Source organism: Flavobacteriales bacterium, from assembly GCA_016712535.1.
GTDB lineage: Bacteria > Bacteroidota > Bacteroidia > Flavobacteriales_F > PHOS-HE28 > PHOS-HE28.
The window spans coordinates 461,372-517,310 of record JADJQW010000004.1 but is presented as its reverse complement, the minus strand read 5'-3'; the positions used below and the strand labels follow the sequence as shown (position 1 = coordinate 517,310).

The 55,939-nt window shown below is 62.2% G+C and carries 59 protein-coding genes and 1 tRNA gene (2 of these 60 cut by a window edge); 29 read left to right on the top strand and 31 right to left on the bottom strand.

Going from position 1 to position 55,939, the window contains the following annotated elements; all coding sequences use genetic code 11:
- Together IPK70_16705 and IPK70_16700 are read right to left on the bottom strand one after the other, a co-directional pair.
- On the bottom strand, window positions 1-674 hold the 5' end (the start) of the coding sequence (locus IPK70_16705; protein ID MBK8228804.1) for an NADP-dependent isocitrate dehydrogenase. The gene continues 787 nt to the left of window position 1, outside the view; only the first 674 of its 1,461 coding nucleotides appear in the window; its start codon is at window positions 672-674; the stop codon falls past the left edge of the window.
- Window positions 671-1,369, bottom strand: coding sequence for a TetR/AcrR family transcriptional regulator (locus IPK70_16700; GenBank protein MBK8228803.1), 699 nt, complete (start codon window positions 1,367-1,369; stop codon window positions 671-673). Before IPK70_16700 ends, IPK70_16705 begins: the two co-directional genes overlap by 4 nt.
- Window positions 1,370-1,439: 70 nt before the next feature.
- Here IPK70_16700 and IPK70_16695 point away from each other — a divergent pair, with 70 nt between their 5' ends.
- The 3 genes from IPK70_16695 (at window position 1,440) to pruA (ending at window position 4,613) form a co-directional block, all read left to right on the top strand.
- Window positions 1,440-1,955: a mechanosensitive ion channel gene (locus tag IPK70_16695; GenBank protein MBK8228802.1), complete on the top strand. Its 516-nt coding sequence runs from the start codon at window positions 1,440-1,442 to the stop codon at window positions 1,953-1,955.
- A gap of 9 nt (window positions 1,956-1,964) precedes the next feature.
- The gene (locus IPK70_16690) at window positions 1,965-2,927 is read left to right on the top strand and encodes a sodium-dependent bicarbonate transport family permease (protein ID MBK8228801.1); all 963 of its coding nucleotides are present in this window, start codon (window positions 1,965-1,967) and stop codon (window positions 2,925-2,927) included.
- Between the two features lie 63 nt (window positions 2,928-2,990).
- A complete protein-coding gene (pruA, locus tag IPK70_16685) occupies window positions 2,991-4,613 on the top strand; it encodes an L-glutamate gamma-semialdehyde dehydrogenase (GenBank protein MBK8228800.1) in 1,623 nt (540 codons plus the stop codon).
- Window positions 4,614-4,639: 26 nt separating this feature from the next.
- Here pruA and IPK70_16680 read toward each other — a convergent pair whose 3' ends face one another.
- Both IPK70_16680 and IPK70_16675 read right to left on the bottom strand, forming a co-directional pair.
- A complete protein-coding gene (locus IPK70_16680) occupies window positions 4,640-5,491 on the bottom strand; it encodes a T9SS type A sorting domain-containing protein (GenBank protein ID MBK8228799.1) in 852 nt (283 codons plus the stop codon).
- A gap of 52 nt (window positions 5,492-5,543) precedes the next feature.
- Window positions 5,544-6,173: a NifU family protein gene (locus IPK70_16675; protein MBK8228798.1), complete on the bottom strand. Its 630-nt coding sequence runs from the start codon at window positions 6,171-6,173 to the stop codon at window positions 5,544-5,546.
- Window positions 6,174-6,263: 90 nt separating this feature from the next.
- Between IPK70_16675 and IPK70_16670 the strand changes: the two genes are divergently transcribed.
- The 4 genes from IPK70_16670 to IPK70_16655 all read left to right on the top strand — a co-directional run bounded on the left by IPK70_16670 (window position 6,264) and on the right by IPK70_16655 (window position 9,964).
- Window positions 6,264-6,659, top strand: a complete 396-nt coding sequence (locus tag IPK70_16670; GenBank protein MBK8228797.1) for a hypothetical protein — start codon at window positions 6,264-6,266, stop codon at window positions 6,657-6,659.
- Between the two features lie 85 nt (window positions 6,660-6,744).
- Window positions 6,745-9,009 (top strand): TonB-dependent receptor, encoded by a 2,265-nt coding sequence (locus IPK70_16665; GenBank protein MBK8228796.1) that lies wholly within the window; start codon window positions 6,745-6,747, stop codon window positions 9,007-9,009.
- The gene (locus tag IPK70_16660; GenBank protein ID MBK8228795.1) at window positions 9,006-9,347 is read left to right on the top strand and encodes a heavy-metal-associated domain-containing protein; all 342 of its coding nucleotides are present in this window, start codon (window positions 9,006-9,008) and stop codon (window positions 9,345-9,347) included. Before IPK70_16665 ends, IPK70_16660 begins: the two co-directional genes overlap by 4 nt.
- Window positions 9,348-9,445: 98 nt before the next feature.
- Window positions 9,446-9,964, top strand: a complete 519-nt coding sequence (locus IPK70_16655) for a gamma carbonic anhydrase family protein (protein MBK8228794.1) — start codon at window positions 9,446-9,448, stop codon at window positions 9,962-9,964.
- Here the strand turns inward: IPK70_16655 and IPK70_16650 are convergent, their stop codons facing one another.
- The 3 genes from IPK70_16650 to IPK70_16640 form a co-directional block, all read right to left on the bottom strand.
- A complete protein-coding gene (locus tag IPK70_16650) occupies window positions 9,965-10,849 on the bottom strand; it encodes an NAD kinase (protein ID MBK8228793.1) in 885 nt (294 codons plus the stop codon). It abuts the gene before it with no gap.
- Window positions 10,850-10,852: 3 nt separating this feature from the next.
- On the bottom strand, window positions 10,853-12,253 hold the full coding sequence (locus tag IPK70_16645; GenBank protein ID MBK8228792.1) for a BamA/TamA family outer membrane protein: 1,401 nt from the start codon (window positions 12,251-12,253) through the stop codon (window positions 10,853-10,855).
- Between the two features lie 155 nt (window positions 12,254-12,408).
- Complete coding sequence (locus IPK70_16640) at window positions 12,409-13,071, bottom strand: CBS domain-containing protein (protein MBK8228791.1); 663 nt, start codon at window positions 13,069-13,071, stop codon at window positions 12,409-12,411.
- Between the two features lie 75 nt (window positions 13,072-13,146).
- Between IPK70_16640 and IPK70_16635 the strand changes: the two genes are divergently transcribed.
- The 4 genes from IPK70_16635 (at window position 13,147) to IPK70_16620 (ending at window position 16,575) form a co-directional block, all read left to right on the top strand.
- On the top strand, window positions 13,147-13,860 hold the full coding sequence (locus tag IPK70_16635; protein MBK8228790.1) for a pyridoxine 5'-phosphate synthase: 714 nt from the start codon (window positions 13,147-13,149) through the stop codon (window positions 13,858-13,860).
- Window positions 13,857-14,648 carry an alpha/beta fold hydrolase gene (locus tag IPK70_16630; protein ID MBK8228789.1) on the top strand — a complete coding sequence of 264 codons (792 nt, stop codon included), beginning with the start codon at window positions 13,857-13,859 and terminating at the stop codon, window positions 14,646-14,648. The genes IPK70_16635 and IPK70_16630 overlap by 4 nt, the downstream gene beginning before the upstream one ends.
- A gap of 77 nt (window positions 14,649-14,725) precedes the next feature.
- Complete coding sequence (locus tag IPK70_16625) at window positions 14,726-15,433, top strand: hypothetical protein (GenBank protein MBK8228788.1); 708 nt, start codon at window positions 14,726-14,728, stop codon at window positions 15,431-15,433.
- Window positions 15,434-15,525: 92 nt separating this feature from the next.
- Window positions 15,526-16,575, top strand: a complete 1,050-nt coding sequence (locus IPK70_16620; GenBank protein MBK8228787.1) for an endonuclease/exonuclease/phosphatase family protein — start codon at window positions 15,526-15,528, stop codon at window positions 16,573-16,575.
- Window positions 16,576-16,654: 79 nt separating this feature from the next.
- Here the strand turns inward: IPK70_16620 and IPK70_16615 are convergent, their stop codons facing one another.
- Window positions 16,655-19,555: a gliding motility-associated C-terminal domain-containing protein gene (locus IPK70_16615; GenBank protein ID MBK8228786.1), complete on the bottom strand. Its 2,901-nt coding sequence runs from the start codon at window positions 19,553-19,555 to the stop codon at window positions 16,655-16,657.
- A gap of 195 nt (window positions 19,556-19,750) precedes the next feature.
- Here IPK70_16615 and IPK70_16610 point away from each other — a divergent pair, with 195 nt between their 5' ends.
- The gene (locus IPK70_16610; protein MBK8228785.1) at window positions 19,751-21,301 is read left to right on the top strand and encodes a S8 family serine peptidase; all 1,551 of its coding nucleotides are present in this window, start codon (window positions 19,751-19,753) and stop codon (window positions 21,299-21,301) included.
- Between the two features lie 208 nt (window positions 21,302-21,509).
- Entirely contained in the window at window positions 21,510-22,730 is a 1,221-nt protein-coding gene (locus IPK70_16605; GenBank protein ID MBK8228784.1) for a YHYH protein, read from the top strand.
- 89 nt (window positions 22,731-22,819) lie between these two features.
- Here the strand turns inward: IPK70_16605 and IPK70_16600 are convergent, their stop codons facing one another.
- Entirely contained in the window at window positions 22,820-23,626 is an 807-nt protein-coding gene (locus IPK70_16600; protein ID MBK8228783.1) for a hypothetical protein, read from the bottom strand.
- A gap of 268 nt (window positions 23,627-23,894) precedes the next feature.
- Between IPK70_16600 and IPK70_16595 the strand changes: the two genes are divergently transcribed.
- Window positions 23,895-24,770 carry a T9SS type A sorting domain-containing protein gene (locus IPK70_16595; GenBank protein MBK8228782.1) on the top strand — a complete coding sequence of 292 codons (876 nt, stop codon included), beginning with the start codon at window positions 23,895-23,897 and terminating at the stop codon, window positions 24,768-24,770.
- Between the two features lie 27 nt (window positions 24,771-24,797).
- On the opposite strand, the gene IPK70_16590 is transcribed toward IPK70_16595, so the two are convergent.
- From IPK70_16590 to IPK70_16560, 7 genes are all read right to left on the bottom strand, one after another.
- Entirely contained in the window at window positions 24,798-25,106 is a 309-nt protein-coding gene (locus tag IPK70_16590; protein MBK8228781.1) for a GIY-YIG nuclease family protein, read from the bottom strand.
- 304 nt (window positions 25,107-25,410) lie between these two features.
- The gene (locus IPK70_16585; protein ID MBK8228780.1) at window positions 25,411-26,034 is read right to left on the bottom strand and encodes a hypothetical protein; all 624 of its coding nucleotides are present in this window, start codon (window positions 26,032-26,034) and stop codon (window positions 25,411-25,413) included.
- A gap of 205 nt (window positions 26,035-26,239) precedes the next feature.
- Entirely contained in the window at window positions 26,240-26,713 is a 474-nt protein-coding gene (locus tag IPK70_16580; GenBank protein MBK8228779.1) for a HEPN domain-containing protein, read from the bottom strand.
- A gap of 56 nt (window positions 26,714-26,769) precedes the next feature.
- Window positions 26,770-29,232 carry a ribonucleoside-diphosphate reductase subunit alpha gene (locus IPK70_16575; protein MBK8228778.1) on the bottom strand — a complete coding sequence of 821 codons (2,463 nt, stop codon included), beginning with the start codon at window positions 29,230-29,232 and terminating at the stop codon, window positions 26,770-26,772.
- A gap of 264 nt (window positions 29,233-29,496) precedes the next feature.
- Window positions 29,497-30,498, bottom strand: a complete 1,002-nt coding sequence (locus IPK70_16570) for a ribonucleotide-diphosphate reductase subunit beta (GenBank protein MBK8228777.1) — start codon at window positions 30,496-30,498, stop codon at window positions 29,497-29,499.
- Window positions 30,499-31,177: 679 nt separating this feature from the next.
- On the bottom strand, window positions 31,178-31,771 hold the full coding sequence (locus IPK70_16565) for a DUF3109 family protein (GenBank protein ID MBK8228776.1): 594 nt from the start codon (window positions 31,769-31,771) through the stop codon (window positions 31,178-31,180).
- 79 nt (window positions 31,772-31,850) lie between these two features.
- Window positions 31,851-32,195, bottom strand: a complete 345-nt coding sequence (locus IPK70_16560; GenBank protein MBK8228775.1) for a hypothetical protein — start codon at window positions 32,193-32,195, stop codon at window positions 31,851-31,853.
- An 80-nt stretch (window positions 32,196-32,275) separates the two neighbouring features.
- Between IPK70_16560 and IPK70_16555 the strand changes: the two genes are divergently transcribed.
- The 4 genes from IPK70_16555 (at window position 32,276) to IPK70_16540 (ending at window position 36,056) form a co-directional block, all read left to right on the top strand.
- Window positions 32,276-33,817, top strand: coding sequence for a glycine--tRNA ligase (locus IPK70_16555; protein ID MBK8228774.1), 1,542 nt, complete (start codon window positions 32,276-32,278; stop codon window positions 33,815-33,817).
- Between the two features lie 33 nt (window positions 33,818-33,850).
- Window positions 33,851-33,932 (top strand) — tRNA-Leu (locus tag IPK70_16550).
- Between the two features lie 44 nt (window positions 33,933-33,976).
- Window positions 33,977-34,420, top strand: coding sequence for a dCMP deaminase family protein (locus IPK70_16545; GenBank protein MBK8228773.1), 444 nt, complete (start codon window positions 33,977-33,979; stop codon window positions 34,418-34,420).
- Window positions 34,421-34,424: 4 nt separating this feature from the next.
- Window positions 34,425-36,056 carry a S41 family peptidase gene (locus tag IPK70_16540; protein ID MBK8228772.1) on the top strand — a complete coding sequence of 544 codons (1,632 nt, stop codon included), beginning with the start codon at window positions 34,425-34,427 and terminating at the stop codon, window positions 36,054-36,056.
- A 45-nt stretch (window positions 36,057-36,101) separates the two neighbouring features.
- On the opposite strand, the gene IPK70_16535 is transcribed toward IPK70_16540, so the two are convergent.
- Window positions 36,102-36,344, bottom strand: coding sequence for a hypothetical protein (locus tag IPK70_16535; protein ID MBK8228771.1), 243 nt, complete (start codon window positions 36,342-36,344; stop codon window positions 36,102-36,104).
- 127 nt (window positions 36,345-36,471) lie between these two features.
- Here IPK70_16535 and IPK70_16530 point away from each other — a divergent pair, with 127 nt between their 5' ends.
- Window positions 36,472-37,080, top strand: a complete 609-nt coding sequence (locus IPK70_16530; GenBank protein ID MBK8228770.1) for a superoxide dismutase — start codon at window positions 36,472-36,474, stop codon at window positions 37,078-37,080.
- 86 nt (window positions 37,081-37,166) lie between these two features.
- Entirely contained in the window at window positions 37,167-37,556 is a 390-nt protein-coding gene (locus IPK70_16525; GenBank protein MBK8228769.1) for a TM2 domain-containing protein, read from the top strand.
- On the opposite strand, the gene IPK70_16520 is transcribed toward IPK70_16525, so the two are convergent.
- The 4 genes from IPK70_16520 to IPK70_16505 are packed head-to-tail and all read right to left on the bottom strand — an operon-like array spanning window position 37,557 to window position 42,752.
- Window positions 37,557-38,738 carry an acyltransferase gene (locus tag IPK70_16520; GenBank protein ID MBK8228768.1) on the bottom strand — a complete coding sequence of 394 codons (1,182 nt, stop codon included), beginning with the start codon at window positions 38,736-38,738 and terminating at the stop codon, window positions 37,557-37,559.
- Window positions 38,731-40,575: a glutamine--fructose-6-phosphate transaminase (isomerizing) gene (gene glmS, locus IPK70_16515; GenBank protein MBK8228767.1), complete on the bottom strand. Its 1,845-nt coding sequence runs from the start codon at window positions 40,573-40,575 to the stop codon at window positions 38,731-38,733. Before glmS ends, IPK70_16520 begins: the two co-directional genes overlap by 8 nt.
- A gap of 6 nt (window positions 40,576-40,581) precedes the next feature.
- Window positions 40,582-41,913 (bottom strand): DUF4270 family protein, encoded by a 1,332-nt coding sequence (locus IPK70_16510; GenBank protein ID MBK8228766.1) that lies wholly within the window; start codon window positions 41,911-41,913, stop codon window positions 40,582-40,584.
- A gap of 14 nt (window positions 41,914-41,927) precedes the next feature.
- Entirely contained in the window at window positions 41,928-42,752 is an 825-nt protein-coding gene (locus IPK70_16505) for a glycogen/starch synthase (GenBank protein ID MBK8228765.1), read from the bottom strand.
- Window positions 42,753-42,847: 95 nt separating this feature from the next.
- On the opposite strand from IPK70_16505, the gene IPK70_16500 reads away from it, so the two are divergent.
- The 8 genes from IPK70_16500 (at window position 42,848) to IPK70_16465 (ending at window position 48,724) form a co-directional block, all read left to right on the top strand.
- The gene (locus IPK70_16500) at window positions 42,848-43,696 is read left to right on the top strand and encodes a pantoate--beta-alanine ligase (GenBank protein ID MBK8228764.1); all 849 of its coding nucleotides are present in this window, start codon (window positions 42,848-42,850) and stop codon (window positions 43,694-43,696) included.
- 71 nt (window positions 43,697-43,767) lie between these two features.
- A complete protein-coding gene (panD, locus tag IPK70_16495) occupies window positions 43,768-44,121 on the top strand; it encodes an aspartate 1-decarboxylase (protein ID MBK8228763.1) in 354 nt (117 codons plus the stop codon).
- A complete protein-coding gene (locus IPK70_16490) occupies window positions 44,118-45,143 on the top strand; it encodes a flippase-like domain-containing protein (GenBank protein MBK8228762.1) in 1,026 nt (341 codons plus the stop codon). Before panD ends, IPK70_16490 begins: the two co-directional genes overlap by 4 nt.
- Window positions 45,140-45,643, top strand: a complete 504-nt coding sequence (gene rfaE2, locus IPK70_16485; protein ID MBK8228761.1) for a D-glycero-beta-D-manno-heptose 1-phosphate adenylyltransferase — start codon at window positions 45,140-45,142, stop codon at window positions 45,641-45,643. The genes IPK70_16490 and rfaE2 overlap by 4 nt, the downstream gene beginning before the upstream one ends.
- Entirely contained in the window at window positions 45,636-47,012 is a 1,377-nt protein-coding gene (gene radA, locus IPK70_16480; protein MBK8228760.1) for a DNA repair protein RadA, read from the top strand. The genes rfaE2 and radA overlap by 8 nt, the downstream gene beginning before the upstream one ends.
- A gap of 178 nt (window positions 47,013-47,190) precedes the next feature.
- A complete protein-coding gene (locus IPK70_16475) occupies window positions 47,191-47,529 on the top strand; it encodes a hypothetical protein (GenBank protein ID MBK8228759.1) in 339 nt (112 codons plus the stop codon).
- 72 nt (window positions 47,530-47,601) lie between these two features.
- Window positions 47,602-48,240, top strand: a complete 639-nt coding sequence (locus tag IPK70_16470) for a response regulator transcription factor (GenBank protein ID MBK8228758.1) — start codon at window positions 47,602-47,604, stop codon at window positions 48,238-48,240.
- A 103-nt stretch (window positions 48,241-48,343) separates the two neighbouring features.
- On the top strand, window positions 48,344-48,724 hold the full coding sequence (locus IPK70_16465; protein MBK8228757.1) for a hypothetical protein: 381 nt from the start codon (window positions 48,344-48,346) through the stop codon (window positions 48,722-48,724).
- A 4-nt stretch (window positions 48,725-48,728) separates the two neighbouring features.
- On the opposite strand, the gene IPK70_16460 is transcribed toward IPK70_16465, so the two are convergent.
- Genes IPK70_16460 through IPK70_16450 form a run of 3 tightly spaced genes read right to left on the bottom strand, consistent with a single transcriptional unit; the run spans window position 48,729 to window position 50,723 of the window.
- Window positions 48,729-49,301 carry a GrpB family protein gene (locus tag IPK70_16460; GenBank protein ID MBK8228756.1) on the bottom strand — a complete coding sequence of 191 codons (573 nt, stop codon included), beginning with the start codon at window positions 49,299-49,301 and terminating at the stop codon, window positions 48,729-48,731.
- Window positions 49,302-49,315: 14 nt separating this feature from the next.
- A complete protein-coding gene (fdhD, locus tag IPK70_16455; protein ID MBK8228755.1) occupies window positions 49,316-50,194 on the bottom strand; it encodes a formate dehydrogenase accessory sulfurtransferase FdhD in 879 nt (292 codons plus the stop codon).
- Complete coding sequence (locus tag IPK70_16450; GenBank protein ID MBK8228754.1) at window positions 50,154-50,723, bottom strand: DNA-3-methyladenine glycosylase I; 570 nt, start codon at window positions 50,721-50,723, stop codon at window positions 50,154-50,156. The genes fdhD and IPK70_16450 overlap by 41 nt, the downstream gene beginning before the upstream one ends.
- 51 nt (window positions 50,724-50,774) lie before the next feature.
- Between IPK70_16450 and moaA the strand changes: the two genes are divergently transcribed.
- Entirely contained in the window at window positions 50,775-51,770 is a 996-nt protein-coding gene (gene moaA, locus IPK70_16445; protein MBK8228753.1) for a GTP 3',8-cyclase MoaA, read from the top strand.
- A 53-nt stretch (window positions 51,771-51,823) separates the two neighbouring features.
- Here moaA and IPK70_16440 read toward each other — a convergent pair whose 3' ends face one another.
- The 7 genes from IPK70_16440 to IPK70_16410 all read right to left on the bottom strand — a co-directional run.
- Complete coding sequence (locus IPK70_16440) at window positions 51,824-52,843, bottom strand: nucleoid-associated protein (protein MBK8228752.1); 1,020 nt, start codon at window positions 52,841-52,843, stop codon at window positions 51,824-51,826.
- Between the two features lie 159 nt (window positions 52,844-53,002).
- Entirely contained in the window at window positions 53,003-53,452 is a 450-nt protein-coding gene (locus IPK70_16435) for a hypothetical protein (protein MBK8228751.1), read from the bottom strand.
- A gap of 12 nt (window positions 53,453-53,464) precedes the next feature.
- Window positions 53,465-54,382: a bifunctional molybdenum cofactor biosynthesis protein MoaC/MoaB gene (locus tag IPK70_16430; GenBank protein MBK8228750.1), complete on the bottom strand. Its 918-nt coding sequence runs from the start codon at window positions 54,380-54,382 to the stop codon at window positions 53,465-53,467.
- Window positions 54,379-54,834: a molybdenum cofactor biosynthesis protein MoaE gene (locus tag IPK70_16425; GenBank protein ID MBK8228749.1), complete on the bottom strand. Its 456-nt coding sequence runs from the start codon at window positions 54,832-54,834 to the stop codon at window positions 54,379-54,381. Before IPK70_16425 ends, IPK70_16430 begins: the two co-directional genes overlap by 4 nt.
- Window positions 54,831-55,055 carry a MoaD/ThiS family protein gene (locus tag IPK70_16420; GenBank protein ID MBK8228748.1) on the bottom strand — a complete coding sequence of 75 codons (225 nt, stop codon included), beginning with the start codon at window positions 55,053-55,055 and terminating at the stop codon, window positions 54,831-54,833. Before IPK70_16420 ends, IPK70_16425 begins: the two co-directional genes overlap by 4 nt.
- A 34-nt stretch (window positions 55,056-55,089) precedes the next feature.
- A complete protein-coding gene (locus tag IPK70_16415) occupies window positions 55,090-55,662 on the bottom strand; it encodes a molybdenum cofactor guanylyltransferase (GenBank protein ID MBK8228747.1) in 573 nt (190 codons plus the stop codon).
- A protein-coding gene (locus IPK70_16410; GenBank protein ID MBK8228746.1) for a molybdopterin molybdotransferase MoeA crosses the window boundary here: on the bottom strand, window positions 55,659-55,939 show its end. It continues 895 nt past the right edge of the window; 281 of the gene's 1,176 nt are visible here — the last part of the coding sequence; its start codon lies off the right edge, out of view; its stop codon occupies window positions 55,659-55,661. The genes IPK70_16415 and IPK70_16410 overlap by 4 nt, the downstream gene beginning before the upstream one ends.

The following is a 55,939-nucleotide window of genomic DNA, read 5'->3' as shown; positions in this document are numbered from 1 at the left end:
AGCGTCACGATCACATCGTAGCGATCAGGCCTTGTGGCCACGCGCGCGGTGCCGATATCGATGATCTGGACCTCCTGCTGCAGGCCGGGGTACTCCTTGCCCACGCGACGGAACATATCGGCGAACATCCCATCCGTGAGCTTCATGATGTTATCCTTCACCAGACAGGTCACCTTCTTCCTTCCGTTGCTGCGCGCGTGCTCGAAGGCGTAGCGGATGATCTTCTCGGTACCGGGGAGGCTGAGCACCTTGAGGCACTGGAACACGTCAACCGTCTGCCGGTGCTCGATGCCCGCGTAGAGGTCCTCCTCATTCTCTCGCACCACCACCACGTCCATGTTCGGATGCTGCGTGCGCACGAAGGGATGGAAGCTGCGGCACGGCCGAACGTTGGCATAAAGGCCGAGCGTCTTGCGGATGGTGACGTTCAGGCTCTTGTACCCCGATCCCTGCGGCGTGGTGATGGGTCCCTTCAGGAACACGGGGTTCCTGCGCAGCGTGGCCCAAGCTTCGGCGGGTATGCCGCTGCTGTTGCCGCTCAGATAAACCTTCTCGCCCACCTCGATGTGCTCGTAGGTGAGCCCGCAATCCGCGGCATCGAGGATCCTGAGCACGGCGTCGGTGATCTCGGGTCCGATGCCGTCGCCTTTTGCTACCGTGATGGTGCGGTTCATTTTTTCTTCTGGGGTTGTGCGTGATCGATGTACGTGAGGGTGCGATGCAGCAGGTGCTGGGCCAGCAGCTTCAGGTCCTTGCGGCTGCTGAGCTCGGTGAGCGAGGGCAGGTGCTCCATGGCGAAGGGCAGCGAATGCGCCATCTCGATCACCGTGGTGGCGAAGGATCGCGGCCAAGGCACATCGGCGCGGCAATCGGTGATGCGCTCTGCCACGAAAGCGCTGAGCTCCTTGTAAGGCAGGAAGAGGCGGCGCGCATTGTCGTCGTCCACATTCTTATGCAGGTAGCTCTTCATGCCCTCTTCGATCACCAGCTTGCGCAGGGCACGCGGCTCGAGCTGCACGTGCGGGAGCCCCTTGGGCCAAACGCCGCATATGGATTCCACCACGCGCTCCAGCCCCGCGCGCGGATCCTTCGCCTGCTCAGCATGACGCCCGCAGAGCTGCCGGAGCCAGAGCCAATAGAGCTGGAAGTAGTACTGCAGGAGCCGATGCTTGTTGGGGAAGTACTTGTAGAGGCTCACCTCCGTGCATCCGATATGGTCCGCGAGCTTCTTGAAGGTGAAGGCCTCCAGGCCCAGCTCGTTCATGAGCTCCAAGCCGCCGTTGAGCATGGATCGGCCCAGCTCCGTGGCTTCGGGGTCCTTCAGGGAAAGGGCCGGGTCGGGCCGCAGGTGAAGATGAAGGTTGCTCATTCTGGGGGCGAATATAGTATTACTTAACATTCCAGATAGTTTCACTTACTTAGCGCCCTCAACGCCCAGGATGGACGATTTCATCATCGATCACCTCACCCAGATCATTGAATCAGCAGTGGCTCTGGCGGCCTTCTTCGTCGTCATGGCCGCATCCCGCTGGCTCGTGCGCGGCGCTGTGACGAAGCTGGCATACAAGGCCAAGGAGGAGCGTGAGGTGATGCGCCTCATCCGCCTCCTGCTCCTGGTGCTGATCGCCATCGTGCTCACCGCCATCTGGGGGGTGAAGCAGAATGAGATCCTCCTTTTCGCTGCTTCCGCGATCACGGTCCTCGGCGTGGCCCTCTTCGCCGAGATGTCGATCCTTTCGAACATCACCGCCTTCCTTGTCCTTTTCTTCCAGCATCCGGTGAAGACCGGCGACCGCATCCGGCTGAAGGACGGTGATCAGGAGGTGGAAGGCGAGCTCGTGGACATCACCTATTTCTTCACCTTCATCCGGCACGATAACGGCGAAATCACCACGGTGCCGAACTCGGCGATGCTCAAGAATTCCTTCTCCATCCTAACATCGAAAGCCCACTAGCCCGAACACATGGACCTCTCCCTCCTGCTCTCGAACCTCACCAACCCCACCCTGCTCTTCTTCGTGCTGGGCATCGTGGCGCACCTGGTGAAGAGCGACCTGGAGATCCCGCCCACCACCATCAAGTTCATCTCCCTGTACCTGCTCTTCGCCATCGGCTTCAAGGGCGGGCAGGAATTGGCGCACGAGCACCTGAATGCGCAATTCATCAGTGAGCTGGTATTCGGCATGGCCATCGCGAGCGCGATCCCATTCTATGCCTTCTTCCTGCTGAAGCGCAAGCTGGGCGTGCAGAACGCGGGGGCCATCGCAGCGGCCTATGGATCGGTGAGCGCGGTGACCTTCGTGGCCGCCAGCGGTTTCCTGGAAACGAAGGACCTCCCTTTCAGCGGCCACATGGTGGCGATCATGGCGCTCATGGAGAGCCCGGCCATCATCGTGGGCATGGTGCTGCTGATGCGCTTCGATAAGGAGAGCACCGAACGGCCAACGCTCGGCCACATGCTCAAGCACTCCTTCACCAACGGTAGCGTGCTCATGCTCATCGGGAGCCTCATCATCGGCCTGGTGGCCGATACCAAGCAGGCCGAGGGCATCAAGCCCTTCACCACGGACATCTTCAAGGGATTCCTCGCCGTATTCCTGCTGGAGATGGGCATGGTGACGGCCGCGCGCTTCAAGGCCTTCAGGGATTATGGGTCGTTCGCCAGCTCGGTAGCCCTGCTGCTCCCGCTTGTGAATGGGTGCGCGGTGGCCTGGATCAGCGGCTTCATCACCCCCGGCGCAGGCGACCGCTTCATGTTCGCCACGCTGGCGGCCAGCGCGAGCTACATCGCGGTGCCAGCAGCCATGCGCCTGGCAGCGCCGAAGGCCGATCCCGGGCTCTATATCCCCATGGCCCTGGGTGTCACCTTCCCATTCAACATCACCGTGGGCATGCCGTTGTACATGGCCATCGTGGAATCCGCGTGACTTCGCGCACCTGTCCCGGGCAGGTGCGTCGGGTATCTTCGCCGCGATCCACCTCACGATCCGATGAGCCAATACAACGTCCCCCTGCCGAAGAACGAGCCCGTCCTCTCCTACGCGCCCAACACCCCGGAGCGCGCCGCATTGCAAGCGGAAATGGACCGCCGCCTGCGCGCCCGCATCGATGCGCCCATGTGGATCATGGGCCATGCCATCGAGACCAAGGACCTGCGGAAGATGAGCCCGCCGCACAAGCATGCGCACCACTTGGGCAACGCGCATTTCGGGGAGGCGAAGCATGTGCGCGCCGCGATCGATGCAGCCCTGAAAGCCAAGCGCGATTGGGAGAACATGCCCTTCGCGGAGCGCGCGGCCATCATGCTCAAGGCCGCCGACCTCATCGCGGGACCGTACCGGGCGAGCATCAATGCAGCCACCATGCTCGGTCAGGGCAAGAACGCGTTCCAGGCCGAGATCGATGCCGCTTGCGAGCTCATCGACTTCCTGCGATTCAATGTGGCGTATGCCGAGCAGATCCACCGCGATCAGCCGGTCTCCTCACCCGGCGTGTGGAACCGCTTGGAGTACCGCGCGCTCGAGGGCTTCGTGTTCGCCCTCACCCCCTTCAACTTCACGGCGATCGCCGGCAACCTGCCCAGCAGCTGCGCCCTCATGGGCAACACCGTGGTGTGGAAATGCGCGGACACCCAGGCTTACAGCGCGCAAGTGCTCATGGAGGTCTTCATGGCTGCCGGCCTTCCTCCCGGCGTGATCAACCTGGTGCATGTCAACGGCCCCGTGGCGGGCGAGCAGATCTTCGCGCATAAGGACTTCGCGGGCATCCACTTCACCGGGAGCACCGGCGTGTTCCGCCACATCTGGCAGACCATCGGCAGCAACCTGCCCAAGTACCGCAGCTACCCGCGCATCGTGGGCGAGACCGGCGGCAAGGACTTCGTGATCGCGCACCCCAGCGCCGACCCCAAGGTGGTGGCCACCGCGCTCTCCCGCGGCGCCTTCGAGTTCCAAGGGCAGAAGTGCAGCGCCGCCAGCCGCGCTTACATCCCGGCCAATCTGTGGCCCGATGTGAAGAAGGAATTGCTCGCCGACCTCGCCGACATGAAGATGGGCGACCCGCGCGATTTCTCGAACTTCATCGGTGCGGTGATCGATGAGCGCGCCTTCGACAAGATCAGCGGCTACATCGATGGCCTCAAGCAGGACAAGAAGACCATCAAGATCATCGCGGGCGGCAAGTGCGACAAGAAGGACGGCTACTTCATACAGCCCACCGTGGCCGAGACCAAGGACCCGAAGAGCAAGACCATGTGCGAAGAGATCTTCGGACCGGTGCTCACCGTTTACGTGTATCCCGAAGGCAAGTGGAGCGAGACGCTCAAGCTGGTGGATTCAACCAGCGAGTATGCGCTCACCGGCGCCGTGATCAGCAACGACCGCAAGAGCATCATCGAAGCCCAAGAGGTGCTGCGCCACGCGGCGGGCAACTTCTACATCAACGACAAACCCACAGGCGCCGTGGTGGGCCAGCAGCCCTTCGGCGGTGCGCGCGGCAGCGGCACCAACGACAAAGCGGGCTCCTACCTCAACCTCATCCGCTGGGTGAGCCCACGCACCATCAAGGAGACCTTCGTGCCGCCAACGGACCATCGGTATCCGTTCCTGGGGTGACGAAGACCACCAATTGCCCCTCTCGCTCAGCGGGCGATTACCAGGTGGTGCATCACCTCACTCGTCCCCCTTTCAATCGAGACGGAGTAGATACCCGGTGGCAGCATCGAGACATCGAGTGTGACCGTTTGTGTCGCGGCATGTGATATCACCGCGCGGCCGGTCGGGTCTCGCAGGGTGACTATGGCGCACGAAGACAGATCGATGCGCACAAGGTCATTCGCCGGGTTGGGACCGATGCGTGAATCGGCTGGTGCATTCGTCACCATTGATTGCGGCCCACACGGCTCCGCGGCGCAGAACGAGACCGAGCCCGCCACCGTCCCGGAATTCACATCGATGAAGGGCGGCGAGGTGACCGTCGGCGTCAGGTCGCAGAAATCGATCTCACCTTGGATGGTGCCGGTGTTTTCTGAGAGGCCCGAGACGCAGATGCGGCCCTCGCCCTCGATCGTATCGTAGTTGCCGATATCATCGAGCGTGAGCAGCGCATCGGGCCCGCCCATGGTGAGCACGCCGTCGATGTGCATGACGCCATCGATGTGAACGGTGCTGTTGTTGATCATGGCCCAATCCACGTCAATGTCACCGACCAGGTCCATGAGGCCATCGTTGATCACCGTATCCATGATCACCACGGAGAAGTACTCATCCATCACCAGGCTTCCCACCGGGGTCACGTGCACGCGCTGCATGAGGAAGGTGTTGCCAGCGATGCGCACCTGGTGCAGCACCTCCGCGTTGTGCACCTCGGGTATGCAGTTGCAATCCCAGGTGGCGGGGTCGCTCCAGTCGCCATCCTGGACAGAAGTGGTGGTGCCCTGTGCGGCGGCATCGAGCACCAGCGGCAACAAACAGAGCAGTAGCTTAATCCTCATGGAAGCGTGACGCTTGGCAATCGAAGGTAGGCGCCCGCCTAGAAAGCCCGCCTCAAAGCTCTTCCGCCACCACCTCGCGCACACCCGGCACCTCGTGCTTCAACAGGTTCTCGATGCCTTGCTTCAAGGTGACCATGCTGCTCGGGCATCCGCTGCACGATCCGCGCAGCGAGACCGTCACCAATCCATCAACGAATGACCGGAAGGCGATGTGCCCGCCGTCGCCCTCCACAGCCGGTCGGATGTACTCCTCCAGCACGCGGATGATCTTCTCATCATCGGGTCCTGTAGCCTCGGCATGTGAACTGGCGCGCTCGTTGGCGTCAGCGAGCGCTTGCGCAGGGGCATCCTCGTATACCACGCGACCATCGGTATTGAGGTAGTCCTGGATGTACTCGCGCAATTCCAGCTGCACCAGGTCCCAATCGACGGAGTTGTTCTTGGAGACGCTGATGAAGTTGCTGCTGAGCAGCACACCGGTCACGAAGGGCAGGTTGAAGACCTTCTCTGCGAGCGGCGATACGCCCTTCGGTTCATCGTGATGCCGGAACTCGAGGATGCGCCCATCGGGCACCAGCAAGCGGCTGCTCACGAAGCGCATGGTGGCGGGGTTCGGCGTGGACTCCGCATACACGGTAACCGGCAGGCGCTTGCCGGTGATCATTGGCTCTGTGGCTTCCATAGCGAGCGCGAAAGTAGGCCGGTGCCTCCCAAGGCGCTGTAAGGATTGTTGGCGATAACGCTTCGGATACTGCCCTACTTTCGCAGCGCGATGCGCAAGCTGAAGAAGAGCCGTTGGGTGCTGGCCTCATTGGCCATGCTGCTGCTGCTGGCCACCAGCGGGCTTACGGTGTCGCGCATGAGCTGCCTCATCAGCGGGCACAGCGTGCTCAGCTTGGGCCTTGCCGATGATTGCTGCCCCGAAGAGGAGCACGGCGGTGGATCCGTGATCGGAGCCACCTGCTGTGAACTCGTGCAAGCCAGCGCCGATCGCGTGGAGCTTCTTCCATCGGCCACCTTCGACCTGGTCGCCCTGCCGGTGACCGTTGCTGCGCCAACTTGGGATGCGATTGCCTTGGAGCGCCGCACGTTGCGCTGGCTCGATAGCCGTCCGCCGCCCTTGATGGGCCCGGAGCGCTTGGCGTTGATCAGCATGTTCTTGATCTGAGCAGTGCGGCTTGTTGGCCCTCGCGGCCCGGTCACGCTTCGTTCAACGCTCAAGAACACGTATGCCCTTCCATCGGACTCCTCCTTTGCTCCTGCTTCTGCTGCTGCAGCTCCTGCAGTTCTCTGCTGGAACGCACGCACAAACCATAACCGGTACGGTGAAGGCCGAAGATTCCGGCGAGGTCCTGCCTGGGGCCAACGTGCACTGGCTAGGCACGACGAAGGGCACCTCAGCCGATATGAACGGGGCCTTCACCATCAGTGCGCCCGCGCAATGGCCGGCGAGCCTGGTCGCCTCCTTCGTCGGATACAAGCCGGATACGCTCAAGCTGATGCAAGCACCAGCGACAGCCATCATCTTGAAGCTGCGCTGGGCAGCAGCCATTGGTCCTGTTGAAGTGGTGGAGCGCGCGCAAGGCACGCAGCTCAGCACGCGCAGCATCAACGCGACCGAGCAGATCGGCCAGAAAGAGCTGAAACGCGCCGCTTGCTGCGACCTCAGCGAGAGCTTCGAGACCAACGCCACGGTGGATGTGAGCTACGCCGATGCGATCAGCGGCACGAAGACCATCCGCATGCTGGGCCTCGATGGCAGGTACGCGCAGATCAGCCTGGAGAACATCCCCTTCGTGCGCGGGCTCAGCACCAGCAGCGGCCTCACCTTGATCCCCGGCACCTGGATCAAGGAGATCAACCTGAGCAAGGGCGCGGGCACCGCGGTGAACGGACCGAATGCGATGACAGGGCAGGTCGATCTCTGCCTGCTCAATCCGCTGGATGAGCCGCCGCTCTTCGTGAACCTCTATGGCAACAGCCAGGGGCGCATGGAAGCGAACGTGCATGCCGCGCAGCGCACCGGTGCCAACAGCGCCAACCTCCTGCTCGTGCATGGCAACTGGTTCGATCGGGCCATGGACCAGAACGGCGATGGGTTGCTCGACATGCCGCGAACCAAACGCGTGAACGTCATGAACCGGTGGATGCACCTCGGCGAGCGCAAGAGCGGGCAATTCACCGTGCGCGCCGTGCATGACGAACGCGTCGGTGGGCAGGATGCGATGCATGCTGCTGACAACGGGCACGCGCATCACGGCATGGGCCTGTACCGCATCGACGTGCTCAACCGCATGCTCGACGGCCTTGCGAAGCACGGCTGGGTGTTCAAGGGCGATGCGCGCAAGAGCATCGGATTGATCGCGAACGGGCGCTGGCACGGATCGAATTCGACCTACGGGCTGCGGAGCTACGCTGGCGAGCAGCGCAGCGCTTACGCCAGCGCCGTGTACCAGCAATTGCTGCGCGACGGAAACGACCAGATCAAGGCCGGCCTGAGCTTCCAGTACGACGATTACGAGGAGCGCTTCACGAGCCTGCGCCATGATGCGCCCGCCGACACGCTCCAATACCTCGACCTTGGCCGCACCGAGCGCATGCCGGGCGCCTTCGCGGAGCACACCCTGAAACGTGAGCGCCTCACCCTGGTGACCGGCTTGCGCTTCGACGTGAATGACCGATTCGGCAACGTGCTGAGCCCGCGGCTTCACCTGAAGCACGACGTGAACCCGCTCACCGTGCTGCGCGCCAGCATCGGACACGGCTTCCGCACCGCCAACCCGCTGGTGGAGAACGCCGCCGTGATGGCGAGTTCGCGCTACATCGCCTTCGAAGGAACGCTCGGCATGGAGCGCGCGTGGAACTTCGGCGCCAGCGCGCTGCGCAAGTTCAAATGGCTCGACCGCAAATGGGCCATCGGCATCGATGCCTATCACACGCGGTTCACGCAGCAGGTGATCGCCGACATGGACCGCGACCCGCTCACCCTCGCGCTCTATATGCTCGACGGGCCATCGTACGCCAACAGCGTGCTCACCGACGTGCAGGTTGACCTCTCCCGCTCCTTCCAGCTGAAGCTGAGCCATCGCTGGTACGAGGTGCGCTCCACCTATGATGGCCGTCCGCTCGAACGCCCCTTCACGCCCAGCCACCGCGGCCTCATCGACCTGGCGTTCACCAGTCCCGACGAGCATTGGCGATTCGACATCACCATGAACCTCTTCGGAGAGGGCCGCTTGCCGGACACGCGTCCGAACCCCAGCGAAGGGCTGCGCCTCCCGGAGCGATCGCCCGCCTTCGCCACCTTGCACGCGCAGCTCACTTATTCCGCCGGAGCGCTCGAGATCTACCTCGGCGGCGAGAACCTCACCAGCACCCTGCAACAGCAGCAAGTGATCGCGGCGGACGACCCCTATGGCCCGTACTTTGACGCCAGCCTGATCTGGGGCCCCACGAACAAAGCCATGCTCTACGGCGGACTTCGCTACTCCATCAAACGAAGCAACAAGCAACCATGAGAACCCTGTTCATCGCGCTCGCCCTGCTGCTCGCCGGGAACGCAAGTGCCCAAAAGAAATCCGCTGAGCTCGACATCAAGAGCAGCACGGTCTGCGACATGTGCAAAGAGACCATCGAGAAGGAACTGATCTACGAGAAGGGCGTGAAGAAGGTGAACGTGGACCTCACCACGAGCACCGTGCATGTCGAGTATGACGCGAAGAAGAACACGCCAGAGAAGCTGCGCGGAGCGCTGATCAAGCTCGGGTACGCTGCCGATGGCGTGCCGGGCGACGAGAAGGCCTTCGCGAAGCTGCCGGCCTGCTGCCAGAAGGAAGGATGCGGAAAGTTGCCCTGATGTAGAGGCTGGAGCTTGAGCGGGCCGAGGGTTGTAGGTTGCGCCACGCGGCTTCAACCCCCAACCGAACTCCTCCTATCAATCTGCACCCCGCAACCATGCCTTTAATCCGGACCGTACGCGACTTCACGCCGCAATTGGGGAACGACTGCTTCCTGGCCGAGACCGCTGTGGTGATCGGCGACACCGTGATGGGCGATGGATGCAGCGTGTGGTACAACGCCGTGGTGCGCGGCGATGTGAACAGCATCCGGATCGGCCACCGCGTGAACATCCAGGATGGCGCCGTGCTTCACTGCACCTATGAGAAGTGCGGCCTCAGCATCGGCAACGATGTGAGCATCGGACATAACGCCATCGTCCACGGCTGCACGGTGCACGACAAGGTGCTCATCGGCATGGGCGCCATCGTCATGGATCTGGCGGTGATCGGCAGCGGCAGCGTGATCGCCGCCGGCGCCGTGGTGACGCAGGGAACCGTTGTGGAGCCCGGCAGCCTCATGGCCGGCGTGCCCGCCAAGCGAATCGGTCCGGTCAGCGCTGATCTCTCGCAGAATGAGATCGAGCGCATCGCGCGCAACTACGGCATGTATGCCGGGTGGTTCAAGGAAGGCTGATCAGGCGCCACCGCTGCGCAGATCGAGCCCCCAGTTGAGCTTCGCGCGCAGGGTGCGCAGGAAATCGTGGCCATCGAGCTGCGCCATCTTCACCGTGAAGGGCGCGCGGCGGATGGTGACGGTAGCGCGACCATCGATGGTATGGCCGCGCGCATCGAGGTTCAGCAGGCAGCGATCGCCGCGCGCCTCCAGCTCCAGGCGGACCGTATAGTGGTCGGGCACCACGAACGGCCGCACGTTGAGGTTGTGCGGCGAGATGGGGTTGATCACCAGCGCATCACTCGTGGGGTACAGGATGGGCCCGCCGCAACTGAGCGAGTAGGCCGTGCTGCCCGTGGGCGTGGCGATGATGAGGCCATCGCTCCAGTACGTGTTCAGATAGTCGTCGCCAAGGAATACGCGCACGCTGATCATGCTGCTGGTGTCGCGCTTATGGATGCTGACCTCGTTGAGGGCGAAATCACTCGTGCCGAGCAGTTCCCCATGACCGACCACCTGCAAGAGCGTGCGGTCCTGCAGCGCGTAACGCCCCAGCTTCAGCGCAGCGAGCGCGGCGTCCATGTCCTCGTGCCGTACGTTGCTCAAGAACCCGAGGCGACCGAGGTTGATGCCGATCACGGGAATCCCGGCTCGGCCGAGCTGCGCCACCGTATCGAGCAAGGTGCCATCGCCTCCGAGGCTGATGCAGATGTCGATGTCCTGCCGCGCCGGATCGGCCTCGGTGAGCAAGGCATCTGTCACGGGCATGTCGCAGGCAGAGAGCCATTCGGCCAGCGATCGCGTGAGCACGGGAGTGATGCCCGCGCGGTGCATGCGTCCCAAGGCCTCGGCCAGCACCGGTGCCATGCCGCGCTCCATGTCGCGTCCGTGTACTGCTGCGCGCATCGTTCAGAAGGGCTGCGAGAAATGTAGGAAGAAGCCGTGCTCGCCCAGCGCGTTGAGCGTGTATTCGGTGCGTACCACCTGGTCGTAGCTGGTCACCAGGTCGAGTCCGATGCCGTAGCCGCTCATCCACTGGCCAGCGAGGAAGTTGGCATCGGCGTAGCGGCTGTCCCATACGCGGCCCGCATCGGCGAACACGTTCAGGTAAACGGCGAAGTAGAGCGAGCGGAAGGCTTCTGCAGGCATGAACTCCGCACGCTGGTTGCGCGGCCTGACGAGCTGGAACACGGCGTTGGCCTTGCCCAAGGTGAAGTGCTCGCCATCGATCACGTAGTACTCGTATCCGCGCACGAAGTGCCCATAGCCGAGTCCCTCCTGCGCGTAGTACGGTGGCGTGCCCCAGGTGTGCTTGCCGCGCACGCCGAGCGCGAGGGTGATGGGATCGCTGAGCTTCCACCACTTCTTCACCGTGGCGTAGGCGGTGGTGATGTCGGGCGGGTTCTCGCTGAGCAGGCCCAACCCGAGGCGGTCGATGCGTGCTTCGGCGTAGTGGCCGGCGCGCGGATAGATGCGCAGGTCCCTTCGGTCCCACGTGAAGCCATAGCCGAGCGATAGGTAGCGCGCCGATGAGGCATCGCCGTTGAAGTAGTCGGAGGCCGTGGCGATCACGGTATCGGCCACGCTGGCCTGTATGAAGGCCGCGCGCACGAAATGGCGCACATCGTGGTTGCGCCGCAGGCTCAATTCCAGATCGGCCTTCTGCTCATTGCGGTTGGGCCCGTCGCTGCGCCGCAGCAGCACACGGCGATTGCCTCTGGTGCCAGCGGTGACCTCGGCCTGCTCGGTATAGTTCCCGCCGATGCTCAAGCCGAAACGCCCCTTGCGATCAACGCCCGGGACTTTGTACCGCAAGCCGAACTGCCGCGTATAGCCGAACTGTGCCTTGATGTACACCGTCTCATTCCGCCCGCGGAAGTTGTACTTGTAGAGGTAGGCTCCATAGTTCACGCGATCGGGGTCCCGCTCGAAGGTGCGCCACCAGGTGTTGAAGTTGGGGTCGGCGAGCTGGAAGATCGGCGAGGGCCAGATGGTCCATCGCTCATGCACCGTCACCTCCACCATGGCATGCTGGAGATCGAGGTACACCGGCAGCACGGTGACCGTATTGAAGAGGCCCGTGTTCATGAGGTTCTGCCGGCTGCGCTCCATGCGATCGGTCAGGACCGTGGCCTCCAGCGTATCGCTTTCCTGCACCAGCATCTCGCGGAGTATGATCCGGTCCTTGGTGTCCTTGTTCCCGTTGATCGCGATGCCGAGAACAATGACCCGTTCCGGCGGCGCGGCCTGCCCCAAGGCAGCACCTGCCGTGAAGCAGATGGCACAGGCCAGGCTCAGTGCGCGCGACATGGCAGCGAAGATGGGGTGTCCCGCTCTGGATGGCCGGGGCTCGCAGGCTGAACCCGATGCCGGCTGGGCGGGTTGGACTCTCTGCCCATGGATCCCGGAAACGGCTCGTGGAAGCAGGCAACCCTCAACCGGCGCCAACCATCAACCCTCAACCTTCAGAGATTGATGTACCTCATCAGCTCATCGAAGCGTCCGCGCAGGTCCTCGTGGAGCTTGCTGCCCTGGTAGGTGCTCTTCACGAAGTACTCGTACCGCTCGAAGCTCCGCAGCACATCGCTGATGTCCTCGCGGTTGATCTTCAGCGTGACCTCCACACGGGTGGAATCGGGCAGCGTGCGGGTATGCACGCTCAGCACCTTGCTGTCATTCGATTCCACCAAGCGGGCGATCTCGAAGAGGCTGTAGTCCTGTTGGTTCATCTCGAGCACGACGATGCTCCCCGGCTCATGGATGTTGGTGACCTGCGCGAGCCGCTTGAGCGCTTCGTGCTCGGTGATGGCGCCCTGGTACACGCCCATGTCATCGAGCACGGGCACTACGGTGAGGCCGCGCTCGCTGAACAGCTTCATCACCTCGTAGATGTGCTGCCCGCCGCGCGCGAAGGGGATCTCCACGCTGTCCATCACGCTCGATACCGTGGCGCGCGAATCGTTGCGGTCCACCAGTTCCTGGTCCTTCACGATGCCCACGAGCCGCCGGCCCTCCACCACGGGCAGATGACCCACCTTGAACTCCTCCATCCAATCCATGGCGCGGCTCACATCGTCCTGAGGACGGAGCGGAGGGATGTCCGCGGTGATGAGGTCGATGGCGTGCATGTTCTCGGAGAGCGGGGGGATGGGCCTCTACTTTTGCGCACCCGTCAGCGGGCGGACCAAAGTAAAGGCAGCAAGGTGACGCGACTGAGCGTGAACATCAACAAGCTGGCCACCTTGCGCAATGCGCGGGGCGGCGACAATCCCGATGTGCTGCGCTGGGCGGTCGATATCCAGCGATTCGGCGCACAAGGGATCACCGTGCATCCTCGGCCCGACGAGCGGCACATCCGCCGTGCCGATGCCGTCGCGCTCAGGCCGCTGGTGACCACCGAGTACAACATCGAGGGCTATCCGAGCGACGGCTTCATCGCGCTGGTGCTTGCGTGCCGGCCCGACCAAGTGACGCTTGTTCCTGATCCTCCGGGCGTGCTCACCAGCAATGCGGGATGGGACGCGCGCGGCCAGAAACCACTGCTGCGCGAGGTGATCGCGCGGATGAAGGCCGAAGGCATCCGCACATCCATCTTCATGGAGACGGACCTGGAGCAGATCGCGCACGCCGCCGGAACCGGAGCGGACCGGATCGAATTGTACACGGAACCGTACGCGGCTCAATACGCCCAAGACCCCTCGGCCGCTGTTGCATCGTTCACCGAGGCCGCATTGAAGGCACAGGAATTCGGGCTTGGCGTGAATGCGGGCCATGACCTCAGCTTGCAGAACCTCGCTTGGTTCGTGCAGCAGGTGCCCGGCGTACAGGAGGTCTCCATCGGCCACGCGCTGATCTGCGATGCGCTCACCTTCGGCATGGAGAACACGGTGCAACTCTACCTGCGCGAACTGCGATGAGCACTGTCGGCCTGCATTTCAGGCGGCTCGGAGCGCCCGGAGCCACCCCCGTGGTGATCCTGCACGGCCTCTTCGGCACCAGCGACAATTGGGGCAGCATCGGGAAAGAGCTGAGCGAGCCCTCCAGCGGTGCAGCGCCGCTCGACGTGCTGCTCGTTGACCTGCGCGATCATGGCCGGTCGCCGCACACGGAAGGGACTTCGTATCCTGCCATGGCCGCCGATGTGCATGCGCTGGTCATCGGGCTCGGGTTGAAGGACATCGTGCTCGTGGGCCACAGCATGGGCGGCAAAGCAGCCATGCTCTTCGCGCAACGTTGGCCAGAGCTGCTCAAGCACCTGGTGGTGATCGACATCAGCCCGAAGGAGCATGGCAACAACCACGCGCACATCATCGAAGCCCTGCGCACGGCCGACCTCAGCCCCGGTCGCACGCGAAAAGACGTTGAGGCGCACATCGCACAACGCGTGAAAGAGCCTGGCGTGGTGCAGTTCCTGCTGAAGAACCTCTATTGGAAGGATGAGGGGCAATTGGCCTGGCGCGTGAATGTGGAAGGCTTGAACCGCGACCTGGACAAGATCCTGGCGGCCATCGGCCCAGAGACCGTGCGCGTGCCCACGCTCTTCGTACGTGGAGGCCAGAGCGACTACATCCTGCGCGAGGACATCCCTGCCATCAAAGAGCAATTCGTGAACAGCCGGGTGGAGACGGTGCCCTTCGCCGGGCACTGGGTGCATGCCCAAGCCCCGGATGAGGTAGTGGCATGGATCAGGGAAGTGGCGGGGTGAGCGGAGAAGTGAATGAAGGATGCAAAATGCAAAATGAAGAATGAAGAGGTCGGTCTAGGTCGGCGAAACAGGACGGCATGATGATCCTGCAGCACGATCTTGGTGACCGGAGAGCGGCCAATCCCATGCATACGGCCATTCGCGCGTTCCTATTCCAGTTCCTTCTTCTCGCAATATCCGGCGGCCTCCTGTCCTTCCATGCCGCTGCGCAGCAAGACACCATCTGGGTCCCGTATCAGGCGGGCATGGCGATGCGCGAGGGCGTGTACTTCGATTCGCGCGCGTTCCGGCTCAATGCGCCTTCTGTTCCCTTGGAGCGCATCACCGACGATCAGGGCCTTGCTGTCAATGACCTGCGCGGTGTGCTCAGCCGCTTGCGGTACCGCACGGACAGCGGCTCGGTGGAAACCCTGCGCATGAACCGCATCTGGGGCTTCAGCCAGCGCGGCGTGGTGTACGTGGCGGCCGGGAACGGCTTCTACCGGATCGGGCAGATGGGCAGCCTGGCGCACATGGTATATGAGCAGAGCTACCGCGACTGGGACCCCTGGATGTACGGGCCGGGCACGGTGAACCGAACAGTGGTCGTGCAGCAGGTCATTGATATGGAAACAGGCCGCGCGCTGCCATTCACGGCTGCGGGCATGCGGCAGGCGCTCGAGCAGGATCCGGTGCTGCTCGCGGAGTTCGATGCCTTGCCCAAGAAGGCGCGCAACAGCGATGAGGCGCTCTTCCGGTTCTTGCGCCTCTACAACGAGCGGCATCCCTTGCTGTTCCCGGAATGAGCACCGGGGCCGCACCGGCTTCACGCATCAAGGACCACCAGCACGCGGCACGATCTTCGTTTGCCGTGACGCCTAGCTTCGCCGCCGCAATCATGACCCAGCGCTTCGCACTCCTCCTCGCCTTCTCATGTCCCTTGGCCGCCAGCAGCCAGGACCGGAAAGAATACCAGGCCGCCCTCGTGGGCTTCTACAACGTGGAGAACATCTACGACACGGTTGATGCCCCTGGCGTGGACGATGCCGAGTTCCTGCCCGGCAGCGCCAAGGATTGGAACAGCGCGCGGTACACGAGCAAGCTCGACCGCGTGGCTGGCGTGATCGCGAGCATGGGCAAGGAACTGCATCCGCAAGGGTTGGCCATCCTTGGCCTGGCCGAAGTGGAGAACAGGACCGTGGTAGAGGACCTGGTGAAGCGTGAGGCACTGAAGGCGCGCAACTATCAGGTGGTGCATGTGGATGGCCCCGACCGCCGTGGCGTGGATGTGGCCCTGATCTTCAATCCCGCGCTCTACAAGGTGTTCGCGCACAAGAGCTACCGCCTCACGGCTGCTGACGACACCAGCTTCCGCACGCGCGATCAATTGCTGGTGAGCGGCGTGCTCGATGGCGACACCACGCATGTGATCGTGTCGCACTGGCCCAGCCGTCGTGGCGGCGAGAAGCGCAGCGCACCCAAGCGCAAGCTGGCCGCCGAGCTCGGCCGGCGCATCATCGATTCCCTCTTGGCGATCAATGCCGATGCGCGCATCGTGTACATGGGCGACCTGAACGACGATCCCACCAACGCGAGCGTTCAGCGATTCCTGCGCGTGAGCGGCGACAAGGCCAAGGCCGTGAACGGCACTTTCTTCAATCCCATGCAGGAGCCCTTCTCGAAGGGCATCGGCACCCTCGCTTGGCGCGACTCATGGAATCTGTTCGATCAGGCGTGCATCTCTCCGGCGCTGGTCACCGGGGCCGGCGGGCGCTATCGCTATTACGGCGTGCGCATCTTCAACGAGCCGTACCTGCGCCAGACCGAAGGCAACTTCGCCGGCTACCCCTTCCGCACCTATGTGGGCGACAATTACCAGGCAGGCTACAGCGACCACTTCCCGGTGTTCCTGATCCTGGTGAAGGAAGCGGCGGGCGCTCCGCGCTAGAAGCGGCGACGCCAGCGCCTAACCGGAGCGGGAAGCCACGTGATGAGCCTTTTGGGCATGATCGACCCGTGACCCGTGCTCACCGCAGCAGCGTAACGTGCCCGATCTCCGACTTGCGGCCCTGATAAGGCAGCTTGTAGTACGCACGGTACACGTACACGCCGTCCTGCGAGGCCACGCCCGCGTAGGTGCCGTCCCATCTCTCTTCGGGGTCCTCGGAGCGGAAGATGAGTTCGCCCCAGCGATCGAACACCATGATCAGGAACTCCTCCGGCTCGCATTCGCCCACCACGGTCCACCAATCGTTCCGGTCATCGAAATCAGGCGTGAAGGCGCTCGGGATCCATACGCTGCATGAATCGGCGCAGTCGTCCATGGTGATGGTGCGCTGAAGGGTATCCACGCCGCAGCTCAATGCCACGATCAATATCACGTCCACCTCTCCCTCCGCGCTGAACATCACCTGCGGGTCGATCTGAGCAGTGGCATCCGCCGCACCGCCGAAAGACCATTGCGCCGAGAGGATGGTGCTATCCGCGAGCAGCGTGAATCGCGCAGGCTCCTGGATGCAACGCGCCTCCGCCTCGAAGCCGGCCTCACAGAGGCAATCGATGGGTTGGACGTTCGCCATGGCCTCATCGGAGCAACCGTTCGCATCGGTGACGCGCACCACATAGGAGCCGCTGTCTGTTACCGCGGTTGGATCGGCCACTTCAAAGCTGTCGAGCATGTAGCTCGCGGTCATGCCCTGTACCGGGAACGCCGTGCTCAGGTCAACCGTGTGCCAAGGGCAGAGCTCAAAGGACTGATCGGGGCCGAGATCAGGGTTGTCATGAACCATCAAAGCGATCATGGCGGTGTCTGTGCATCCGAATCCGTTGCTCACGACCAGCTGATACCCACCGCTCGCATCGGCTGCAGCGGGATCGCCGAACGGTGCCCCATCCATCCACCATTCCGTGGTGAGGCCCGTCGTATTGTATTCCGAGGTGAGATCATGCGTGGTGCCGTCGCAGATGCCGACCTGCACATCGGCGCCGAGCGACGGCGAAGCATTGAATTGCACCGTGACCAAGGCCGTTGACGAGCATCCGGCAGGATTGGTCAAGGTGATCTGGTAGCTCCCCGCAACCGTCACATCCGCGGGATCCGCGACAGCGGCGCCGTTCAATGTCCAAACCGGCGTGCTGGCACCGGTGGCATAAAGCTGCGTGAGGTCAACAGCCTCGTTATCGCATGCGGTCACTTGCTGATCAGGACCAAGCACAGGGTTCGCAGCGATCGAGACCACGACGTTCGCGGCATCGGTGCATCCATTCGCATCGGTGACGGTGAGGGTGTAGGCGCCGGCGGCCGTCACGGCGGTGGGGTCGGGCACCGCTGCACCGCCCGAGGTCCACGCCGCAGCAAGCCCAGAGGTGCTGAAGAATGAGGTGAGATCTATGGATCCGCCGGAACAGGTGGATGCCGATTCATCGGCGCCAAGGGCCGGGCCGGGCCAGAGCGACACGGTTGCCATTGCCGTATCCGAGCAGCCATTCGCATCGACGGCCACAAGCAGATAGTCGCCCCCGGCGTTCACCGCACTGGGATCGCCGACCGGCACGCCGTTGATGGTCCACGCTGCGCTCAATCCGGTGGTGACAAAAAGCGAAGTGAGGTCGGTGGTGGTTCCGCTGCACAGGCCAACCGCTTGATCGGCGCCAAGTGCTGGTGGCGGTTGAACATCCAGGATCGCCTCAGCAGCATCGGTGCAGCCATCGGCGGTGGTGACGCTGACGGCATACACGCCGGCTTGCGTCGCGGCATCCGGTGGCGGTATGGGAGAGCCGTCAAGTGTCCAATCGGCCGAAAGGCCACCCGTATCGAAGAGCGATGCGATATCGGCGCTGCTTCCCTGGCAGATGGTCACCGCTTGATCAGGACCCAGCACCGGATCGCTATTGAAGGACAAGGTGATCTGCGCCACATCGCTGCAGCCGGCATTCGAGGCGGTCAATTCATAAAGGCCCGGCGCCGTTGCCGCTGCCGCGGTTGCCGCGGGTATTGCCACGCCATCCAGTGTCCATGCCTGACCAGTGGCGCCGGCCGTGTTGAAGTAAGTCGTCAGATCCAAGGGGCCCGCAGCACTGCACTCCGCCACGAACTGGTCCGGGCCAAGGGTGATCGTTGTCCCCACACTCACATTGTAGTAGCCGTAATAGGTGCAGCCGTTCCACAAGTCGAGGACTTCGATGTAGTAAGTGCCAGAAGCACCCACGGCATATGGGTCGGGCACGGTCTGGCCTCCCCAATCAATGTACACGCTCACCGTTGAGCTCGGATCCCACCACCAATTGCCCTCGAAATAACCGAGCACATCCACGGTCTCGCCCTGGCAGATCGCAGCGGATGGCCAACCCATATCGATGATGCATGGCGGCGGCGGGCTGCTGAAACCGAATGAGAAGGCCCCTGTGCCATTGCCACCAGTGAACCAGCCTGGATTCCATGGGCCGCCACTGGGATCCGTTCCACCGCCGGCACAGGCGGTATCGATGACGGTGATCGTCCAGACCCCATCGGCATTCTCGCCGGAGAAGACATCCAAGGTGCCCACCTGCGGGTTGTAGAAACCCGTGAAGGGGGCCGATGCCGTGGAGATGTTGTTGCCGCCCCAATAGGGGAAGGTCGTATTGGTGTAATTCACGCCGCCCGCGCCATTGAAAGCCGAGAGCAGCAAGGTGGTGCCCGACGGTGAGGTGAGCGTGATCTGCAGCGTTTGCGGATGGTTGGTGGTGATGTTCAGCACCACATTATCGACGTACGGACCCCAGTTCCAGCCGTTCGGGGTGATCAACCAGCCAATGCCGCTCACGTTGGCGGTGAAGGTGCTGGTGTCGCACATCGGGATGGGCCCGCTGGTGAACGGGAAGGTCTGCGCAGCGGCGGGGGCGGCGGAGGCCAAGGCCATCACCACGGCCGAACGGGCCGCAGCCATTCCGATTCTACAGGTGATCGAGCGCATGAGGATCCAAATCTATCCTTCCTGCCTTGGTGACGAGGCCGCGGCGCTGCGGTTGCTCATGCACGGGTCCGGCAAGAAACCCGATGTTCAGCATCCCAGGTGCATCGCCGAGGTTTGGCCGAGTCGATCCGGCGGGATAGCTTTCGTCGCACACTTCAATCCCAACCCATGCGCCGCACCCTCGCCCTTTTGCTGATCGCAAGCTCCTTGATCGCCTGCCGCCGCGAAGAACTGAATGAAACAGCCGGCGCGGAGCAAGGCCCCGTGCTGCAAGAGCGATCCGATCCACAGGCCGTGCCCGACGGCGAACCGCTCACGCAAGCCGACCTGGACCGGACCGTGATCAGCCTGCTCGAGGCCCGCAACGACTTCCGATGGGAATGGGTCGACATGCGCACTTTATGGAGCGCCGTGCAATACAACGACCACAGCCTGGCCATCGGCTATCAGCCTGCCGGCGCGAGCGGCGTTGAGGATGCCCTGCATGACATCAACATCCAGAGCACCCATTGGCGGGCCGTCCATGATGCGCTCATCGATCGGGTGCTCACCGAGCTGAACAGCGGACGCACCACTGGGCGCATCACCCTCGATGACATCCTCGTGGAAGACGATCCCGTGCTGCCGGTCATCACCTTGCGCATCACGGATAAGCACGTGATCACCATGCTGCACAACCTGCGCAACGTGCGCTACCTCGAGCCCTTGGATTACTGGCCTGCAGCTGGCCAAGAGGACGGGCGCAGCACGAGCGGGTGCAGCGGATCCACCACCGCGCTCAATGCAGCGGACGTCACCACGATCACCCCGAATGCCAGGCTGCCCTGGAACTTCAACAACCATTCGGTGCCTGCCGCCTGGAACAGCGCAACGGGCGCTGGCATCACCGTGGGCGTGATCGACGCCGGGATCAGTTCATCGCAGCCCTTGATCGGCAGCGATTTCAATAATGGGGACAGCAACGTGGGCCGTACCATGAGCGCGGGCTACACCTTCGGCGGCTCGGCCTTCAGCAGCTGCACGCACGGCACCAGCATGAGCGGCCAGGCCGTGGGCCCTCGGAACGCGAATGGCGCCGCAACCGGCGTGGCCTACCGCAGCAACCTCGTCTTCCTGCGCGGGTGCGAGGATGTGGTGCTCGACCTCAGCAGCGAGAAGACAGCGGTGAAGAACGCCCTGGTCCAGATGGGCGACAACACCTCGGTGCGCGTGATCAGCATGAGCATCGGATCGCCCTTCAGCAGCGGCGTGCTGAGCGATGGCGTGAACTACGCTTACGGCAAAGGCAAGATGATCATGGCCGCAGCGGGCACCAGCTTCAGCTGGACCAGCTGGTGGGGCGTGATCTACCCCGCGGCGCTGACCAAATGCGTGGCCGTGACCGGGGTGAAGGAGAGCGGGGCGAAATGCTCCAGCTGCCACGACGGCAGCCAGGTCGATCTCACCATCTGCATGGAGCGCAACGCGAGCAGCAGCCGCAATTCGCTCAGCCTTCCGCCCAGCGGCACCACACCCACCTACATCGGAGGAAGCAGCAGCGCTACCAGCACGGCAGCAGGCATCGCCGCGTTGGTATGGAGCGCGAAGCCGAGCGCAACGCGCGCGCAGGTGCTCCAATGCCTCACCAGCACCGCGCAGTTCGCTGGCTCTCCCAGCAGCAGCAAGGGCTACGGCAACATCAACGCATCGGCCGCGGTGAACTGCGCATTGGCCTTGTAGGCCTGCATTGAGGCGCATGCGCCCCTCCGGCATGTGATGCTCGGGCATGATGGTCGTGGATCGGGGCTAGTGGATGCTGCCACGGGCTGCGGATGATCGGTGGCTGCCTCAATTCCTCTTGGTGAAGGGATAGGACGCGCACCATGTATGCGAACCGCGGGTTGAACCTTGGCTTGGCGTGGCTGTCATAGGCCGAACTTGCCCCACCATGAGACTGATCGCCCTCCCGATTACCCTGCTCGCTTCATTATCCGTCTTCGCCCAAGGCCCCACGGTTACCAGTTGGATCCTCAATCCCGGCAACGAGACGGGCTACGCGGGGATCGCCTCCAATGTGCAATCGGTCCACTACACGGCGAATGATGTCTATGTGACCTGCACGTGCATCCCGGGCTACGACATCGGCCCGTGGACCGCCAACCCTAACCTGCCCGCCAACCAGGACTTCTGCTTCAAGGTCACGCGCAACCCGGTTCAGAACACCGGCACCTTGGTGAACACGCCGCTGGGCCATATCGGCGTGTGGCGCAATGGCGTGAGCATCTTCAACGCCAAGGACGGCATGAGCTACAACAACCAGGGCATCTGGAACCGCGATGCGCTGGTGTTCGAGGGCATCAGCTTCGATGTGTGCCTGGGCCACCCCGCGCCGAACGGCGAGTACCACCACCACGTGAGCCCCAACTGCCTCTATGACCATCTCGATGACGAGGCGCATGGCGATCTCATCGGCTACGCCTTCGACGGCTTCCCCATCTATGGCTCGCACGGCTTCGCGAATTCCGATGGCAGCGGCGGAATCGCGCGCATCCGCAGCAGCTACCAGCTGCGCCCCATCACCGACCGCACGACGCTGCCAAACGGCACGGTGCTCAACGCCAATCAATACGGTCCGGCCATCGGCGGCCAATACCCCTTGGGCGCCTTCCTCGAGGATTACGAATACGTCGCGGGCAGCGGCGACCTCGATGTGCACAACGGCCGCTTCTGCGTGACGCCGGAATACCCCGATGGCATCTATGCCTACTTCGTCACCCTCAACGCGCAGTACCAGCCGGCCTACCCCTACGTGCTCGGCCCCACGTACTACGGCACCGTGCAGCCGGGGAACACCGGGCCTGCGAGCGGGCACAGCACGATCCCCGGAACCGCCGTGCTCTACGACCCGCTCGCAACGGCCATCGAGCGCGTCAACGCAGAATCGCTCACGCTCTTCCCCATCCCTTCGGATGAGGTCGTCCACATCCGCACGAGCGGATCACCCGTGCGCACCGTGGAGGTGATCGATGCGCAAGGCCGGATCGTGCTTGCCTCGATCGCATCGGGCATCACGCAAGTGGACCTCGGCGAGCTTCCTTTCGGAGCCTACACCGCGCGCCTCATCCTCGATGATGGATCAGTGGTGAACAAGGCGGTGGTGCGGCAGTGAGCGCAGGCCAAGCGATCAGGACCTTCGGGCAGCTGCAGCCCGAGCTGGAACCGTTCGGCACGAGCGCCTAGGGCCGCACTGCAACAACCCTACTTGAAGGAATACCTCGCGCCGATGATGCCCGCCCCGGCAAGCTCGATGCGGTTCGTCGCATGCCCGGGAACGAACTGCCAACCAACGCCTAGCCGGTAGTCCATGCCCAGCTGCCAGCGCGGCCCGATGCGGAATTTGATGCCGGTTGGTACGAAGACCCGCGTGTAGTACACCTGCTTGGCGCCGTAGGTGTGCTTGTTCATCTCCTCCGCCTTCTGCTGCGAGGGATGCTCCCCATCCGACAAGTAGCGGCCTTCGATCAGCACCATCCTGTTGCCCATGGTGAGCCCGCCGTTCGCACCAAGGCCGAGGTGCCAATGCACGTATCGGCTCCACTCGCCGCGAAGCAGGTAGGCCGTTTCCAAACTGAGCTCCGTTTGCAGGTTGCAGTAGACGATGGACGTGTCCATTCCCTTGTTCCGGTAGGTCACCATCGCTTCGCGCGGCGTGTGAAGGCTGACGCCCACCTGCACTTCGCTGGTGGTGCCCGTGCTCGCCGGCATCGTCTTCGGTCGGCTGAAGCCGGCCAGAACGAAGAGCCCCAACCCGCTGGTGGTCGTGCTCACGCGCTCCTCGAATAGGCTCAGATCGCGCTGGAGCTCCTGGCTGGTTCTCGCGAAGGCCATCAATTGCTGCAACGACATCGTCTCGAAGCGGTCCGTTTCCACGCCGGTCCCGAGATTCAGGCTCGCCATGCGCCATTCGCGACTGGGCAACGGGGCAGCCGATGCCGCTTGCTGCGCTGCGGCGGGCGATGGCGCCGCGAACGCCAGGCATAAGAAAGGAAGTGTCCAGTGCTTCATGACGGAAAAGTAATGATCCATGGGAACGAATGAAGCGCTGACCTGGTGCGAGCGGATTTGATGCTCGGTTTGGCAGGACCGGACACCCTTTTCGGAGCCGTGTCGGTACGTGCCGTGTCCGGATGCCTGCGATGCCAACCAACCTGCAAGCAGTTGGATCCTGAGACGTGTACAGCGCGGAGACGAGGAACGGCGGTGGTGGCGCAAGCGCTGGTGGGCATGGCATGGCGGGCAGCGATCAATTTTGAACCGCACCGATAAGCTGCCCATGCAACAAGCCCCTGCCCTGCTTCTGCTCCTTTCCGGCACTGCATGCGCCGCACAGACCGTTGTGGGGCCCGACGCTCCGGAGATGTCGATCGCCTTCGATGGCACGGTGCTGTCCTTCACGCTGACGAATCCGGCAGGCTCGAACAACGAGAACGGCATGTATGCCGAAGCCTTCACGCCGGTGGACCCCACGCCCGATCCCTTCTGGCGTTTCCAGGGGTATGCGATCTACGAGCTCACCCCCGACGATGCGAACGACAGCCTCATGTTCGTGGTGCAGGACCTGGAGCGCGCGCAGGCCATCGCATGGACGGATGTCGCCGACGGGGTGCTCTCCGCCTGGAACAACTTCATCCTGGACGGTGACAGCTGCACATCCGGTGAATGGAGCTTTGAGGACGATGGCGCTGTGATGGAGTTCTCGTCCGCGGTGAGCGCCATCACGGGCCAGGCCTGGCACCCGGACAGTACCTATTGCTTCGTGGCGATGGCCTTCGCCACGACGCCCCACTTCATGCACCCCGGCTGCGGCACGGAGCAGACCATGCTCTTCAGCCGGCGAAGTCCTTTCGGCTCGTTGCAGGCTTACTGCATCACACCCTCGACGGTGGGCATCGGTGAGCAGGCGAGCACCGGCATGCAGCTATGGCCCAACCCGGTGAGCGAGGTGCTCCACGTGCGCGCTCCTGCGGCGGGCAACTGGCAGGCCACCTGCTTCGATGCGGAAGGCCGGGCGGTCCTTCAGCAGCGCATGGCCGCAGAGGACCGCATCGATGTGCGCGAGGTCGCCAGCGGGGTCTATGTGCTCCAGCTCCGTGCGGAAGGCGGAGCAGTGATCCGCGAGCGATTCATCGTGGAGCACGACGTTCGCTGAGCGGCAGGCTTCGGTTAGGTAGGCGGTTCACTCGAAATCCTTCGCGTGGTACCAGTCCTCGCTCAGGTCCTTCCATTCGGGGTTGGCCTTGGCGATGAGCTCTTCCTTCCAGGCGCGCCGCCAGCGTTTCATGCGCTTCTCTTGCGCGATGGCGCCTTCGATGGTGGGCACGAACTCGAACCACACCAGCTTGTGGCAGAGGAACTGGTCGGTGAATGATTCGGGGAACACGCCCTTCTTGTGCTGTAGGACGCGCTTCATGATGTTGCTGGTGACGCCGGTGTACAGCGTGGTGTTGTGCTTATTGGTCATGAGGTACACCCAACCGCCTTTCATGCTGGTGAAGGTCGCGATCGTTGGTCGATCAGCACAAGCTCGCAACAACGTCACCCCGGAGGCCGGGCGATCGCAGATCGCTTGTCCCGGCCATCCGGGGACTCACCAATGCGATGCACCCGTGGGCATTGGTGAGACCCCGGATACGCGGGGCCCCGTTGCTAGCGCAACGCCCCCGTTCCGGGATGACGATCACGGGCGGGGCTGGCGATCACGGCTGCGGGCCGCAGGATCGTGCGTTAAGTGCACTGACAGACCCAGCGGAGGTGGGGAGGACACCCTGCGCGGGTCTAGGCGGCCCTGATCACTGTCCTCGAAGCTGCCACGCACTAGGTCGTATGACCTTGTGGTTGGTGTGGAACACCCAACTACCTGAAGCCGTCAGACCAGCAAGGCCACCAGCAAGGAGCATGGCCGGGTAGGGTGCCTCCATATGGTCTTCGATCTCAGGATCGTTGGCGGTCAAGAGTTCGAACATGCCCACCATAAATACACACCCGGCGCCTATATACGTCCCCAGGGCCGCGGTCTTCTCCAACCGGGATGCGGGACTGTAATGGAAGGTGATCTTCTTGATCTCGACGAGCTCTGGTCGGATCGTATCGCGATAGATCACTCCGATGGCTTTTTGAAGTATCAGCTTGCGCTGTTCCTCATCCGGGAGCGATCGGTCGCTCTCGATCACGTTCCGATTGTGCCACCATTCAGCATAGGCCTTTCTCCATTCGATAGAACGCTCTAAGGCAGTGTCGCTGATGAACTCCAGTGCGATGAATCCGGAGCCATCGGCACCTATGATCGCGCATTGGATCTTCTTCTTGTCCTTCGTCTGAATGGTGACTTCAACGGGCAGTGGACAGCTCCATTCCTTCAGTGAGTCGTTCCTACTGGTGAAGGACAATGTCCGCTCTTGTGCTGAACAGGGCAATTGGTGAAGAAGGCATACCGCGACCAGAACCGGCCAGGCCTTGCAACGCGGTCGTGGGATATCCACTTCCATGCGCAGTTGCTCGTGTAACCCCCTGGGCGCGCGCGCGGACATTTGACCAAACTAGCGATAAGCTCGTGCGCTTACGGTACATGGTCCGGATCACAGATCCGAACCAGCGGGAAGAGATTCGCGGGAGCGGGGCTCAGGGGGTCTTGGGAACAGCTCTACCGACTCGCAACTTCATAACGGCCTTATTCAAGCCAGTAGTTTGCCAACTTGCCGATTCCTTCGCCACCGTGGCCAGGATTTCGTCCGCTGTTTCGGCGAGGTACTCCACGGTTGGCCTCCCGGAGTTCGCGAAGGCGAAGTACCGAAAACCGTGGGCTGCGACCTCATCCGCTGCAACATCGATGCATTGCTTTGATTCGAATGAAACTGGCATACCAGCGTGAACGCACGCGTTCAGCAGTTTGGACAGATCATGCGAGCGCGGCACCTTCATGCCCCTTCCCCTGAGAAATGCCTTTAACCCAAGCTCGATCGCATGGCACCCAAGGAACATGATGGGGGCATCCATGCCCAGTGCTTCTGAGCTTGATCTGGTGACCTCCAGCGCACGTCTGTAGGCCTTTGCCCCATTCAGGAACGCCTGTGCGATCGGAAGCGCTTTGGTCATGGTGCATGAAGAGCGGCCCGTGAGCCGCTCTTCTCTGTTGGTGTGGTCAGGCGCTCCTACCCACTGCACATCTCGCACCCCTCCGGGTTATCGAGTGAGCAGGCGTTCTTGGCGGCTTCGTATTCCTCCTCGCTCATCTCCACGCCATTCACCACGCGGGTCACGGTGGGGCCGTTCATCACGGGATCGAGCATCACGGTGCTGCCCACGGCTATGCCGTTGCCCACTTTGGCTTCGGCGGCTGCGGGCTGCGCCAGCTTGCTCTTGTCCACCGTGAACTTGATGGCGTCGGTGGCGGCCTTGGTGCGCAGGTAGTACATGCCGGTCTTCAGGCCCGCCTTCCAGCTGTAGAAGTGCATGCTGGTGAGCTTGCCGAAGTTGGCGTTCTCCATGAAGATGTTGAGGCTCTGGCTCTGGCAGATGTAGGCGCCGCGGTCGGCGGCCATATCGATGATGACCTTCTGGCTGATCTCCCAGGCGGTCTTGTAGAGCTGCTTGAGGTTCTCGGGGATCTCCGGGATGTTGGCCACGCTGCCGTTGGCGGCGATGATCTTGTTCTTGAGCTCCTCGCCCCAGAGGTTCAGCTTCACCAAATCGCGCAGCAGGTACTTGTTCACCACCACGAATTCGCCGCTGAGCACGCGGCGCGTGTAGATGTTGCTGGTGTAGGGCTCGAAGCACTCGTTGTTGCCGAGGATCTGCGCGGTGCTGGCGGTGGGCATGGGGGCCAGCAGCAGGCTGTTGCGCACGCCATGCTCCTTCACCTCTTCGCGCAGCGCGTCCCACTCCCACCGGTCGCTGGGCTTCACCTTCCACATGTCGGGCTGCAGGATGCCCTTGCTCACGGGGCTGCCCTCGTAGGTCTCGTAGGGGCCGTGCTCCTTCGCCAGGTCCTTGCTGGCGGTGAGGGCGGCGTAGTAGATGGTCTCGAAGACCTCGCGGTTCAGCACCTTGGCCTCGACGCTATCGAAGGGATAGCGCATGAGGATGAAGGCATCCGCGAGGCCCTGCACGCCGATGCCGATGGGGCGGTGGCGCATGTTGCTGCGGCGCGCCTCGGGGATCGGGTAGTAGTTCTCGTCGATGACGCGGTTGAGGTTCTTGGTGAGCTGGTAGGTGACCTCGAAGAGCTTGTCGTGATCGAACTTGCCCTTCTCCACGAACTTGGGCAGCGCGATGGAGCCGAGGTTGCACACGGCCACCTCATCGGGGCTGGTGTACTCGATGATCTCCGTGCAGAGGTTGCTGCTCTTGATGGTGCCGAGGTTCTGCTGGTTGCTCTTGCTGTTGGCGGCGTCCTTGAAGAGGATGTAGGGCGTGCCGGTCTCGATCTGGCTCTCGAGGATCTTGAACCAGAGGTCCTGCGCCTTGATGGTCTGGCGGCCCTTGCCTTCCTGCTCGTACTTCTCGTAGAGCGCCTCGAACTCCGCGCTGTGGGTGTCGCAGAGGCCGGGGCATTCGTTGGGGCACATCAGGGTCCAATCGCCGTTCTGCTCCACGCGCTTCATGAAGAGGTCGGGAATCCACATGGCGTAGAAGAGGTCGCGCGCGCGCATCTCTTCCTTGCCGTGGTTCTTCTTCAGCTCGAGGAAGTCGAACACGTCGGCGTGCCAGGGCTCCAGGTAGATGGCGAAGCTGCCTTTGCGCTTGCCGCCGCCCTGGTCCACGTAGCGGGCGGTGTCGTTGAAGACGCGCAGCATGGGCACGATGCCGTTGCTGGTGCCGTTGGTGCCCTTGATGTAGGAGCCCTTCGCGCGGAGGTTGTGCACGCTGAGGCCGATGCCGCCGGCGCTCTGGCTGATCTGCGCGCACTGCTTCAGGGTGTCGTAGATGCCGCTGATGCTGTCGTCCTTCAACTGCAACAGGAAGCAGCTGCTCATCTGCGGCTTGGGCGAGCCGGCGTTGAAGAGCGTGGGCGTGGCGTGGGTGTACCAGCCTTCGCTCAGGTCGTTGTAGGTGCGGATGGCGCTCTCGATGTCGCTCTTGTGGATGCCGATGGCCACGCGCATGAGCATGTGCTGCGGGCGCTCCACCACTTGCCCGTGCAGGCGCAGGAGGTAGCTGCGCTCGAGGGTCTTGAAGCCGAAGTAGTCGTAGTTGAAGTCGCGGTCGTAGATGATGGCGCTATCGAGCACCTCGGCGTTCTTCTGGATGATCTCGTGCACATCGTCGGCGAGGAGGGCGGCCCGTGCGCCGGTCTTCGGATCGAGGTAGGTGTAGAGGTCCTTCATGGTCTCGCTGAAGGACTTCTTGGTGTTCTTGTGCAGGTTGCTCACGGCGATGCGGCTGGCGAGCTGCGCATAGTCCGGGTGCTTCACCGTCATGGTGGCGGCCACCTCAGCGGTGAGGTTATCGAGCTGCGTGGTGGTAACGCCGTCGAAGATGCCGTCGATCACTTTCAGGGTGACCTGGGTGGCATCCACGATGGGGTCGAGCTCATAGCAGAGCTTCTTCACGCGGGCGGTGATCTTGTCGAATTTCACGGCCTCCCGGCGTCCGTCGCGCTTGACTACATACATGCTTCTCTTTGGGTATTGGCCTTCGCGTGGGGCTCCCGCCTTGGGCGAAGGGGTTTGGGTGATTGGTTCTCCCCTTGGTGGCGCTCGGCGTGCCTGGCGTCGACCGGGGTTCTAAAAGTCTTGGTCTTCGATCCGCTTGCTCGGGGCGCGCGGGGGTCTTCTTCAACTGATCAATGTGAGTTGCTGGTGAATGGCGAATGGGAGTTGGTGAATGGGGCTGCTATTGCCGACATTTCCTATTCACCATTCGCTATTCACCCTTCCTTAGAAGTCAGCGTCCAACGTGAACTTGGCCTCGTTCTTATCGCCCTTGTTGAGCACGCCGGCCTTCTGGTACTCCCCAACGCGCTTCTCGAAGAAGTTGGTCTTGCCCTGGAGCGAGATCATCTCCATGAAGTCGAATGGGTTCAGGGCGTTGTAGATCTTCTCGTTGCCGAGCTCCATGAGCAGGCGATCGGCCACGAACTCGATGTACTGCTGCATGAGCTTGGCGTTCATGCCGATCAGGTTCACGGGCAGGGCATCGGTCACGAACTCCTTCTCGATCTCCACGGCATCGCGGATGATGGTCTCCACGGTCTTCTTGGGGAGCTTGTTGAGCAGGTGCTTGGTGTAGAGCAGGCAGGCGAAGTCGCAGTGCAGGCCCTCGTCGCGGCTGATGAGCTCGTTGCTGAAGCTGAGGCCGGGCATGAGGCCGCGCTTCTTCAGCCAGAAGATGGAGCAGAAGCTGCCGCTGAAGAAGATGCCCTCCACGGCGGCGAAGGCGATGAGGCGCTCGGCGAAGGTGCCCTTGCTGATCCACTTCAGCGCCCACTCGGCTTTCTTGCCCACGCACGGCACGGTGTCGATGGCGTGCAGCAGCTTGTCCTTCTCCAGGGGATCCTTGATCAGCGTGTCGATGAGCAGGCTGTACGTCTCGCTGTGGATGTTCTCCATGGCGATCTGGAAGCCGTAGAAGAAGCGGGCCTCGGGGTACTGCACCTCATGCAGGAAGTTCTCCGCGAGGTTCTCGTTCACGATGCCGTCGCTGGCGGCGAAGAAGGCGAGCACGTGCTTGATGAAGTAGCGCTCGTCATCGTTGAGCTTCTCGGCCCAGTCCACGAGGTCAGCGTGGAGGTCGATCTCCTCGGCGGTCCAGAACGCGGCCTCATGCTTCTTATAGAACTGCCAGATGTCGTTGTGCTGGATGGGGAAGATGACGAAGCGGTCCTTGTTCTCCTTGAGGAGGGGCTCGTTGGTGAAAGCGGGATCGGCGGGGAGCTCCATGCTCATCTGGGTAGTATTGCTCATGGCGGTGGAAAGTGAAGAGGTCGGTATTCCGTTCGGGTGGTTGGACCCGTTAAGTGATGCTCGGTCTTGTCGGTTGGTCCGTCGGCGTCGATTCCGGAAGCACTCGGAGGAAGGCGTCGGCGGGTCACAAAAATGGAAGCGATGGGGATCGGCAGCAACGGTCCGGAGGCCCCACTTCTTTCGACTTTTCAACACGGGCCTGAAGCGCCCTGTTGACGGGCAAGGGATCGCGCAGGCACACTTGCAAGGGAAATCTTTTGACGATCGGTTAACAAGGGCCGAAGCGCGCGGATCCAGTGCGGTATGGCGTGCGGGCAAAGCGAATGGTCAGTCGCGGCGCACGTTCCACGCGGCGCGTGCAGCGCAATGGCGCGCAGGCCGGGGGAATGCGAACGCGGGTTCACGCAGAGGCGCAGAGAACGCTGAGAAATGCGAGTGCGGGTTGATACGCAGGAGCGGGAGCGTGGAGGAATGCGAATGCGGCCTCACGCAGAGACGCCGAGGGCGCAGAGAAATGCGAACGCGGGTTCACGCAGAGGCGCAGAGAACGCAGAGAAATGCGAATGCGGGCTGATACGAAGACGCGGGAGCGTGGGGGAATGCGAATGCGCTGGGCTTGCTCCTCTGCGTTCCCTGCGCCTCTTCGTGAAATGAGCTACCGCCCTTTCCGCTTCGGCTCGGCGAGCCACTCCGCATAGATCCCCTCCAGCTCGGCGTACCACTCCGCCCCGTATGCGCGGATCAGCGAATCCTTCAGGAAACGGAACACGGGCACATCGAGCTTCGCGCCGCAGGTGCAGGCCGGCTTGCACAGGTTCCACTTGTGGTAGTTGAGCCCGTCGCGCTCGCCGATCTTCTCGATGCGGATTGGATACAAGTGGCAGCTGATCGGCTTGCGGAAAGGGATCTTGCCATCCTTCCAGGCCTTCTCGATGCCGCACAGTGCGATGCCCTTCTCATCGAAGACGGTGAACGCGCATTCCTTCTTGCCATCCACCAGCGGCGTCACCAGGTCGCCGTCCTCGTCAATCACGCTGAAGCCCTGCTCGGCCACGGCTTGCCTGCCCTTCTCCGGGATGTAGCTCTTGTACTTCGGCCAGAGCTTCTCGATCTGCTCGGCCTCTTCCTTCAGCAGCGGCGCGCCGCTCTCGCCCTCCACGCAGCACGCGCCCTTGCACGCGTTCAGGTCGCAGACGAAGCGCTTCTCGAAGAGATCCTCGGAGATGAGGGTGTTGCGGTGCTCGATCATTCGGGCTCAAAGCTACAGGCCGCTAGCCTCTAGCTTCGAGCCGCAAGGGCACGAGCGGAGGTCATCAAGTCCTCCAGTGCTAATCCCGGTCGTTGATCCGCGCCATCAACCAAAGGACGACAAACGCGCCAATGCCCAAAGGAATCACCCACCATTCCCCTGTGAATGCGAGGGCAAAGAGGTTCACGATCACCGCAAGCGCCAACAGCCCGCGATCCTTGCCCCTAGCTTGTGAACTATTGACGCGTTCATTCACGGCTTGATCCGCCGCCATCCAAGCGGTTTCGCGGTCAATGCCGGGCTCCTCCGCCTGAATCTTTTCTATGATACCGTCAACGGATATCCCCGGCACCTTACAGAACTCTCGGGCGAGCCGAAACGCTTTCAGCGTACGATCCTGCGGTACGCGCTTCTCAACAGCCATCGATCAAATATCAATCGAAAGCAACGCACATCTTTGCGCCCGCGACGCTGAAGGTTTCCAGAGCGTTCGCACATCCTGAAATGAGCAATCAAGAAGACCGTCTGAAGACGTTGATCGGCCATGCCAAGGAGTATGGCTTCGTGTTCCCCAGCAGCGAGATCTACGATGGCCTGAGCGCCACCTACGACTACGGCCCGTACGGCGCCGAGCTGAAGAACAACATCCGGCAGTACTGGTGGGCCGCCATGACGAAGCTCAACGAGAACATCGTGGGCATCGACGCGGCCATCTTCATGCACCCCACCGTGTGGAAGGCGAGCGGCCACGTGGACGCCTTCAACGATCCGCTGATCGACAACAAGGACAGCAAGAAGCGCTACCGCGCGGACGTGCTGCTGGAAGAGCACCTGGCGAAGTATGAGCAGAAGATCGCCAAGGAGATCGAGAAGGCGCGCGGGAAATTCGGCGAGGCCTTCAACGAGGAGCAGTTCCGCGCCACCAACCCCAACGTGAAGCGCAGCCAGGAGCGCATCGATGCCGTGGAAGGCCGGATGAAGGCGGCGCTCGAGGCGAACGACCTGGAGGCGGTGCGCCAACTCATCATCGACGAGGAGATCAAGTGCCCGGTGAGCGGCACCGGCAACTGGACGGAGGTGCGGCAGTTCAACCTGATGTTCGCCACGGAGCTCGGCAGCGTGAGCGGCGAGAGCAGCACCATCTACCTGCGGCCGGAGACAGCGCAAGGCATCTTCGTCAACTTCCTCAACGTGCAGAAGAGCGCGCGCATGAAGATCCCCTTCGGCATCGCGCAGACCGGCAAGGCCTTCCGCAACGAGATCGTGGCGCGGCAGTTCGTGTTCCGCATGCGCGAGTTCGAGCAGATGGAGATGCAGTTCTTCGTGAAGCCCGGCACCGAGATGGAGTGGTACACCACCTGGAAGGAGAAGCGCATCGCCTGGCACCGAGCACTCGGCCTGCCCGCCGACCACTACCGCTTCCATGACCACATCAAATTGGCGCACTATGCCAATGCCGCGTGCGACATCGAGTTCCAGTTCCCCATGGGCTTCAAGGAGCTCGAGGGCATCCATAGCCGCACCGACTTCGACCTGAGCAGCCACGAGAAGCACAGCGGCCGCAAGCTCACCTACTTCGATCCCGAAGCCAACGAGAGCTACGTGCCGTACGTGGTGGAAACGAGCATCGGGCTGGACCGCATGTTCCTCGCGATCCTTAGCGCGGCCTACGATGAAGAGAAGCTCGAGGGCGGCGAAGAGCGCGTGGTGCTCCGCATCCCCGCTCCGCTCGCACCAGTGAAGGTGGCCGTGCTGCCTTTGATCAAGAAGGACGGCCTGCCCGAGAAGGCGCGCGAGATCATCGACAGCCTGAAGCTCTCGCATAACTGCCAGTACGACGAGAAGGACAGCATCGGCAAGCGTTACCGCAGGCAGGACGCCATCGGCACGCCCTACTGCATCACGGTGGACCACGAGACGCTCTCCGACAACGCCGTCACCATCCGCGAGCGCGACAGCATGAAGCAGGAGCGCGTGCCCATCAGCGAGGTAGAACGCATCGTGGGCGAGAAGGTGGATCTGCGGGGCTTGTTGAAGCAGTTGTAAGGCTATTTTCGCCGTCCCTTTCAGGAGGCACCCACCCAGGTGGCGGAATCGGTAGACGCGCTGGTCTCAAACACCAGTGAAGCAATTCGTGCGGGTTCGAGTCCCGCCCTGGGTACGATTCGATCGGATGATCCGGCGATCAGATGATCAGAGGATTGAATGCAGCAGGATTCCCTGGTTTACGCCGACCCCCAGAAACAGGAGCGCTACGACCGTGCGTACATGCGCATGGCACAGGAATGGGCCAAGCTGAGCCATTGCACCCGCAAGAAAGTGGGCGCCCTCATCGTGAAGGAGGGCATGATCATCAGCGATGGATACAATGGCACCCCTACGGGGTTCCCGAATGATTGCGAGGATGCCGACGGTCTAACCCATTGGCATGTGCTGCATGCCGAGGCCAACGCCATCATGAAAGTGGCCCGCAGCACCAACAATGCCCGCGAAGCCACGTTGTACCTGACGCACTCGCCTTGCAAGGAATGCAGCAAGCTCATCCTTCAATCCGGAATCAAGCGCTTGGTGTACCTCGACGCTTACAAGGACCCCTCGGGCCTCGACCTGCTGCGGGATGGAGGCGTGCTCATCGCGCAGCTCCTGTGATCCTATGAACCCGCAACGGCATCCGATATCCCCTTATGTGCCCTTGTTGCTCTCCTTGGCGCTGGTCGCCGGCCTGTTCATCGGGCGCAACATGGGCGGTGGGTCCGGCGGACCGTTGAGCGTATTCCAGCTCAGGCAACCGGGCGCCGCCGAGAAGCTCGGGCAAGTGCTGGACCTCATCGACCGGCAATACGTGGATACCGTGGAGAAGGAGGCGCTGGTGGAAGAAGTCCTTCAGGAGATGCTCCATCGGCTCGATCCGCACAGCTACTATATCAGTGCCGCTGAGCTGCGTGCCGCCACCGAGCCCCTCGAAGGCAGCTTCGACGGCATCGGCGTTGAGTTCGCGATACAACGGGATACCGTGGTGGTGGTGGCTCCGGTTGAAGGCGGGCCCAGCGCCCAATTGGGCATCCGCGCAGGCGACCGCATCCTGAAGGCCGATACTGTTCCCCTCGCGGGCGTGGGCATCACCAACGACGGCGTGATGAAGCTCCTTCGCGGCCCCAAGGGCAGCAATGTGAAGGTCGTGATCGGAAGGCCGGGCAAGAAGCCGATGGACGTGGAGATCACCCGCGGCGCCATCCCGATCTATAGCGTTGCGGCGGCGCTGCTGCGTCCCGATGGCACCGGCTACATCAAGCTGAGCCGCTTCGCGAAGAATACCCATGCCGAGTTCCTTGCTGCAGCCGATGGGCTCCGCGCCCAGGGCATGCAGCGCCTGGTGCTCGATCTGCGCGGCAACGGCGGTGGCTACTTGAATGCGGCTGTTGACCTGGCCGACGAGTTCCTGCCCGATGGCAGCGTGATCGTGTACACCCAGGGCCGCAGATCGCCTCGACGGGACATGCTGGCTACCGACCGAGGAGCGTATGAGGACATCCCATTGGCGATCCTCATCGATGAAGGCTCGGCCAGCGCGAGTGAGATCATTGCCGGGGCCCTGCAGGACAATGATCGGGCGACCATCGTCGGCCGCCGGTCCTTCGGGAAAGGCCTGGTGCAGGAACACATCGACCTGCCGGACCAGAGCGCTGTGCGGATCACCACGGCGCGCTACTACACGGCCAGTGGCCGCAGCATCCAGAAACCCTACGGCGCGGGGGTTGATTACGATGCCGATTATGAACGGCGAACCACGCACGGGGAGCTTTTCTCGGCCGACAGCGTGCGCATTGACAGCACGCAGGTCTTCCGCACCAAGGGCGGGCGCATCGTATACGGCGGCGGTGGCGTGATGCCCGACCTCTTCGTGGCGGCCGATACCGCTGAGGGATCCCAATTCCTCACGGACCTGTTCTTCAGCGGCACGCTGAATCAATACGCTTTCGACCTGGCCGACCGCGAACGGAACCGGCTGCTGGCCTTTGGCAGCGCCTCCGCGTTCAAAACGCGCTATGCCCTGTCCGAATCAGCGCTCGACGGACTGCGCAAGGAGGCCAAGGAACAGGGCATCATGGAAAAGCCGGGGGAACTCGAGCGGTCGCGAAAGCAGATCACCAACCGATTGAAGGCTGGCGTGGCTCGCAACCTATGGGGCGATGCCGGTTTCTACGAAGTGATGCTGGACTCCGACTCCGCCTTCATCCGGGCCGCAAGCGAGCTGGCCGCCGGCAAGGCGACTGGGCAAAAATGAAAAGGGGGCCGAAGGGCCCCCATTCCATTTGCAGTACGGAACTGACTACTTGCCGGTGGTCGCAGCAGCAGCGGCAGCAGCGATGCTGTCAGCCACAGCCTGAGCCTTGGCTTCAGCCTCCGCCTGAGCAGCAGCAGCCTCTTCGGCCATGCGGATGCTGTCGGCGCGCATCACAGCCGCGAGGCTGTCAGCAACGGCCTTTGCCTTGGCCTCGATCTCGGCCTGAGACGGGCCGCAAGCCACCACGAAGGCAGCCATGCCGGCCAAAAGAGCGAACTTCTTCAACATGTGAGTGGTACGGTTGGTGAAAGTGGGCGCAAATGTATCCGCGTTATGGATCCGTCAAAATGCTTCGCTGCTTTTCCGGTGAATACCTTCGGCCCTTCGACGGAAACAAGCCAGGAACCCATCAGCCATGCCACATAAACTCCCCGAACTCCCCTACGCCGCCAACGCCTTGGAACCGCACATCGATGCGCGCACCATGGAAATCCACCATGGAAAGCACCACCAGGCCTATGTCACCAACCTGAACAAGGCCATTGAAGGCACCCCCATGGATGGCCAACCCATCGAGGCGCTCATGGCGAGCCTCGACATGACCAACATGCCCGTGCGCAACAACGGTGGCGGCCATTACAACCATAGCCTTTTCTGGACGCTCATGGCCCCGAATTCAGGCGGCACTCCGTCCGGTGAGCTGGCCGAAGCCATCACCCGCGATTTCGGGTCCTTCGATGCCTTCAAAGAGAAGTTCGCAACCGCCGGTGCCACCCGCTTCGGCAGTGGCTGGGCCTGGCTATGCGTTCAGAAAGGCGGCAAGCTCGAAGTGTGCTCTACGCCCAACCAGGATAACCCGCTCATGCCCAATACCGGCTGCGGAGGAACGCCGGTGCTGGCTCTCGATGTATGGGAGCATGCCTACTACCTCAACTACCAGAACCGCCGACCGGATTATATCGCAGCCTTCTGGAACGTGGTGAACTGGGCCGAAGTGGCACGGCGCTTTGCCGCGGGCAAGTAAGCGGCACCTTGAATTCTGGCACGGCGCCAGGGCTATGCTCTGGCGCTGTGCATTCAAGGTCATGCGCGGCCCTCTACTTTTGAGGCATGCGGTTCCGTGCGATCGGAGGGATGGCTTTGGCGCTGAGCGTGTCCCACGGCGCTGCCATGGGGCCATTCCGAACGGATAGCGTGCCCTCCGTGAGCGATCCGGGGCTCCAGCCTGTCGAGCTCTTTCAACCCATGACGCTGCAGGAGGATCACCGCGGCGTGGCCATCGCCTTGGCCGTGCTATTGGGTCCGTTCGGAGCGCACCGCCTGTACTTGGGCACCACGACCAAAGTGGCCATCGCCTACGGCCTCACATTCGGCGGTTTCGGGGTGGTGGCGATCATTGATCTCGTCCATCTGATTGCGTCGAAGGACCTCGACCGCTTCCGCGATTGCGACCGGATCCTGATGTGGGCCGGGTCGGAAGCGCCGGTCAGCAGCCCGTGATCACCGGGCAGCGCCAGTGTTGGGTGCGCCTCGGAGCCGTGCCCACCACCGCTTGTGCCAATCGCGCTGCATGAAGGGCTTCTCGAACAAGAGGAAGAAGAATGCTGATACCCCGATGGTGGCGGACAGCAGGATGGCCATCATGGCGTAGTAAGTGGTGGTTTCGCCGCCGAACCATCCGCGATTCAGCAGCAGCTTGCCCACGAAGCTCATCAGGCCGAAATGGATGAGGTAGATGCTGTAGCACATGCCGCCGATGGTGGCCACCAGCCGATTGGTGAAGAGGCGGGGAAGTGCCCGGTGCACCAGCACGAGGTAGAAGAACAGGAACAGGTTCAGGTGCTCCAGAACGTACCACGCGAAAGCGCCGCTGCGGTCCTTGCCTACCATCGCGAAGAGGACCCAGATCCCCACGAATGAGATCGCGGCCAGCAGGTCGCGCGCCCATGGTGGAAGAGCCAGAACGGGTTTGCGCAGGGAGGCGAAGGCCAGAACATAACCCAAGGCGAAGTAGGAGCCGACCGAGAGCAAACTGAGCGTTTCCGGCTTGAACCACTTCTGCACGATGAGCGCAACGAACAACAATCCGATATACACCGCCAATTGCCACGGCTTGTTGCGGAGCCATAGCCCAAGGAGCGGGCAAAGCAGGTAGAACTGCACTTCGATCTCGAGCGACCAGGTGATGCCATTCACCAAGGGCAGGTCGCTTGGCGTGATGATGTTGTTCAGGTAAACCAAGGAGCTCAGCAATTCTGGCGCGATCTCCTGCCAGGTGTAGCGCCCTGTGATGTACAGGAGCGCCGCGAAGCCGAGCGTGGTGATGATGTACGGAGGCTCCAAGCGCGTGAGCCTCCTGAGGATGTACGTGCGGTAACTGAACTTCCCGCCCTGCAGCAAGGGAAGCGAGAGGATGTAGCCGCTGATCACGAAGAAGATGTCGACCCCGTAGCCGCCGAGCCTCAGCACCGGGTCCAACAGCGACAGCCCGGCCACGGACCCCGGATTCCCGATGCCCATCCAATGCACCAGCCACATGTGGGCATGCAACAGGAGCACGCTCGAGATGGCGATGAAGCGCAGCCCGTCGATCTCGGGCACGTAGCTGCCCGAAGAAGTGATGCGGCGGAAACGGTCGAGCATGCTGGCATTCACCGGCCCCGGCGGCGAAGGCTCATTCAACGGTCACCGACTTGGCCAGGTTCCTGGGCTGATCCACATTGCAACCGCGCATCACGGCGATATGATAGCTCAATAGCTGCAGGGGGATCACGCTGAGCAGCGGCACCAGCGGGTCAGCGGTCTCGGGGATCTCAATGGTGTGGTCGGCGAGGTCCTTCACCACGCGGTCGCCTTCCGTGACAATGGCGATGACTATCCCTTTGCGCGCCTTCACCTCTTGGATATTGCTCACGACCTTCTCGTAGCTCGCGCCCTTCGTAGCGATGACGATCACCGGCATCTCCTCATCGATCAGCGCGATGGGGCCATGCTTCATCTCGGCAGCCGGGTAGCCTTCGGCGTGGATGTAGCTGATCTCCTTCAGCTTGAGCGCGCCCTCGAGCGCCACGGGGAAGCTGTATCCGCGGCCGAGGTAGAGCGCGTTGCTCGCATGCTGGTAGATCTCCGCGATCCGCTTGATCTGCGGCTCCGCCTTGAGCAGGCGCTGCACTTTGTCCGGGATGGAGTCCAGCTCGTTCAACAGCCTGTGGAACGCGCTTCCGCCGAGCGTTCCCTTGCGCTGGCCGATCATCATGGCCATTAAGGTGAGCACCGTGACCTGGGCGGTGAAGGCCTTGGTGCTGGCCACGCCGATCTCCGGGCCGGCGTGCGTATAGGAACCGGCATGGGTAACACGCGCGATGCTGCTGCCCACCACGTTGCAGATGCCGATGATGGTGGCACCGCGGCTCTTCGCCAGCTCGATGGCCGCCAGCGTATCTGCCGTCTCGCCGCTCTGGCTGATGGCGATGACGATATCGTCCTCGTTCACGATCGGGTTGCGGTACCGGAACTCGCTGGCGTACTCCACCTCAACAGGGATGCGCGCTAATTCCTCGAAGAGGTACTCACCCACCAGCCCTGCGTGCCAGCTGGTACCGCAGCCCACGATGAGCACCCGCTTGGCTTGGACGAATTTCTGCTCGTGCTCCTTGATGCCGCCAAGAACCACTTCGCCCTTGGCCAGGTTCAGGCGGCCGCGCATGCTATCGCGAATGCTGCGAGGCTGCTCGTGGATCTCCTTGAGCATGAAGTGGTCGTAACCACCTTTCTCCAGCGCCTCCAGATGAAGCTCGAGCTCCTGGATGAAGGGGGTCTTCACCTGGTTCTTGATGTTGCGTATGCGCAAGCCATGCCCGCGCTGCATCACAGCGATCTCGCCATCCTCCAGATAGACCACGTTGCGCGTGTGCTCCACGATGGGCGTCGCGTCGCTGGCCAGGTAGTGGGCGCCGTCGTCGCCGATGCCGATCACCAGCGGCGAGCTCCGGCGGGCGGCAACCATCAGGTCCGGGGAATGGGTGTCCAGCACCACGATCGCATACGCACCTACCACGCTCTGCAAGGCCAGGCGCACCGCCTCAGCCAGGTCCACGCCCTCGGTCACCCGCACATCGTCGATCAAATGGGCGAGCACCTCCGTGTCGGTGTCGCTGCGGAAGACATGGCCGCGCTTGCGCAATTCCTCTTTGATGGCCGCGTAGTTCTCGATGATGCCGTTGTGGATGATCGCGAGGTCGCCGCTGTTCGATGCGTGCGGATGGGCATTGACATCATTCGGCTGGCCATGCGTGGCCCAACGGGTGTGGCCCATGCCCAAGGTGCCAGCCGTGCTCTGCCCGTTCACATGGGCCTCCAGGTCGCTCACTTTGCCCTGGCATTTGTAGATGCGCATGGCCCCATCGCTGATCAGGGCGACGCCCGCGCTGTCGTAGCCGCGGTACTCAAGCCGCTTCAGCCCGTTGATCAGGATCGGGTAGGCTTCCTTATCGCCCAGGTAAGCAACGATTCCGCACATGGCGCTTCAATATGAAGTGAACGTGAGCCGAAGACGCATGGGGCCGTTCAGGGCTGCCGGCCCTTTCAGCGCGACGCGGTTGGCGGTGATGCCTCCGCTTCCCGCAACCAGCTCCAAGGTGGGATCGGACTGCTCGCCGGAGATCACGCGCTGCGCGAAGCGGGTGATGTTGAATCGGTACTCGCCTTCGGTCGATCGGTAGCTTCCGTCCAAAGCTCCGATCCCTCCGATCAAGTCAGGCAGGAAAGCCTCCTGGCCACTTTCATTCCTGCGGAAGGGCACGAGCAGCTCCGGTGGCGGATAATACGGGTACGTGGTTCCATCGACGGTGAGCACCAATTCGGCCTTGGCGAGCACTTTCGATTGGCCGCGATAATCGGCCAACGACGGCATGCGGATCACGGTTCGCAGTCCGGCCAAGGCCTGCACGTAAACCACCTCAGCCGGACTGGTGGTGTCGACAATCGCAAGGGCCACCTCATTGCCGATGGCTTGCGACAAGTCGTGCTCCACTGTGGAGTAGCGCACTGCATTGCTATTGATCGGGAAGTCAAGCGCCCGCGTGAGATCAGGCGTCGTGCTGTTCGTGTCGCGGTAGTAGAGCGTGAGTTTGCTCGGTGTGCTCAGCAGGTTGAAATAGAGCAGGCCACCTTGGAAAGGAGCTTGGCCCTCATTGGCCACGGTTATGTGCACCCCCGGGAAGAAATCGAGGAATGCATCGTTCGATGAGAGGTCGCTGGTACCGAAAGCATCCATGAACCTCTGGGCAGTGGCATCGCTTAGGCGAAGGCGTAGCTGGGGCAGCACGCTATCGCCAAGGATGAACTGCTTTCGGAGCGGCTCCGGCTTCACGCGCCCTCGACCTTCGAGCAGGTCCGGGCCCGTGATCTGGGGCAATCGATTGCTCCGGTAGATGGAATCGATGGAGAGCCTTTCGTCGAGCTCATGAACCCGGAACTCCTGCGCATCCATGTTCCCATAACCGTAAGTGGCTCCGTCAAAGGCCAAGGCGAGGACAATGCTATCGGCAATGAGGCCTGCGGTGTCCTGGCCTGAGCCGATATTCGATGCACTGAGCCGCATCTGCGTAACGATGCCTGCACGCGTAAGCCCGAAGCGGGGATCGATGAACGAGCCCAGCACCTGGCGCGAGAGGGAACTCGATCGGAAGTTGGAATCAGCGCGCGTGAAAGCGTGAAGCTGAACCGTATCGATCACAACACCGAGCGGGTCGCCGGGCAACAGGCCATTGCCCAAGTCGGCATCCGGCTTCCGGCAGGCGCCGGTTACCAGCAGCATCAGCACCAGAGGCCAAAGCGGTCGGAATCGAGCCAGCATGTCGCGATGGCCAGTCACACGAGCGCAGCCTCGAGCACGGTGCTATAGAACTCCAAATGGCCATCGAGCAACTCGGCGCCTTGCGAATAGCCCAAGGTTGGCTTGCCCTCCGCCTTGATAGCGGATTCCAAGCCTTTGCTCAGTTTCGGGCTCCCCTTCACAACGGCATCGCAGAAGCCCATGCTGAACTTGTAAAGGTCATCGGTCGAGGGCTTCGCCAGTCCTTTGAGCAAATCCTTGTCGAAGCCCTCTAAGGAGAGCTTCTTCGCCAGGTCCTTGTCCATGGGCTCAGACTTCTGGTCGTACACGCTGATGACCAGCTTGGCATTCTCGAAGTGCGGGTCATCGGCATAGAAATGCTTGATGTAAAGCGGCACCAGGCCCGCCATCCAACCGTGGCAGTGGATGATGTCCGGCACCCAGCCCAGCTTCCTTACGGTCTCGAGCACGCCCCGACCGAAGAAAAGCGCACGCTCATCGTTGTCCGGGTAAAAAATGCCATCGAGGTCGTGCGTGTCGGATTTGCGCTTGAAGAACTCCTCATTGTCAATGAAGTACACCTGCATCCGCGCGCTCGGCACGCTGGCCACTTTGATCAACAAGGCATGGTCCGTGTCGTTGATGATCAAGTTCATCCCGCTCAGGCGAATCACCTCATGGAGCTGGTGCCGGCGTTCGTTGATGCAGCCCCACTTGGGCATGAACACCCGGATCTCATTGCCACGATCCAAAGTGCCCTGGGGCAATGAACGCGACACTTTGGCCATCTCCTCAGGAATGTCCATGAAGGGCGAAATGGACTGGGAGATGGTTAGGACCTTCGCGTTCTTCAAGCTCATGCGGGGGGTGATGATGAATCGGGACCGCAAAAATATAGACTTTGCGGGCGGTCTTCAACGTGCCGCTAGCTTGGCCAAGTAATTAAGACCGCGGGATGCAGCTCATTCAGGATCCATTTGAAATGACATCTTGGGCTGCAGCCCAACGACGGCAAGGCCTCCGTATCGGCTTTGTCCCGACCATGGGAGCCTTGCACGCTGGTCACCTGAATCTGGTAAGCCGGGCCTTGGATCAGTTCGATGTTGTAGTCACGAGCATTTTCGTTAACCCCCTGCAATTCAACGATCCAAAGGATTTTTCTAGCTATCCGCTCAGGCCCGAGGAAGACCGGGGCCTGCTAGAAGGCGCTGGTTGCAGCGCGCTCTTTGCACCCACAATGGAACTTCTATTCGCAGACCATCACCAGAAGGAATACGAGCTCGGCGGCCTTGATTCCCATTGGGAAGGACCTCAGCGACCGGGGCACTTTCAAGGTGTAGTGAACGTGGTTGACCGGCTTTTCGGCTGCGTCAGGCCCGATGGTGCTTGTTTCGGCATGAAGGATCGGCAGCAACTAGCTATCATTCAATGGGTTACAAATAATCTGCGGTGGCCCATCGACATCATCCCCTGCCCCACTGTTCGCGAACCTGATGGTTTGGCCATGAGCTCAAGGAACATCAAAATGAACCCTTCAGAAAGACGGTCAGCTCCCGCCTTGTACCGTGCATTGAAGGCCATTGAGGACAATGCTCACGGCATGACCCTGAGCGAGTGCTTGAGCCTGGGTCGATTGGAACTTGATAAGGAGCCGGGCATCAGGTTGGAATACCTGGGAATCGCTGATGCCGAGACCATGCAACCTTTGGCCGCTTGGCCGGATCACCGGGACGCCATTGCCATGATCGCTGCCCAACTTGGCACCGTGAGGCTCATCGACAATCTGACCATTCGAAGACGCTGACCGTATCCAATGGGGGCTGGTAACTTCGCCGCCCCTTGGCCAAGGGCATATCCCCCGCGCCATGCCCGACCATGACCATTGAAGTGCTCCGTGCGAAGCTGCACCGCGTGCGCATCACCGAAGCCGATGTGAACTACGTCGGCAGCATCACCATCGACGAGGACCTGATCGACGCGGTCGGTTTCATCGAGGGTGAAAAAGTGCAAGTGCTCAACGTGAATAATGGCGAACGGCTGGAGACCTATGTGATCAAAGGCTTGCGCGGCAGCGGTGCCGTTTGCCTCAATGGCCCAGCCGCCCTCAGGGCCAGCGTCGGTGACGTGGTCATCGTGGTGGCGTATGCGCGAATGACCATTGAGGAGGCCCGTGCCTACCGTCCTGTCGTGGTATTCCCGGACGAAGCCACCAACCGACTCCGCGGGTGAAACGGGCAGCCCTGAACGCCTTGAAGCTGGGACTGCCCCTGGCCGCAGGGGCATGGCTGGTATACAAACCCTATAGCGCGCTCACCCCTGAGCAACGCGAGGAACTCTTCGCTGCCTTCGGCCAGGCCAACCTGCTCTGGCTCACATTGGCTATTGCGGTGGGCTGGTTAGCCCATGTGAGCCGCGCATGGCGATGGCGCTACCTTCTGGAGCCGATCGGCTATCGGCCCGGCTTCTGGAATTGCTACCACGGCGTGATGGCGGGCTATTTCATGAACATGTTCATTCCCCGGGCAGGTGAAGCAAGCCGTGCCGCCCTGCTCTACAGGGTTGAACGCGTGCCTTTCGAGAAGGGCTTCGGAACAGTGATGGCTGAGCGCGTGGTGGATATGGCCGTGCTCCTGGGCATCGCAGGCGTCGCCATGGTCATGCAGCTCGATAAGCTCGAACTGTTCAAGGCCCAGATCGCCCGGTTCCGCAGTGAGCAGGGCTCGGCTGATCCCGTTGGGAACGGCTTCCCATGGGCTTGGCTCCTTGGTGCTTTGTTCGTGATCGGCGCTTCCGTCGCGGCGTACCTCGTACTCACCCGGCCTGCGCTGCGCGCACGATTCATGGATGCCCTTCGCGGTTTCATGCAGGGCTTGCAAACCGTGTTGCACACGCGGAAGAAGGGCCTCTTCATCGCGCACACTGTTTTGATCTGGGCCTGTTACCTGGGCATGTTCCAAGTGGGCTTCTATTGCTTGCCTGGCATGGACCAAGTCCCATTCGCAGCCATCCTCGCGGGCTTCATAGCGGGCGCCATCGGCATTGTCCTGGTCCAAGGCGGCATCGGCGTTTATCCGGCCTTCGTGGCGTTGATCGTGGGCGTGTACATGGCGCCACCCGATGGAGGTGGCTTGCTCCGGCCGGATGCATTGGCCATGGGCTGGCTGCTCTGGGCTGCGCAGACCTTGATGATCATCGTGCTCGGGGGCCTCTCGCTACTTTTGGCTGCCTTGCAGAAACCGCCCGCACCATGAGCAATGTAGTCTCCAGCCCCGCCGCGGACAAGCGCGTGGTGGACCTTGTCAACCTGAAGCGGCTGTGCAACATCTGGCGCATGAAGGGCGACACCATCGTATTCACCAACGGATGCTTCGACATCCTGCATCGCGGCCATGTGGAATACCTGCAGGAGGCCGCCGCGCTCGGCGATCGCCTTGTGGTGGGCGTGAACAGCGATGCCAGCGTTCGCCGCCAGGGGAAAGGGCCCAACCGGCCCATCAACGATGAACAGAGCCGAGCCAAAGTGGTGGCCGCACTGCGCGGGATCGACGCCGTGATCATCTTCGATGAAGACACGCCGTTGGGCCTCATCGAAGCCACTGTCCCCGACGTGCTCGTTAAGGGCGGCGATTGGAGCGAGGACCGCATCGTTGGCGCCAAGGCGGTGAAGGCGGCGGGCGGCGAGGTGCGCAGCCTCAAGCTCGTGGAGGGCTTCTCAACGACGGCTCTGGTGGAGCGCATCCGACGTGGCTAAGGTCCGCTCGCGCTATGTGTGCCAGAGCTGCGGAGCCAGTTACCCGCAATGGCTCGGTCAATGCGGCCAATGCAAGGAATGGAACTCGCTCGTGGAGGAAGTGGTGGAGCGGGCGATCGAAAGGAGCGGGGCCCCTTCAAGCATCAAGGCACGCCAGCCCAAGCCGATCAGCATCGACGACATCCCTGCGCAGGACGGTCCGCGCATGGCACTCAGCGATCGCGAACTGAGCCGCGTGCTCGGAGGCGGCATCGTGCCGGGCAGCATCACCCTCATCGGCGGCGAACCGGGCATCGGCAAGAGCACCCTTCTCTTGCAGACGGCATTGCGCAACCCGCACCTGCGCGTGCTGTATGTATCCGGCGAGGAGAGCGAGCACCAGGTGAAGATGCGGGCGGAGCGGCTGGAGCATGGGCACGTTAGGCCGCCGGCATCGAATTGCTTCGTGCTCACGGAGCCCAATACGCAGAGCATCTTCAAGCACATCGAGGCGATGAAGCCTTCGCTCGTGGTGATCGATAGCGTGCAGACGTTGCATACTGCGGCCTTGGATGCAAGCCCCGGAAGCGTTGGCCAGGTGCGCGAATGCACCGCCGAGCTCATGCGCTTCGCCAAGGCCACCGGCACGCCCATGGTGCTCATCGGACACATCACCAAGGATGGCTTCATCGCCGGGCCGAAGGTGCTGGAGCATATGGTCGATTGCGTGCTGCAATTCGAAGGCGACCGCGACCACGCTTACCGCTTGCTCCGCCCCCTGAAGAACCGTTTCGGCAGCACGAACGAATTGGGCATCTATGAGATGCGCGGCAGCGGCCTGGCCGAAGTGGACGACCCCAGCCAAGTGCTGCTCGGCGACCGCACCGAACGTCCCAGCGGCGTGGTGGTCGCGGCCACGCTCGAAGGCATGCGGCCACTGTTGATCGAAGTGCAGGCGCTGGTAAGCAGCGCTGTGTACGGAACACCACAGCGCAGCAGCACCGGCTTCGACCTGCGTCGCATGAACATGCTGCTGGCCGTGCTTGAGAAGCGCTGCGGCTTCCGCCTCGGCGCCAAGGATGTCTTCCTCAACCTCGCTGGCGGTTTCCGGGTGGAAGAGCCCGCGATCGACCTGGCCGTGGTGTGCGCCGTGCTCAGCAGCAATGCCGACATCGCGGTGCCCATGGATACTGCCTTCTGCGGCGAGGTCGGCCTGACCGGCGAGATCAGGCCTGTGACACGCGCCGAGCAGCGCATTGCCGAAGCGGCCAAGCTCGGTTTCGCCCGGATCTTCATTCCGCACGGCACCAAGGGCCTCGCGCCTGCCAAATCCATCGAAGTAGTGATGGTGGCGCGCGTGGAGCAGGTGCTCGCGCATCTCTTCGGCTGATCTCCTCATCCGGGCCAACCCTATCAGGACCCTTACGTCATGGCATCGTCCCAAGCGGGAACCATCGCTTGGGGGCGATCCGAACGTCCAGCAGCGAATCGATCGAATGCCCATGGAAGTACTATCCACTGAAGAAACGAAGCACTGCACATTCACGCGGACCGCTCATCGGTGCCTCGTGCAGCGGTTCAAGCCCGAAGCACGCTTCACCCAGGCCATTCTCGACGAGGTGGCCGAGGTCCGCGACCGCATCATCGGCGATTCGCTGTGCGCATTGATGGTCATCATCCCCAAAGAGATCCCGATCGACCCGAACGCGACGAATACGGACCATTTCACTGGTGAACGTGTCAAGCGACGGATACTTGCCTTGGCACTCGTGGCGCATGGCGATATGATGCGCAGCGTGAGCAAGTTCTACTTCACCTGGTTCCCGCAGCCCTTCCCTGCGCGGGTGTTCGATTCAGAAGAAACAGCGCACGCATGGCTGCGGGATGAAGCGGTTGCCGCAAGCTGAACATGATGCCGCGCCAGGGCACTCATGATATGAGGCCCTTGCATTAGCTTGGTCGGTGCCAAGGCCCCTCCAGTGAGCAGCACCATCTTCATCGCGGATCCGCTCGAGCTCATCGCCGAAGGCGTTAAATCATGGCTCCGTGGCGAAGAGGACCTGGCCGTGACCGCCCATGCCCGAACCGGCAATGAATTGCTCGAATTGCTGCGAGAACAGCAGCCCGACCTCGTCCTGCTGGAAGTATCGCTTCCGGAGATGGATGGCATTGACACCATGCGCGCGCTGCGCAAGGCCCATCCGGAGCAAGCCGTGCTGGCCTTCAGCGCGCTTACCGACATTGAGTACGTGAACAGCATGCTGATCGAGGGTGCAGTGGGCTACCTGGTGAAAGCCTGCACCCGCGAGGAACTCCTGCTGGCCGTGCGGGCAGCGCTCAGCGGCGACCGCTTCCTGAGCGAGGCGGCGAAGGCGAGCATCGACAAAGGCTACCGCTACACGGAGAAACGGCCGGATGGTGAATACATCGGGCTCACCCAACGCGAGCGCGAGATCATACGGCTCATCGCGCTGGAACGCACCAACGGCGAGATCGGCGCAGCGCTCTTCATCAGTGAGGAAACCGTGAAGAGCCACCGCAAGCGCCTGATGACCAAACTCAATGTGCGGAGCACGGCGGGCCTGGTGAGATACGCGCTCGACAGGAAGTGGGCTTAGGCCCGATGCCTCCGCTTCGATCGTTAAGGCAACATGAAATTTCATGCGATTCGGTCATTTGCCACGGTCTTGATCGCTCCCTTGCTCGAACTTCACCGTTCCGATGGCCACAATGCAGGAAACAGTTGAAGGAATAAGGTACGCGGACGCGATCGCTCCGGTGACCTCGCACCTGCTCGCATCAGGGAAGCTTGATGTTGTGCGCATCACGAAAGGGTTGCGAGAGGACCCCGGTGAGCTTGTCTTCGCCGGTGTTCCTGCACGAGCGGGGACGCGCGCACGGCGCATCGTGGTGCGTTTTGCTCCGGGTACGGTCCCGAGCCCGCGATTTGACCAAGCGAACGGGACCATCGAGTTGTTCTATCCCCGACGCGACCACCCCGAAGTGCAGGCCATGCTCAACTCAAAGCTCGCGCGCTTCTGCTATTTCTGGCAATCGGCGAAAGGCGAGCAGACGCACGCATGGTTGCTGACTTCCGGCTAGCGCCTCAGCGCCATTTGCCCGAACGCGCCTTTGCCAGGACCTCGTTCACGTATGCAGTCTTGGCTGCCGAATAGGCCGCTCGGTTCTTCGGATAGCGTTGGGCAAGGTCAAGCTTCAGCTGGGCGTACCGCTGCGCCTCCTCCGCGAAAGCGATCAGGTAGTCGCGGAACACGATGCGATCGACGCTGGCTTTCCCCGGGCGCACCGCGTGGATGTGCGCAGTGCGCTGGCCATCGGCGTCGCGCAGGATGAACCAGGAGTAGAACGGATCCTCGTCGCCGATGGTCGGGCGCCATAGGAACTCGAATCCCGCTTCCTCCATGAGCGGGGCCACGGTATCGCGGATCTCCTCTGCGTCGCTTATCTCCACCTGCAGGTCGATGATCGGCTTTGAACTGAGGCCAGGCACGGCGGTGCTGCCGATGTGCGCGATGCGCTGGATCAAGCGCCGCGGCATGATGCGCTTCACCTCCTTCTCGAGCTCGGCATACCGCTGAGGCCACGCGGGATCATAGGGCACAAGGGCGATCTGCTCCTTGTCCAGCGCCTTCAAGCGTCTCTCCGTCCGTGCGTCCATTAGGGGTCACGAACCTAATGCGCGGAATAGTCATTATAGCGACCGCCCCGAAGGAAGCCGATGAGGGTGATGCCGCGATCACGCGCCAACTGCACCGCCAAGGACGAAGGCGCTCCCACCGCCGCCATGAGCGGCACGGAAGCCACGGCGCACTTCTGCACGAGTTCGAAGCCGGCCCGGCCGCTCACGAGCATGGCGCAATCATGCACGGCTACCCCACTATTCAGAGCCGCACCGATCACTTTGTCCACCGCATTGTGGCGGCCCACATCCTCGCGCAGCAGCAGCAGCCTGCCCTCCCGGTTGAACAGAGCTGCCGCGTGGATGCCGCCGGTATGCCTGAACACGCTCTGACCGGCGCGCATGCGGTCCGGAAGCGAAGTGATGAAGGCCGGGTCAACCGCGCCCCATGGCTGGATGGCCTTGCTGCACTGCGCATGGACGGCCTCGATGCTGCTCTTGCCGCAGACCCCGCAGCTGCTGCTGGTGTAGAAGTTCCGCTGCCAGCGCGATGGGTCGGGATCAAGGCCGGGCTGCAGCTCAACACGCACCACATTGCCGCGCTCCTCGTCCTTCACATCCTCGCAATGCACCACGCGCACAGCGTCACCGGCGGCGTTGATGATCCCCTCGGTGAAGAGGAATCCGAGCGCCAGCTCCTCATCGCTCCCTGGCGTGCGCATGGTTACGCTGAGGCGCGACTCGTCGCGGTCATCCAGCGGCCCATGGCCCAAGCGGATCTCCAGCGGCTCCTCGGCGACGAGGATATCCTCTGCCGGCTGCGGGAATCCCGCTTCGACGCGGACGATGGAGACGGATGAGACAGGTGCGCGCACGCCGCAAGGTATCGCCCTAGCGCTTCGCCTTCCGGAAGCAGCCCACCAGATGGTCATCGACCATGCCGATGGCCTGCATGTACGCGTACACGATGGTGGTGCCCACGAAGCTGAAGCCCGTCTCCTTCAGGTCCTTGCTGAGCGCGTCGGATACTGGCGTGCTCACCGGCAGCTGCTTCACTTCCTTCCAGCGGTTCACGATGGTCCTGTGCCCCACATGCTTCCATATGAAGTCGTCGAAGCTGCCCTTGCCGCCCTCCATGATCGCCAGCCAGGCCTGGGCGTTCCTGATCGCGCTCTGAACCTTGGCGCGGTTGCGGATGATGCCCTCATCGGCCAGCAATCGATCGATGTCCTTCTTCCCGTAACGCGCGATCCTCTCCACGTTCCAATCGTCGAAGGCGCGGCGGTAACCATCGCTCCGGTAAAGGATGGTCTTCCAGCTGAGGCCTGCTTGCGCGCCATCGAGCACCAGCTTCGCGTACAGCCTCACATCATCGTGCTCGGGCGTGCCCCAAATGGTGTCGTGGTATTCGATCATCCGGTCATCGGTGCCGGGCCAGGGGCATCGTGCCAGTTCCTTCATCGGCATGGCGGGATTGCTGTCATGGTGATGCGCTCAAGGTAACTTGCCCGCGTGTCACAAGCGCTCACCGACCGCCACAGCCGAGCACACCGCAGCCTGCGCATCAGCATCGTGGACAAATGCGACCTGCGCTGCACCTACTGCATGCCGGAGGACCAGCACTTCCTGAAGCGCGAGGAGCTGATGACCGGCGAGGAGATCGGCGCCATCGCGCGGCTATTCGTGGAGCGCTACGGCATCACCAAGATCCGCCTCACCGGAGGGGAGCCACTGGTGCGTGCCGATGCGGCGGACATTGTGCGCGACCTGGCTGCATTGCCCGTCAAGCTCGGCCTCACCACCAACGCGCTCACGCTTCACAGGCACCTCGACGGACTGATCGCCGCCGGCCTTCAACGCATCAACATCAGCCTGGACACATTCGATGCCGAGCGCTTCAGGAGGATCACGCGGCGCGATGGCTTCGATACCGTGTGGAGCAATATCCGCCTTGCCCTGCAGCACGGCCTGCGCGTGAAGGTGAACATGGTCGTGATGCGGGGCGTGAACGACGACGAGGTCCTCCGCTTCGTGGAACTCACGCGCGATCACGATGTGCATGTGCGCTTCATCGAGTTCATGCCCTTCGCCGGCAATCGCTGGGGCCGCGAGCGCGTGTACACCTATGCCGAGATGCTCGGCCACATCGGCAGCGTGCACAGCTTCGCGAAGCTCACCGATGACCCGCACAGCACCGCAAAGGGCTATCGCGTGGCCGATTGGCCCGGCACCTTTGCCGTGATCAGCACCGTGACTGAGCCCTTCTGCGGATCATGCGACCGCCTGCGACTTACAGCGGAAGGAAGGATGCGCAACTGCCTCTTCGCGCGCGAGGAGACTGACCTGCTCTCAGCGCTGCGGCGCGGCGAGGACATCGCGCCGCTGATCGAGGCGAACGTCCTTGCGAAGCATGCGATGCTTGGCGGCTTGCCGCAATTCGAACCGGAGAAGCAGGAAGAGGTGCTGCACGATTTGAGTGAGAGGCCGATGGTCAGTATTGGGGGGTGATTCCGCCCCAGTGACCCAACAATGCACGCAGCACGTGAAGGTCGTCAGAGCGACTAAAGCTCCTGCTCATAATAGATCTTGTAGTATTTCCTCCCGCTCTCGTCCACGCCGCGCTCGATCTTGTTGCGGTCGCCGTGGATGTAGATATGGAAGTCCTTGTCGAGCTTGAGCACGCTCTTGAACACGCGGGCCTGCTTCTTCACGGCATCAGCGCTGATGGCGAAGCGCTCATCGAGGTCCACTGCACGCTCCTCTTGGAAGCGGTTGCCGAAGCGCTCGAAGGAGGATGCGACCTCATCGCTCTTGAACACCTCGCGCACGAAGTTCCCGCGATCGTATTCAGTGTGCTCCTTGAAGTACTGCACCGAGCGGTTCAGCAGGTCGATCTGATCGGTCTTGGGGATCTCGTAATCCTGCGGCAGCTGCTCGGTGATGAAGGTGCGCGTCATCTCCAGCACATTGCGCGTGCTGTTCACAGGGTCGCGCTTCGCGCGGAGGCCGATGAAGGCCTGCTGCCAGTAGGGCTGGCGCGGGTCGTCGTCGATCACGAACAGCGTTGGGGCTTCAGGCGTGAAGACCACCAGCAGCGCCTGATCCGGCTTACGGCCGCCGAGCCCCCGCTTCAGCTGCATGGCCAATGCTTCGCCCTCGGCCTTGCTCTCGATGAAGACCTCCTTCTCGTCGAACTTGAGGATGCCGAGCGCATCGTGGACACCGCCGCTCAGCTCCACGCCGATGAAGCGTGCCACGAACAGATCGCCGCTCCGAGCCTCGTGCGCGTTGGCCACCTCGATGAGATGCTTCGCGATGGCGCGTGAGATGCCCACGAGGTCCTTGCCTTGGCCTGCCTTCATGCAGATGCCCTCAAGCACGTTGGCCTCTCCCTCCTTCTCCGCGAATTCGTTGGTCAGCAGCACATTCGCGAAGGGCTTCAGGAAGAGCCTGCGCAGGAACTCCTGCTCCTCGGGCCCTTGCAGCACCGCGCTGTAATCACTGAGGATGCTCGGTGCGCCATCCGTGCCGATTCGATGGAGCACGAACTCCTCCACCATGGCCTCCTTACCATTGATCATGCGGCGAAAGTACCGGGATGCGATTCACTGCCCATGCCTGAACGCGTGCTCCTCCACCTTCACCGCGTGCAGCAGAAGGAATGGAAAAGCAGGCCTTATGCCTACCGCACACTGGGACGCGTATCCGTTCGCCAACACTAGGCCTTGAGGCGCGATGGCTTATCCGATCTGGTTCCTGCCCCACCGTTGAATGATGGCGATCGCTTCGAGCTTCGCCTTCAGGATAGTCAGGGCTGCCAGGCCATTGAACATTCCGAGACCCAAAGCTGGCAGTATCAAGCTCTCCCATCTCCAAATCGGCCCGAGGAGGAAACCACTGATGAACCAAATGAGGATGGCGATTGCGACACCCTTGTAGAGTCTGAAGATGAGAGTCAATTCCTTCCGCTCAGCATGCGGAATGGCCCTGACGTCATAGACAGCAACCCTAAATGCAGTCACCCGCCGATCGAATATCAACGCATCGGGCACACCATCGATCACCTTGTCGCGCACACGATACTCATCCTCCTCCATGCTGAACAAAGGCATCAATTGGCGTGCGAGTTCGCAAAGCGCATCCTGGCCTGGTCTTACCGCCTCAATTGGTATGCTCCAACGGATGACCATGAATAGGCACCTCTACATCCCATGCCTGAATGCGTGCTCCTGCACCTTCACCACGTGCAGCACGAATGGGAAAAGCGCATCCATGGTCTCTTGCGCACCGCGTGTCGAACCGGGCAGGGTGATCACCAGCGTGCGGCCGATCATGCCGGCGACACCCCGGCTCATCATGGCCCAAGGCATGCGTTCCTGGCCATAGCTGCGGGCGGCCTCCATGATGCCGGGCACCTCGCGGTCGAGGATGGGGGCGATGGCCTCGGGCGTGCGGTCGCGCGGTGAGAGGCCCGTGCCGCCGGTGGTGAGGATGAGGTCGATGCCCAGCGCAGTCCAATCCTTCACTTGCGCGGCGATGGCCTCCGGTTCATCCGCGACGATCGCTTTCGCGCCGAGCTCTACTCCAAGCGAGCTCAGACGGTCAACGATCGCAGCGCCGGCTTTATCCTCCTTCTTGCCGCTCGCAACCCCGTCACTGATCACCAGCACGGCTGCCTTCACGGGTGCATCGAAGCGGTCCTTCCAATCGCTCTTTCCGCCCTTCTTCTCGAGAAGCCGAATGCCACCGATCACCACGCCCTTATCGATGGGCTTGAGCATGTCGTAGATCGTGAGCGCTGCCACGCTGGCGCCGTGCATGGCTTCCACTTCCACGCCCGTGCGATAAACCGTGCGCACGCGCATGGTGACGATGATCTCCATCTCCCCCACTTCAAACGTGCATTCGGCGTGCTCGATTGGCAGCGGATGGCAGTCGGGGATCAGCTCGTGGGTCTTCTTCACCCCGAACAAGGCAGCCACGCGTGCGCTCTCGAGCACATCACCCTTGGGCACGCGCTTCTCCTTCAGCGCGGTGATGGTCGCAGCATCACTCACGGTAACAAGGGCCATGGCGGTGGCCTCGCGCAGCGTGGTGGGCTTATGGGTGATGTCGATCATCGGTTCTCCTTCCAAGCATGGCCGCCATCGGCAATCATCTCCTTGCCGAAGATCGGCAGTTCTCTCTTGATGCGGTCAACCACCCAAGCTACCGCCTCTCGCGCTGGCTGGCGATGCGGCGCACTGGCGAAGACCATGAAGCAAAGTTCACCAGCACTGATGACGCCAAGGCTATGGTGCACATGCAAGCAGGTCATGGTCGGCCAGCGGACAAAGGCATCTTCGCGGATCATGGTCATTCGTTCCAGCGCCATCTCGCGGTAGGCGGTGTATTCGATCGCCTTCGTCATGCAGCCATCAATCGTATCCGCGCGAACCTGCCCCAGGAAGATCTCGTGCGCGCCGATGTCCATCCGGGTGGCGTGCTTGGCGATGCTCGTGGCAATGAAGGCTGGGCCTATCGGCCCCTCCACGAAGATGTCCTTCACCTTATGCGCTTTCGCTCTGCTCATCCTCCGGCGAATGGGGGCAGCACGGCAATCTCCTCGTTGCCGGTCAGTGCCCGGTCCTCCTTCACGATCACGCGGTCCACAGCGATGGCATGGCTGAGCGCTGAGAGTTCTGGGATGCGCTCAGCCAAGCGGGCACGCAGTTCGCTCAAGGTGGAGGCCTCCAGCTCGAGCCTTCCAGCACCCGCCTTCTCTGCAATCAATCCGAAGAGCAGCACTTCCATGTTCCTTCTGCGCCTTGGCCTTTGCGACGGCGCATCAAAGGTCGTTCGGCGTGTTGATGTTCCGGAACAGATCCACAGGCCAGCCGTCATGGCCTGGGATCACTTCAATGTGGGTCGTGCGCACCTGGCTCAGCGCATCGCTCATCTTCAATGCATCAAGCTCAACGCATCGGCGGAAGACAGGCTGCGCGCTCCGGTGATAGGCCGCGGCCAACGGCTCGATCAAGCCGCCATGCCGGGGCACCACTGCATCCGTGGAATGGCCCAGCTGCGCTTTCAGCTGGACGAAAAGGCGGTCAATCAGTCCAGGCATATCGCAAGCGACCACCAGGAGCCTATCGTTGCTGGCATAGCGCATGGCTGTGGCGATGCCTCCGAGCGGACCCTTGCCGGGCCACTCATCAGCGATCACGAAAGGTCCAACGGCACCAAGCTTCTCCGGCTCACCGATGACGAGCAGCTCCGCGCACTGCGCATCAAGCTTGTCCAAGGCACGATCCAGCAGCGTGCGCGATTCCACTTCGATGAGCGCCTTGTCGCGCCCCATGCGGGAGCTTCGTCCGCCAGCGAGCACCACGCCGGTCCAGCCCACCTTGCTCGTGCTCATCGCAATGGGATCAATTGCACGCGCTCGCCTTGAGCCATCCCTTGCACGGACTCCGGGAAATACGCGAGCGCATCAGCATGCACCAGCGTGGTGAGCATGTGCGAGCCCTCCTCGGGCAGGAGCTCCACCAACCCATTGCATATGCGCGCAGCACGGAACTCGGCGCGGTCGCCCTTCAATTCGATCGGCCGTTCAAGCGGCAGCTGCTCCCTGCCTGCAAAGGGGTACAGGGCACCTTGCATGCTGCGCAGGAAGGGGAGCACATACGCGTGCCAGC

Bases quoted from the DNA above. Each gene is read 5' to 3' on its own strand.
- IPK70_16700 (MBK8228803.1), bottom strand. From the start codon at position 1,369: ATGAGCAACCTTCATCTTCACCTGCGGCCCGACCCGGCCCTTTCCCTG.
- IPK70_16695 (MBK8228802.1), top strand. From the start codon at position 1,440: ATGGACGATTTCATCATCGATCACCTCACCCAGATCATTGAATCAGCA.
- IPK70_16690 (MBK8228801.1), top strand. From the start codon at position 1,965: ATGGACCTCTCCCTCCTGCTCTCGAACCTCACCAACCCCACCCTGCTC.
- pruA (MBK8228800.1), top strand. From the start codon at position 2,991: ATGAGCCAATACAACGTCCCCCTGCCGAAGAACGAGCCCGTCCTCTCC.
- IPK70_16680 (MBK8228799.1), bottom strand. From the start codon at position 5,491: ATGAGGATTAAGCTACTGCTCTGTTTGTTGCCGCTGGTGCTCGATGCC.
- IPK70_16675 (MBK8228798.1), bottom strand. From the start codon at position 6,173: ATGGAAGCCACAGAGCCAATGATCACCGGCAAGCGCCTGCCGGTTACC.
- IPK70_16670 (MBK8228797.1), top strand. From the start codon at position 6,264: ATGCGCAAGCTGAAGAAGAGCCGTTGGGTGCTGGCCTCATTGGCCATG.
- IPK70_16660 (MBK8228795.1), top strand. From the start codon at position 9,006: ATGAGAACCCTGTTCATCGCGCTCGCCCTGCTGCTCGCCGGGAACGCA.
- IPK70_16655 (MBK8228794.1), top strand. From the start codon at position 9,446: ATGCCTTTAATCCGGACCGTACGCGACTTCACGCCGCAATTGGGGAAC.
- IPK70_16650 (MBK8228793.1), bottom strand. From the start codon at position 10,849: ATGCGCGCAGCAGTACACGGACGCGACATGGAGCGCGGCATGGCACCG.
- IPK70_16645 (MBK8228792.1), bottom strand. From the start codon at position 12,253: ATGTCGCGCGCACTGAGCCTGGCCTGTGCCATCTGCTTCACGGCAGGT.
- IPK70_16640 (MBK8228791.1), bottom strand. From the start codon at position 13,071: ATGCACGCCATCGACCTCATCACCGCGGACATCCCTCCGCTCCGTCCT.
- IPK70_16630 (MBK8228789.1), top strand. From the start codon at position 13,857: ATGAGCACTGTCGGCCTGCATTTCAGGCGGCTCGGAGCGCCCGGAGCC.
- IPK70_16625 (MBK8228788.1), top strand. From the start codon at position 14,726: ATGATGATCCTGCAGCACGATCTTGGTGACCGGAGAGCGGCCAATCCC.
- IPK70_16620 (MBK8228787.1), top strand. From the start codon at position 15,526: ATGACCCAGCGCTTCGCACTCCTCCTCGCCTTCTCATGTCCCTTGGCC.
- IPK70_16615 (MBK8228786.1), bottom strand. From the start codon at position 19,555: ATGGCTGCGGCCCGTTCGGCCGTGGTGATGGCCTTGGCCTCCGCCGCC.
- IPK70_16610 (MBK8228785.1), top strand. From the start codon at position 19,751: ATGCGCCGCACCCTCGCCCTTTTGCTGATCGCAAGCTCCTTGATCGCC.
- IPK70_16605 (MBK8228784.1), top strand. From the start codon at position 21,510: ATGAGACTGATCGCCCTCCCGATTACCCTGCTCGCTTCATTATCCGTC.
- IPK70_16600 (MBK8228783.1), bottom strand. From the start codon at position 23,626: ATGAAGCACTGGACACTTCCTTTCTTATGCCTGGCGTTCGCGGCGCCA.
- IPK70_16595 (MBK8228782.1), top strand. From the start codon at position 23,895: ATGCAACAAGCCCCTGCCCTGCTTCTGCTCCTTTCCGGCACTGCATGC.
- IPK70_16590 (MBK8228781.1), bottom strand. From the start codon at position 25,106: ATGAAAGGCGGTTGGGTGTACCTCATGACCAATAAGCACAACACCACG.
- IPK70_16580 (MBK8228779.1), bottom strand. From the start codon at position 26,713: ATGACCAAAGCGCTTCCGATCGCACAGGCGTTCCTGAATGGGGCAAAG.
- IPK70_16575 (MBK8228778.1), bottom strand. From the start codon at position 29,232: ATGTATGTAGTCAAGCGCGACGGACGCCGGGAGGCCGTGAAATTCGAC.
- IPK70_16570 (MBK8228777.1), bottom strand. From the start codon at position 30,498: ATGGAGCTCCCCGCCGATCCCGCTTTCACCAACGAGCCCCTCCTCAAG.
- IPK70_16565 (MBK8228776.1), bottom strand. From the start codon at position 31,771: ATGATCGAGCACCGCAACACCCTCATCTCCGAGGATCTCTTCGAGAAG.
- IPK70_16560 (MBK8228775.1), bottom strand. From the start codon at position 32,195: ATGGCTGTTGAGAAGCGCGTACCGCAGGATCGTACGCTGAAAGCGTTT.
- IPK70_16555 (MBK8228774.1), top strand. From the start codon at position 32,276: ATGAGCAATCAAGAAGACCGTCTGAAGACGTTGATCGGCCATGCCAAG.
- IPK70_16545 (MBK8228773.1), top strand. From the start codon at position 33,977: ATGCAGCAGGATTCCCTGGTTTACGCCGACCCCCAGAAACAGGAGCGC.
- IPK70_16540 (MBK8228772.1), top strand. From the start codon at position 34,425: ATGAACCCGCAACGGCATCCGATATCCCCTTATGTGCCCTTGTTGCTC.
- IPK70_16535 (MBK8228771.1), bottom strand. From the start codon at position 36,344: ATGTTGAAGAAGTTCGCTCTTTTGGCCGGCATGGCTGCCTTCGTGGTG.
- IPK70_16530 (MBK8228770.1), top strand. From the start codon at position 36,472: ATGCCACATAAACTCCCCGAACTCCCCTACGCCGCCAACGCCTTGGAA.
- IPK70_16525 (MBK8228769.1), top strand. From the start codon at position 37,167: ATGCGGTTCCGTGCGATCGGAGGGATGGCTTTGGCGCTGAGCGTGTCC.
- glmS (MBK8228767.1), bottom strand. From the start codon at position 40,575: ATGTGCGGAATCGTTGCTTACCTGGGCGATAAGGAAGCCTACCCGATC.
- IPK70_16510 (MBK8228766.1), bottom strand. From the start codon at position 41,913: ATGCTGGCTCGATTCCGACCGCTTTGGCCTCTGGTGCTGATGCTGCTG.
- IPK70_16505 (MBK8228765.1), bottom strand. From the start codon at position 42,752: ATGAGCTTGAAGAACGCGAAGGTCCTAACCATCTCCCAGTCCATTTCG.
- IPK70_16500 (MBK8228764.1), top strand. From the start codon at position 42,848: ATGCAGCTCATTCAGGATCCATTTGAAATGACATCTTGGGCTGCAGCC.
- panD (MBK8228763.1), top strand. From the start codon at position 43,768: ATGACCATTGAAGTGCTCCGTGCGAAGCTGCACCGCGTGCGCATCACC.
- rfaE2 (MBK8228761.1), top strand. From the start codon at position 45,140: ATGAGCAATGTAGTCTCCAGCCCCGCCGCGGACAAGCGCGTGGTGGAC.
- IPK70_16465 (MBK8228757.1), top strand. From the start codon at position 48,344: ATGGCCACAATGCAGGAAACAGTTGAAGGAATAAGGTACGCGGACGCG.
- IPK70_16460 (MBK8228756.1), bottom strand. From the start codon at position 49,301: ATGGACGCACGGACGGAGAGACGCTTGAAGGCGCTGGACAAGGAGCAG.
- fdhD (MBK8228755.1), bottom strand. From the start codon at position 50,194: ATGACCATCTGGTGGGCTGCTTCCGGAAGGCGAAGCGCTAGGGCGATA.
- IPK70_16450 (MBK8228754.1), bottom strand. From the start codon at position 50,723: ATGAAGGAACTGGCACGATGCCCCTGGCCCGGCACCGATGACCGGATG.
- IPK70_16440 (MBK8228752.1), bottom strand. From the start codon at position 52,843: ATGATCAATGGTAAGGAGGCCATGGTGGAGGAGTTCGTGCTCCATCGA.
- IPK70_16435 (MBK8228751.1), bottom strand. From the start codon at position 53,452: ATGGTCATCCGTTGGAGCATACCAATTGAGGCGGTAAGACCAGGCCAG.
- IPK70_16430 (MBK8228750.1), bottom strand. From the start codon at position 54,382: ATGATCGACATCACCCATAAGCCCACCACGCTGCGCGAGGCCACCGCC.
- IPK70_16425 (MBK8228749.1), bottom strand. From the start codon at position 54,834: ATGAGCAGAGCGAAAGCGCATAAGGTGAAGGACATCTTCGTGGAGGGG.
- IPK70_16420 (MBK8228748.1), bottom strand. From the start codon at position 55,055: ATGGAAGTGCTGCTCTTCGGATTGATTGCAGAGAAGGCGGGTGCTGGA.
- IPK70_16415 (MBK8228747.1), bottom strand. From the start codon at position 55,662: ATGAGCACGAGCAAGGTGGGCTGGACCGGCGTGGTGCTCGCTGGCGGA.